Genomic DNA, 54,925 nt, shown 5'->3' on the forward strand with positions numbered 1-54,925 from the left:
GGCTTGGACGGGCGGCTGGGGCATCGCCTCGCTGGGCGGCGACTCCGGTCAGCAGACCCCCGCGGACAACGACCACCCCACCACCGCCCCGCCCGCCAGCCCCCCGTCCAAGCCCACCCCACCCACCGCGGGGGCCGCCTCACCACAGGGCTCCGTCGGCGACCCGGTCGAGCTGCCGCACTGGTCGGCGTTCACCGATGTGCCCGCCGCACGCGTGAAGCTGGTCGGCGGCCCGCGCGCCATCACCGTGGGAAAGACCACCTATGTGTTCGCCCGGGGCGAGGACAACGACGTGTGGTATCTCACCCGGAGTGCCGGCGCCTCGGGCGGCTACAGCGCCTGGACCCGCCTCACCGGCATAGGAGTCGCCGACGACCCGGCGGTCGTCTCGGCCTCGCCCGGCCGCCTCGACCTGTTCGGCCTCGGTACGGACGGCCTGCTCTACCGGCGGACCATGATCAACGGGATCTGGAACCAGTGGTACCAGGTCGACGAGCGCACCCGGTTCGACGCCGCCCCGGCCGCCGCGTCCTCGGCACCCGGCCGGATCGACCTCGTCGGCCGGTCCGGCGGCGAGCTGGTCACGGCGTCGCTCGTCGGCACCCGCTGGAACGCCTGGTCCGTCGTCCCCACCCCCGGCCGCATCACGGCCGCCCCCGGGCTCGTCTCCCGCGCAGCCGACACCCTCGACGCGTTCGTCGTCCGCAAGGCCGACGGCGCGGTGCTGCGACTCCCGTACGCGGCCGGCGCCTGGCGGCCCCCGGTCGTTCTGCGCGGTCTGGACGCCACCGGCCGCCCCGAGCCGCTGGCCTCGGGCGACCGTGTCTACGCCTTCGCGCCCGCCGCCTCAGGCGGCCTCACGCAGGCCGCGGGCCCGGCGGCCACGGGCGCGGACTGGGCCGTCGAGGCCCTCCCGGGCGCCGCTGCCGCCACCACCCCGGCCGCCGTCACGTCCTCCGGCCGCGTCCTCGAGTTGTACGTCCGCACCCCCGACGGCGCCCTCAGCCGCGCCACCGCCCAGGTCTGAGGGACGCCCCGGTCCGGTCACACGGAGGTCGCACCGGGGTCCCGCCGGGATCCCACCGGCACCGGGCGAGAACGTCCCGTTCGACCAGCCGGTAGTCTGGACCCGTGGCAGTCGTCGATGTATCCGAAGAGCTGAAGTCCCTCTCCTCGACCATGGGGTCGATCGAGGCCGTCCTGGACCTCGACGCGATGCGGGCCGATATCGTCGTTCTCGAGGAGCAGGCCGCGGCCCCCTCCCTCTGGGACGACCCGGACGCGGCGCAGAAGATCACGAGCAAGCTCTCGCACCTCCAGGCCGAGCTGCGCAAGGCCGAGCAGCTCCGCGGCCGGATCGACGACCTGTCGTTGATGTTCGAGCTCGCCGAGGACGAGGGCGACGCCGATGCCCTCGCCGAGGCCGAGGAAGAGCTGGTCTCGGTCCGCAAGGCGCTCGACGAACTGGAGATCCGCACCCTCCTCTCCGGTGAGTACGACTCCCGTGAGGCCCTCGTCAACATCCGTGCGGAAGCCGGTGGCGTGGACGCCGCCGACTTCGCCGAGCAGCTCCAGCGCATGTATCTGCGCTGGGCCGAGCGCCACGGCTACCAGACGGAGGTCTACGAGACCTCCTACGCCGAAGAGGCCGGCATCAAGTCGACCACCTTCGCCGTGAAGGCCCCGTACGCGTACGGCACCCTCTCCGTCGAGCAGGGCACCCACCGCCTGGTGCGCATCTCGCCCTTCGACAACCAGGGCCGCCGCCAGACCTCCTTCGCCGGCGTCGAGGTACTTCCCGTCGTCGAGAAGACCGACCACCTCGAGATCGACGAGTCCGAGCTGCGCGTCGACGTCTACCGCGCCTCCGGCCCCGGCGGCCAGGGCGTCAACACCACCGACTCCGCGGTGCGGCTGACCCACATCCCCACCGGCATCGTGGTCTCCTGCCAGAACGAGCGCTCGCAGATCCAGAACAAGGCCAGCGCCATGAACGTCCTCCAGGCCAAGCTCCTTGAGCGGCGCCGCCAGGAGGAGCAGGCCCTGATGGACTCCCTCGGCAAGAGCGACGGCGGCAACTCCTGGGGCAGCCAGATGCGCTCGTACGTCCTTCACCCGTACCAGATGGTCAAGGACCTGCGCACCGACTACGAGGTCGGCAACCCGCAGGGCGCCCTCGACGGTGACATCGACGGCTTCATCGAGGCGGGCATCCGCTGGCGCAAGGGCCAGCAGAAGGCCTCTCAGGGCTGACGCCCGACCCGCTCGTTCCTGTCGGCAACTGCCGTCCTTTGGGTGGCAGTTGCTTCTTTTATGTCACAGCCACATACACAACTGCCCGGCAAATAGCGCTAATTCCGGCATTCCGTGTGGAATGGCCTTGACGCTGCCGTGAATTATGGGAAAGGTGTTGCGCGGCATGCGTATGACCGGGGCGTGAGTCGCCGCCCTGTCCATAGCTGCTCCATTTACGCGATCCGCTACTGGGGGTAGTTACCAGATGAGCAAGAAGAACACTCGGCTGCGCATGGCTCGTATAGCCGCCGCCGCCGTCATCGCCACCGGCGCGTCCCTGACGGCCGTGGGCGCGGCCCAGGCCGTCTCAGGTACCGCGCATGTCGAGGTCACCACACAGGCCGCGGGTGACACCGACGGCGGCACCATCACCGGTTCCACCGGTGCCACTACTGCGGCTGTCACCCAGGGCACGACCGGTTCCACGAGCACGACCGGTTCCACGAGCACGACCGGTTCGACGGGCACCACCGGTTCGACCGGCACGACTGGTTCGACGGGCACCACCGGTTCGACCGGGACCACTGGTTCGACGGGCACGACCGGTTCGACCGGGACGACTGGTTCGACGGGCACGACCGGTTCGACCGGCACGACTGGTTCGACGGGCACGACCGGTTCGACCGGCACGACTGGTTCGACGGGGACGACTGGTTCGACGGGCACGACCGGTTCGACCGGCACGACTGGTTCGACGGGCACCACCGGTTCGACCGGCACGACCGGTTCGACGGGCACCACCGGTTCGACCGGCACGACCGGTTCGACCGGGACCACGGGTTCGACGGGCACCACCGGGACCACCGGAACCACCGGTTCGACCGGGACCACCGGCACCACCACCACGGGTGGAACCACCGGTGGTTCGACCGGCACCACCGGGGGATCCACCAACGGTTCGACCGGTGGCGGCAACACCTGCACCCTGACCGGTGACAGCGTCAACTGCAACAACACCGGCACCGACAACCAGAACACCAAGCCGGTGGCGCAGGGCAACACCAACCAGGAGCTGGCCAAGACCGGTTCCGGCGAGACCACCTTCCTGCTGGTCGGTGCCGCGACGATGATCGCCGGTGGCATCGGCTTCCGCATGATGCCGACCATGGTCAACCGCCGTACTGCGGCCTGACCTGCGGTAACAATTCACGCGAGGGGGCCCCGGCGCCCGCAGGCGGCGCGCTCCGGGCCCCTCTCGCGTGCGGTGGCTCAGGAGCCGTCGGGGGACGGGAGTGTCTTTTTCTTGGCTCTGTTCCGTAGTCGGTGGTGACGTTGAGTTCCTGCCTGCCACCATGAGGCATGCTTGACGTCAACGCCCTTGTAGGCATGGTGTTTTCTGGATTGACGGCGCGCGGTTCTGGAGGAACGAAGCCTCCCCGCGGCTGAGGTCGATGTCTTCCTGGCATTCGCGGAAGAGGCATCCGAGGGGTCGTCCAGGCGGAAGACCGATACCGTCTGGCGCAACGTGGCAGGGATGCGGGCCCATGGGATGCGAGCGAGGCCGACCGTGCCGCCGGTGACCACATTGACCTCGGCGGTCTCCGGATTCCCTCCAGCCAGGGGCTGAAGCTCCGACCGGTGTACGGCAGGCGTGGCGACGAGGTCGAGGCAGTCGGCATCGTTTCCGGCCGTACGGCGCTTCAGCTGCAGGCATTCCGCGCGGCCGAAGGACGCCCCTGGAACAGGATCCGCGGGGAGCTGCTCGCCAAGTTGATTGCTGGTCGCGGTGAGGCAAAGGAGTGGGCCGGACCAGCCGGAGTCGAGATCAGGTCGAATCAGCCCGTGACGAAGTCGGATGGTTCGCGCGGCGTCATGGCGGTCCGGTTTCTCGGTTGCGACGGCCCTGGTTGGTTGCTCCGCGGTGTAGTGACCGGTGAGGGAGCCGCTCCCGACAGCACGGACCAATGGGCCTTCGAGACCTTTATGAACACCATCGTTGACCCCACCTGCCCTGGCGGCTCATCCATCGAATTGAAACGGCCGCAGTCGGGATGGTCCTGAGAGTTTGGGTATGCCACCAAAGGCGCTGGTGGACTGAGTTCTGGTCACAGGCCAGGATAGTTATTGATCCGAAACGCTAATGTTTCGCGATTCGATCGTGTAGCGGACGTGCGGGCCGTGGAAGTATCCCCGGACCATGTTCGGCTGCCGTTGTCGTCGGCGGAAGAACGGCGGGTCCCGTCGGCGAGTTGGCCCGATCCAGTAGGTATTCGAGGGCATCTTGAGCCGCCTGCCCGGCGTGGGACCCGCGCCGGCCGCGCTCCGGGCCACGGGGCAGAGCGGCGGGCAGGCAAGGTGTGTGCCTGCCGCAAGGCGAGCGTCGGCCCTGATCACGACCGGCCCCGCATCGGACGACCCCGGCCCAAGATTTCCCCAACCCCCCAGGCGGGCGGTGGGTGATCCGAGTCGGGGTCCTGAGGTGACGTCTCTACAGGGCGAGGGCGGCGCGCAGACCGGCGGCGACCTTCACCATCGTCGCGGGGGACAGGGCGCCCCGGTCTTCTTCCAGGTCGCTGCGGTAGAGCAGGGCGACGTCGTCGCAGAGGGCGCGGCCGACGAGTGGGTCGGCGGGGCCGAGTTGGATGATGCTGGGCAGGTCGGGCTTGACGCTGTTGGTCAGGCGCACGGCCAGGCAGTCCGACAGGGCGCGGTTGCGGGCGTTGTTGGACACCACCAGCCAGGGCTTGCGGCCTGCGCCGATGTCGGCCATGTAGATCCGACCGCGTACCGGGATGAGCTCGGAACCCATGGAGGATCAGTCCCCCAGGCGGGCGGCACGGGCACGCATGGCACGGCGGCTGTCGCGGTCCTCGTCGTTCTCGGGGGCGGCCAAGGCGGCGTATCCGCCGATCATGACGCGCTCGATGACGGCGACCCGCCCGGCCGTGAGCAGAGCGTGCCGGGTCTCGGCCTCGGAGGCGTCGTCGGACAGCAGTATCGGCTTGCGTTTTTTTCGCCTCGGAAGATGATGGAGGTGATCGCGGCGCGTGTCTGGGAGGAGCAGGGCGATGAGTCTCATGCCGGTGATAGAGCCGGAGGGCGATTCCGAGCGGCTGCGTCTCCTTGCCGCGCGCTTGTCCTCACGCCACACGTTGCGGCTGGTGGTGGATGACGGTGATGCGGTGGAGCTGCCGGATTCCGTGTCGCGGCTTCTGGCCGAGGTCGTGCCCATGCTGGCGCGGGGGCGAGCCGTCTCCGTGGTACCGAGGGCGACCGAGCTGACCACGGGGGAAGCGGCTGAACTGATTGGTGTGTCCCGCCCGACCATGGTCAAGCTGCTCGAGGACGGGCTCATCCCGTTCAGTCGTCCGAACGCGGGCCGGCGGGTGGCGTTGCACGATGTGCTCGCGTACAAGGAACGCCGCAGTCGTGAACGACGCCAGGGGCTCGACGAGTTGACGGCGGACGCGGTCGTCATGGGGGTCTACGACGAGGACATTCGTCGTGGCCGTCGCGGTGAGTGAGGGTTTACGCCAGTGATCACAGTGGTTCTGGATGCGTGCGTGCTGATCCCGAGTGTGCTCGCCGACACCCTCTTACGCTGCGCCGAGCAGGAGCTGTTCCGACCTGTATGGAGCGCTGACCTCCTTGAGGAGGTCCGGCGCAATCTCCCGGACTCCGTGCACTCGGCGGCGGCGGATCGGCGCATCGCGGCGATGCGGCGTTATTTCCCGGAAGCCGAGACCGTCGGCTACGAACACTTGATCGCGGGACTGACCAACACCCCAAGGATCGGCACGTCCTCGCCGTCGCGATTGTCGCCGATGCGGAGATCATCGTCACCGCCAATCTCCGCGATTTTCCGGCTTCGGCTCTGGACGACTACGCCGTCGAAGCGCTGCATCCGGACGACTTCCTGTGTGGCCTGTACGACGGCGCCCCGGAGGTACTGGAACGGGTCATGACCGAGCAGGCAGAGGCGACGGGACGGGGTGGCCGTCCCAAACTCTCCGTTGACGACGTGCTGACCGGTCTGATCGGCGCCAAAGCCGTCCGCTTCGCCCATCGGGTCCGCTCCGGGATGCTTCCCTAGGCGCGTACCCCGCGATGTCCTTCACCCGACGTCGTGGTGGGCCAGCGCGTTCGCCTTGATGCTGCGGAGGAAGGCTCCCAGGGCGGCCGAGGTGGTCGTGAGGACGACGTCCGGGCTGTCGCTCTCGCGGAGGTGGAGTCCGGTGGGGGATATGCCGATTTCGACGCAGTCGTTTCCCTGGGCTCCTCCGGAGAATGAGGATTTCTGCCAGGTGATCGATGACGGCACTGCTCTGCCTTTCACATGTCCTGCGCGATGCGGTGGATGAAATCGCGTGACCCGTCGGCGGTGAGCGACGAGGCTTCGATCCGGTCGAAGAGGGCGCGGTACTTCCTCAGTTGGGCCTCCGCGTCGAGGAAGATGCTGCCGTGCGCCGTGTCCAGCTGGACCGTGTCGAGTTGGGAGACGGCACCGCCGGCGTAGAGCATGGAGAATCCTGCGCCCGCGAAGTCGTCCACGTCGAAGGGGATGACGCGTACGGTTACGTTGTCCCGTTCGGACAGGCTCAGGATGTGGTCGAGCTGGGCTCGGGACGATTTCACACCGCCCACCTTGATGCGCAACGCGGCCTCGTGGATGACGGCTTCAAATGCCGGAGCCCCCTCACGCTCGATCACCTCACGCCGCCGCATGCGATGAGTGACTTCGGCCTCGAGCTCGTTCGCGGGCAAGTCCGGGTTGACGTAGGCGAAGGCGGCGCGCACTCGGTCCTCGGTCTGGAGGATGCCGGGGATGTGCAGCACTTGGAGTGTGCGCAGGTAGGTGGAGTGGTGCTCCAGCGCCGCGAGGTCAAGCGCCTGCGGGACGAGGGTTCCCCGGTACTCCTCCCACCAGCCTTTGCCTCGTTCGTTCGCCATGGCGACGAGGGCATCGACGAGGTGGGCGTCATCGCATACGTAGAAGGCGGCCAGTGAGCGGAGCCGTTCCTCGCTGATTCCGAAGCGGCCCGACTCGATGTGGCTGACCTGAGTGTGGCTGGCGCCGAGACGCGCGGCGGTTTCGCGTGCGGTGATGCCGGCGGCATCGCGCAGCTTGCGCAGCTCCGTGCCGAGTCGCACCTGACGTGCTGTGGGGTTGATCCTCGGCGGCATGCGGTCCTTCCCTCGTGTCGCTACAGAGTGTGCCGCTTCGGCTCGTGATGGTCCACGGCGGTCCGTGCGGATTTGCGGAAACAGTTGATACGTATCACCTCTTTACTCTAGTGTCTGTGGCGTACCTCACAGGAGAGGGGTGGTGGTCACCCACCGCTCCAACTGCCTTGCCCTGCCCGCGCATCGGAAGCGCACCCCTCGCTCGCGAGGGGCAATGCCACCGCCGGGCAACGGTGTTCGTCCCTCACTCCCCCCACGGAAGACGAGTCGTCCATGAACCTGCAGACCCCCACGTGGCCGCCCGACGGCCGCGCGCTGCCGCACTCGTACACGCTGTTCTGCCCGCCGCTGATCACTTCCCCCTGCATCGCCCGCGACTTCGTCGCATCCGTCCTGCGTTCGCTCGGCCTGCACCGCATCATCGACGCCGCCGAGGTCTGCGCATCCGAGCTGGTCACCAATGCCTATCAGCACGCCAAGGGAGTCGGTTCGCTGCTGTGGCTCGCCGTCGAGGGGTCGTACATCCGGATCACGGTCTACGACGGCACGCCGGATCCGCCGGTCGTCGTCCCGGAGGGGTGTGAGGAGGAGGGCGGGCGCGGCCTGTTACTTGTCGCGGCGCTGGCGGACGACTGGGGGACGGTCAAGGGCGCGCCGCTGGGGCCGGTGGCCGGGGAGGGGAAAGGGGTGTGGTTCGCGCTCGCCACGGCGGTGTAGCCGCAGTCCGCCGAATGGCGCCGTGCCGATTGCGCATGCGCTCGTTCTGCCGCAAGGGGCGATGAGTCCCATGCCCGCGACGAGGGCAACCTGGCCGATCTGGCCAGTGCCGGCACCGCCACTTCCACCTCTCGGTGTGGTTGTACGGGCGCGAGGGGCAAGGCTTTGCCGCAGTGAGGTACCGGAGGTACCGTTATTGGGAAGCTGAAGGAGGAGGACTAACATGACCGCAGCCAGTACGACGCGTCGGCAGGCACCGCTCAAGGTCGACCCGGCTATAGACGAGCTGATCTCATCCGGTGCGAACTTCCTGGGCATCACAAAGAAGGACCTGGTGGCCGAAGCGGTGCAGTTCTACCTCGACGCCCGGCGCGAGGACATGCGCCGGCGCATGCAGGACCTGATGCACCAGCTCGACGGCTCCCGGGCGTCCCGGGTTGCGCTCCTGGCCGGACTGAGTCGCGAGCAGCTCGACGCTGTCGGCGGCGTCAACGAGAAGGACTGACCGACCGCCCACGGAACGTGTTCGACCGACCCTGCGCTGCCTGCGTGAAGACCTCCAACTCGCTGCGGGTCCGGTTGACCGGCCGCTGGACGAGATCGACCACCCGCTGCTGGCCAAATCCGGCGTGCAGTTCGCCGACCCCACCACACCGCACGAGCGCATCGCGGCCGTGGACGACCAGATCCTGTTCAAGGTCAAGGTGCAGCGGTGGCGCGGCGCGGTATGGCCCGACGGCCCCGCAGCAGAGGTGCCGCACTGGCTGGTCGCGGCCGGCCTACGCGAAGAAGGCAGTCGCACCGATTTCTACGCATCGGCACGTAACTCTCGATGGGGACCTTGCCCGCCACGCCCAGCGCCGGACCGCCCCAGCCCCACTGGAAGACGGCCACCACGACGCCGTACGAGGCCGCGATGGACAGGACGTTCAGGACCGCCGCCTTGACCGCCACCAGCAGCCCGCGGAAGACGATCAGGATGATGAGGAAGGCGAGCACGACCACCACGGCGATGATCAGGGTCAGACGGCTGGAGACGATGTCCAGGAAGTCGACCTGGGCTGCCGTCGTTCCCGTCACGTAGGCGTGCGCGGCACTGCCCTTGACGGCCTGCGGCAGGATGTCGTCCGTCAGCCGGTTGGCCAGATCCGTGGTGGCCTCGTTCTGTGGCGCCTGCTGTGAATAGGCGGTGCCGACCAGTACATCGCCGTCCTGGGTCGGTTTTCAGCGGGGTGATGGCGGCAGCCCCCGGCACATCCGTGAGCGCCTTCTGCGCCTGTGAGGCGAGAGCTGAGCGGTCGGCCGCGGGCACGGACGTCTGGTCGATGACGACGGTCATCGGCCCGTTCGAACCGGGCCCGAATGCCTCAGGAATCTCGCACCCTCGCGTGTCGTGTCCGCATGGCTACCGTTCGTGATGGTGAACGGTCAAAGGGAAGGGCCCCGGAGCGTGCGCTCCAGGGCCCTCAGTAATAAGTAAGCAGCTATCGCCGCGCCTACGTGGCGTGTTCAACCACCAGGACCACCGCGAGGAGGGCGACGAGGAGGGCGATGAGAGTCGCGGGCGTCAGGGCGGCCCAGGGGTTCTCCTGCTGGAGGCGGGCGCGGTTGGCGCGGCATACCGCGCAGCGGCCCTCGCTGACGGGGCCGGCGCAATTGGCGCACACCAGTCGGTCGCATGTCATGCGATCTCCTCCTCCGTCCAGTGAACGCACCGGTGTGTCGTTCCGTTCCTCCACTGTGCCAGCTTCGGGGCGAATCGGCGCGCCCCGCACGATTCCACGTCGGTGACGTGCATGGCTCGATGCCTGCTTTGTCCCCCTGTGCCCTGTGCGCAAACACACGAACCCACGACGGCGACTGCGCGGTCGTACCCCGTTCGCGTATGGTCGCCCACACCAGGAGAGCCGCCCCCGCGGTTGTCCGCCCCCAATATCCGGCTACCTCACTGGTGCGAACGTGATCCGATTCGACAGCGTCACCAAGACCTACCCCAAGCAGAACCGTCCTGCACTTCGGGATGTCTCGCTGGAGATCGAGAAGGGCGAGTTCGTCTTCCTCGTCGGCTCGTCGGGGTCGGGTAAGTCGACCTTCCTTCGGTTGATCCTCCGTGAGGAGCGCACCGACACCGGTTTGGTGCACGTCCTGGGCAAGGACCTGGCGAGACTCTCCAACTGGAAGGTGCCGCACATGCGGCGCCAGCTGGGCACGGTCTTCCAGGACTTCCGGCTGCTTCCGAACAAGACCGTCGCGGAGAACGTGGCGTTCGCGCTGGAAGTGATCGGCAAGCCGCGCGGGACGATCCGGAAGACGGTTCCCGAGGTCCTGGACCTGGTCGGCCTGGCCGGCAAGGAGGACCGCATGCCGGGTGAGCTGTCGGGTGGTGAGCAGCAGCGTGTGGCCATCGCGCGCGCATTCGTCAACCGCCCGATGCTGCTGATCGCGGACGAGCCGACCGGAAACCTCGACCCGCAGACCTCGGTCGGCATCATGCGTCTCCTGGACCGCATCAACCGCACCGGTACCACCGTGGTCATGGCCACCCACGACCAGAACATCGTCGACCAGATGCGCAAGCGCGTCATTGAGCTCGAGAAGGGGCGACTGGTGCGCGACCAGTCGCGCGGTGTCTACGGCTACCAGCACTGAGCTGCGCACTGAGGTGCGTACCGAGCTGAGTTCTGTTCCGCAGTCGTAGCCACCAGCCCCCTGAAAGGACATCATGCGCGCCCAGTTCGTCCTGTCGGAGATCGGCGTCGGTCTCCGGCGCAATCTCACCATGACCTTCGCCGTGATCATCTCCGTCGCCCTCTCGCTCGCCCTCGCCGGCGGCTCCTGGCTGGCCAATCAGCAGGTCAACCAGATGAAGGGCTACTGGTACGACAAGGTCCAGGTGTCGATCTTCCTCTGCAACAAAGCGGACGTGAAGACCAACCCGACGTGTTCCAAGGGCGCGGTCACGGACGAGCAGAAGAAGGCGATCAAGGCCGACCTGGAGAAGCTCCCCGTCGTCGACACGGTGATCTACGAGTCGGCCCAGGAGGCGTACAAGCACTATCAGGAGCAGTTCAAGGACTCTCCGATCGCCGGGTCCCTCACTCCTGACCAGCTCCAGGAGGCGTACCGGGTCAAGCTCAAGGACCCGACGAAGTTCCAGGTCGTCTCCAGCGCCTTCTCCGGCCGTCCCGGCGTGCAGGAGGTGCAGGACCAGCGCAAGTTGCTGAAGAACCTGTTCGATCTGCTCAACGGCATGACGAAGGTGGCCTACGCGATCCTCGCGTTCATGCTCACCGTCGCGATGCTGCTGATCGTCAACACCGTCCGGGTGTCGGCGTTCAGCCGCCGCCGGGAGACCGGGATCATGCGCCTGGTGGGCGCGTCCGGCTTCTATATCCAGATGCCGTTCATCATGGAGGCGGCCTTCGCCGGGCTGGTCGGCGGAACGCTGGCCTGCGGCATGCTGCTCACCGGCCGGTACTTCCTGATCGACGCCGGGCTGAAGCTGCAGGAGAAGATCCCCCTGGTGAACTTCCTGGGCTGGAACGACGTCATCAAGGTGCTGCCACTGGTCCTCGTGGTCGGCATGCTGATGCCGGCCTTCGCCGCCCTCGTCACGCTGCGTAAATACCTCAAGGTCTGAGCGAGGTCCGAGCGCCGCTTCGGGTGGTCTGCGGTCAACTCTCCGTATGGCGCCCGTTTCTGGCCTAGACTTCCCGCCATGTCCGGCCGGTCGATGTTCGGGACGCCGCGCGGCTCGCGCCGCGGGGTCTCCCTGTCGTTGCTTGTCGGGGGCCTCGGAGTTGTGCTGGCCACCGGAGCGGCCGCCGGCACCTGGGCGAATCCGGCCCGGTCCGCGCCGCGCGCGCAGACCCGGATCCCGGCGGACACCGTCGCCGACACCGACGAGATCGCCAAGGCGATCGACGATGGAAAGGTCGGCCCGGAAGCCGCGGAAGAGCTGGTCAGCCGCAGTGGCGACCGCTGGTCCTCGTTCTACACGGCACAGGAGTACGCGGGGCTGCAACAGGCCCTGGACGGCCGGTATGTAGGCGTCGGACTGTGGGTGCGGCGCACCGGCAAAGGCTGGATCGAAGTGGCGCGGGTGCAGTCGGGCAGCCCGGCCCAGCGCGCGCTGGTGCAGGTCGGCGACCGGTTGCGGTCGATCGACGGCAACCGCGCGGACGGCAAGCCCGTCACCGATGTCGTGGCCGAGCTGCGGGGCGACAACACCGCGCAGTCCCTCGTCCGGCTCGGCCTGGACCACGACGGGCGTAGCCGGGACGTCACGCTGCGTCGCGCGGTTCTCGCCACCGAGGCCGTCACCGTCGGGAAGCTCGCCGAAGGCGTCACCTCCATCAAGATCGAGGCGTTCACCAAGGGCGTCGGCGGCCAGGTGCGTACCGCGGTGCTGGACGCGGTGCACGGCGGCAGCCGCGGAGTGGTCCTCGATCTGCGCGGCAATTCCGGCGGCCTGGTCACCGAGGCCGTCGCTGTCGCCTCCGTCTTCCTCGACGGGGGCCTGGTCGCCACGTACGACGTGCACGGCTGGCAGCGGGCGCTCTACGCCGCCGAGGGCGGCGACACCGGGACCCCGCTGGTCGCGGTGGTCGACGGCGGCACGATGAGCGCCGCGGAACTGCTCGCGGGCGCGCTGCAGGACCGCGGCCGGGCGGTCGTGCTGGGATCCCGGACCTTCGGCAAGGGCTCGGTGCAGATGCCCAGCGAGCTGCCGAACGGCTCGGTCGCCGAGCTGACCGTGGGCCACTACAGCCTGCCGGACGGGCGGAGCGTGGACGGCCGGGGCCTCGAACCGGATCTCGCGGTGGGCGCCGGCCGGGCGCCGGCCGGGACCACCGTCGGGACCTCCGATGGCGCCGTGGCGAAGGCCAGGGAAGTATTGAGTGGCCTCAGACCCCCCTCGTAGTGCGAGAATGGCCGCGCTATGGCGAAAGAGACTGGTCACAAGCTGATCGCGCAGAACAAGAAGGCGCGGCACGATTACCTCATCCTGGACACCTTCGAGGCGGGCCTGGTGCTCACCGGCACCGAGGTCAAGTCGCTGCGGATGGGACGTGCCTCGCTGGTGGACGGCTTCGCGCAGCTGGACGGCGGCGAGGCGTGGCTGCACAACGTCCACATCCCCGAGTACACCCAGGGAACGTGGACGAACCACGCCGCCCGGCGGCGGCGCAAGCTGCTGCTGCACAAGGCCGAGATCGCGAAGCTGATCCACAAGACGCAGGAGTCGGGCCACACCATCATCCCGCTCCAGCTGTACTTCAAGGACGGCCGGGCGAAGGTCGAGATCGCGCTCGCGAAGGGCAAGAAGGAGTACGACAAGCGGCAGACCCTGCGCGAGAAGCAGGACCGCCGTGAGTCGGACAAGGTGATCTCCGCGGCCCGGCGGCGTCAGCGCGGCTGACGCGGTCGTACGGGCCCGGTCGCACCGGCCCGGTCGCACCGGAATGCAGTGGCCCCGTCAGGCCTTGGTCACGTACGATGGGTACAGCGCCGCCGGTTCTCGCGGGTCCGCCCGCAGGCTCCGGTGTGCACATTGATAAAATAACATGGGGATGATCGGTTTCGACTGGGGATGTCGAAGCAGGGGAAGCGAGCCGAGGAAGCGGCAATGATCTCGTTAACCATATGTCGCAAACTATAATCGCCAATTCAAAGCGCGATGTCTCCGCTTTCGCTCTCGCTGCCTAATAAGTAGCTAGACGAAAGCTCTACGGAGTGTCAGCCCAGGAGCTGTTCCCGACCTGGATCCTGGCATAATCTAGGGAACTAAACTTCATGACCCGGTCACGGGGGCTTGAAGGAAACCAAACAGTGACTGAGCCCGTCGGCAACTTGTCCGCGTGATTGCCGGGGCTGAGAAAAGCACAGCGGACTGCGCTCGGAGAAGCCCTGATTCCGCACCACAGGACGCGGGTTCGATTCCCGCCATCTCCACCACCCCATGTATGACGAAGGCCTTGCCGCTCACCGCGGTGGGGCCTTTTTCATGCCCGCGGCCAGCAGCAGCGCCAGCGCTCCCGCGGCGGCGGGGAGCCAGAAGCCGGTGCTTGGGGCGAAGCGTTCGGCGGCGGCGCCGGCGAGGGCGGCGCCCGCGGAGATGCCCGCCAGGATGCCGGTGACGGCGAGCGTCATGCCCTCGTTGAGGCGGGCGGCCGGGACGAGGCTCTGCACGAGGGTCATGCCGTTCACCATGGTCGGGGCGGTGGCGCAGCCGGCGAGGAAGAGGCAGCAGGCGAGCTCCGGCAGATTCCGGGCGAGCAGCGGCAAGGTCATGAGGGCGGCCATCGCGGCCACCGCGCCCGCGAACCGGGCCGTGGCGGGACCGGCCGGCCGGGACAGGCCGTAGAGCAGTCCCGCGACGCCGGATCCGGCGGCCTGCAGGGCGAGTACGGCGCCCGCCGCCGAGGTGTGCCCCTGGGAGTCGGCGTAGGCGATCGTGGTGATCTCCATTGCGCCGAAGACGACCCCGGTGCAGAAGAACACGGCCAGCAGGGCCGGCATGCCGGGTATGCGGACCGGTGACCGGGTACCGGCCCCGGCCCGTCCCGGGGCGGGCGGTTCCGTGCCGCGCTGGGCGGCGAACAGCAGGACGCCGGCGAGCAGCAGCACGTTCGCGACCAGCATGCCCGCCTCGGGGAAGAGCGCCGTGCACAGGAACGCGGCCAGGACCGGGCCGAGCAGGAAGCACAGCTCGTCGGCGACCTGCTCGAAGGAGTTGGCCACATGGCGGGCCGCGGGGTCGTCGCGGTAGAGACGGGCCCAGCGGGCGCGGGCCATGCCGCCGGTGTTCGGGGTGGTCGACTTCGCGATGTACGTGGCGAAGAGTGTCCAGGACGGGGCGTCGTAGCGCACGCACAGCAGCAGGGCCAGACAGGCCGCCACGGACCAGACGGTGGCGGGCACGGCGATCCTGGCCTGCCCGTACTGGTCGGTGAGGCGGGCGACGACCGGGGCGAGGACGGCGGTCGCGGCCATTCCGGCGGCAGCGACGGCGCCGGCCAGGGCGTAGGAGCCACGTGTGGTGGCGACCATGATGATGAGGCTGACGCCGAACATTCCCATGGGGGCGCGGGACAGCAGGCTGCCCACGGTGAACGCGGTGGTGCCAGGAGCGGCGAAGATCCGCCGGTACGCGCCCAGCCGGGAGGGCTCGGACGCTTTACGGGACGGCTCACCGGACGGCCCACGCGACGGCCCACGCGACGGCCGTGCGCCGACCGGGTGGTTGACGGTGCGGTCGGCGGCGATGAGGGTGCCGCCGTTGACCATGAGCAGCAGCAGCGGTGCGGGACGGTGCATGCGATCAGCCTCGTGGCCGGGTCCCGCCGCGGTCCAACACCTGATCGGCGGCCATTGACGCACTCCGGGTGTCAATCGGCGCCGGTGGCCGGCTGGGGTTCAATGGCGGCGTGCCGAACGACATGGATCCCCGCCTGCTGCGCGCCTTCGCCGCCGTCGCCGAGGAGCTGCACTTCTCCCGCGCCGCCGCCACGCTCTATGTGGCCCAGCAGGCCCTCAGCCGTGATGTCCGGCGGCTGGAGCGGGAGTTGGGCACCGAGCTGTTCGTCCGCACCACCCGGCGCGTCGAACTCACCGCCGACGGGGAACGGCTCCTCCCGTACGCGCGCCGGGTGCTCGCGGCGCAGGACGAGCTGGCCGCGGCCTTCGCGGCGGACGGCCGTCCGCTGCTCGTCGACGTCAGCGCGCCCGTCAGTACCGGGCGCCGGGTCCTGGAGGAAGCGCGCGCCACGGCCCCGGGCACCGAGCTGATCGCCCGCTTCCACAGCGGGCTCACCGGCGCCGCCGCGGACATCCTCGCCGGACGGCTGGACGTCTCCTTCGGCCGCGTCGCGGGACTCGCCCCCGCCGTCCTGTCCCGGCTCGACCACCGGCCGGTGCGCTTCGAGCCGATGGCCGTCGTCCTGCCGGAGGACCACGCGCTGGCCCCGCTCCCGGAGATTCCGCTGGACGCTCTCGCCGGGGAGAGGCTCTACGCCGGGGCCGGCAATCCCACCACCGCCGAGTGGACCGACCTCGCCGAGCGGCTCTTCGCGGGCCGGGGAATCGCGGTGGCCGCGCCCTTCCCGCAGATCGAGGGTGAGGCGGAGTTCATCCGGCTGATGCGCAAGCACCGCTGGCCGGTGCTGGCGACCATCGAGTTCCTGGAGCTGCCGGGCGCGGTACTGCGGCCGCTGGTGGACCCCGTCCCGCTCGCCCTCGTCTCGATGGTCTGGCGCCGCGGACTGCGCCACCCCGGGCTGACCGCGCTGCACGAGGCGGTGACCGGTCTGTCGGCGACGGGGGACTGGCTGCACCGGCCCGCCGGCAGCTGGCTGCCCGGCCCCGACGCCCGTCTCACAGCGGCCCCCGGCGCCGGGTGAGTGCATGGTTGCGCCCGCGTCACTTCGGGCCATCGTGCGGTAACCGGCCGTTCCTACTGTCGTGGACAACACCCGACACCGGCAGGGCCTGGAGGCGTAATGAGTGCCACCACGACGGCGACGCGCAAGGGGGGCCGCTGGATCGAGCAGTGGGACCCGGAGAACGCGGAGTTCTGGGAGAACGGCGGACGTAGAACCGCCAATCGCAATCTGCTCTTTTCCATTCTGTCCGAACACATCGGCTTCTCCATCTGGACCCTGTGGTCGGTGCTGGTGCTCTTCATGGGCCCCCAGTACGGCATCGACCCGGCCGGGAAATTCTTCCTGGTGGCGATGGCGACGGCGGTCGGATCCCTGGTCCGGGTCCCGTACACCTTCGCCGTGGCGCGTTTCGGCGGCCGCAACTGGACGGTCTTCAGCGCGCTGATGCTGCTGCTCCCCACCATCGCGGCCGTTGTGGTGATGAAGCCCGGCACCTCGTACAGCACCTTCATGCTGGTGGCGGCGCTCACCGGGGTGGGCGGCGGCAACTTCGCCTCCTCCATGACCAACATCAACTCCTTCTTCCCACTCCGGAAGAAAGGATGGGCGCTCGGTCTCAACGCGGGCGGCGGCAACATCGGGGTGCCCGTCGTGCAGCTCGTCGGGCTGCTCGTCATCGGTACGGCGGGCGCCGCGCACCCGAGGATCCTGCTCGGGGCGTACATCCCGCTCATCGTGATCGTGGCGGCGCTCGCCGCGCTGCGGATGGACAACCTGGCGCCCGTGCGGAACGACACCGGCGCCGCCAGGGAGGCGGTGCGGGACCCGCACACCTGGATCATGTCCTTCCTCTACATCGGCACCTTCGGGTCCTTCATCGGCTACAGCTTCGCCTTCGGCCTCGTGCTGCAGAACCAGTTCGCCCGCACCCCGCTGCAGGCCGCGTCGATCACCTTCATCGGGCCGCTGCTCGGCTCGCTGATCCGGCCGGTCGGCGGCCGGCTCGCGGACCGCTTCGGCGGAGCGCGCATCACGCTCTGGAACTTCCTGGGCATGGCCGCCGCGACGCTCGTCGTGATCCTCGCCTCGGTGCAGAAGTCGCTGCCGGTCTTCACCGTCGGCTTCATCGCGCTGTTCGTCCTCACCGGACTGGGCAACGGCTCGACGTACAAGATGATCCCCGGCATCTATCACGCCAAGGCGATCGCCAAGGGCCTCACCGGCGAGGCCGCCGCCGTATACGGACGCAGGCTCTCCGGGGCCTCCATGGGCCTGATCGGCGCAGTCGGCGCGCTCGGCGGCCTCGGCATCAACCTCGCCTTCCGCCAGTCCTTCCTCGCCGCGCACACGGGAACCCCGGCGTTCGTCTCCTTTCTGGCCTTCTACGCGGTGTGCTTCGCGCTGACCTGGGCCGTATACCTGCGCCGGCCCGTGGCTCCGCCCGCGCTCTCCCCGGCGGCGGAGCCGGCGCCGCAGCTCAGTTACGCGAAGGTCTGAGCGGGCCCGGCGGCGCCGGGGCCCAGCGGGTTCCGGCGCTTCCGGTCCGGCTGTCCGCGCCGCCAGGTCCGGTCGCCGGCCCGGAGCTGGGGCGTAACACCCGGAGCTGAGGCGTAACACCGGGGAAATCCGGAGGTACCCCTTCCGTCACCCCGCGTTGGCACGATGCGCCTACCCGGCGGGGCGGCATCGCCTTTGCCGGGGGGAACTGCCCGCCGATCGGCGGGCGCCCGGCCCGGCCGGCCCGTCCGGTGGGGCGCGGGGGGTTGGACGGCGGCAACCACCGCGGCGCTGCGGTGGGCGGCCACTGAGCACATGCACTACCAGCGGAGTGGGGCAAGCCATGCGAGTACGGGACGCAGAGCAGGGAACGGACGGCGCGCACCTGCCGTCGGCCGCGTCCGGTGACGGTGGCCGGGCCACGGGACCGCCCGGGGCCGGCGGAGAGGTCACCGCGGGCGGAGCGGGCGGTGGCGACCGAGCGGGCGGTGCGGACGGTGCGGGCAGTGCGCACCTGCTCGCCGCGCAGGGCCGGTCGGGGCGTGCCGGGCCCGCGGCGGGCGGCGGCCAGGTGCTGCCGCTGGCCGGGTTCACCGTCGGGGTGACCGCTGCCCGGCGGGCCGATGAGCTGGCCGCGCTGCTGGAGCGGCGCGGGGCGGCGGTGGTGCGGGCGCCCGCGCTGCGGATCGTGCCGCTGCTGGACGACGCGGAACTGCTCTCGGCGACGAAGGAGCTGCTCGACGACGGCCCGGACATCGTGGTGGCCACCACCGCGATCGGCTTCCGCGGCTGGGTCGGTGCCGCGGACGGATGGGGTCTCGGAGAGGCGCTGCTGGCCCGGCTGGCCGGCGTGGAACTGCTCGCCCGCGGCCCCAAGGTCAAGGGCGCGATCCGCGCCGCCGGGCTGACGGAGACCTGGTCGCCGGCCTCCGAATCGATGGCCGAGGTCCTCGACCGGCTGCTGGAGCACGGCGTCGAGGGTCAGCGGATCGCCGTCCAGCTGCACGGTGAGCCGCTACCGGGCTTCATCGAGGCGCTGCGGGCGGCGGGCGCCGAGGTCGTCGGCGTACCGGTGTACCGGTGGATGCCGCCGGAGGACATCGGCCCCGTCGACCGGCTCATCGACGCCGCGATCGCGCGTTCACTCGATGCGGTGAGTTTCACCAGCGCCCCGGCGGCGGCTTCGCTCCTGGAGCGGGCCGAACGGCTCGGCCGGCTCGACAAGCTGCTCGACGCGCTGCGGCACGACGTCCTGCCGGCCTGTGTGGGGCCGGTCACCGCCCTGCCGCTGGTGGCCCACGACATCCCGACGTTCCAGCCCGAACGTTTCCGGCTCGGTCCGCTCGTCCAGCTCATCGCCGCCGAACTGCCGGGACGCGTACGGTCGTTGCCGGTCGCGGGCCGCCGCGTCGAGATCCGCGGCCAGGCGGCCGTCGTCGACGGTGAGCTCCACCCCGTGCCGCCCGCCGGCATGGCGCTGCTGCGCGCGCTCGCCCGGCGGCCGGGATGGGTCGTCTCCCGCGCGGACCTGCTGCGGGTCCTGCCGGGAGCGGGCCGCGACGAGCACGCGGTCGAGACCGCGATGGCCCGGCTGCGGACGTCGCTGGGCGCGCCCAAACTGATCCAGACCGTCGTCAAACGGGGATACCGGCTGGCGCTCGACCCGCTCACGGATGACAAGTACGCGGGGGAGGAGTAGGGCCCGTCCGTTGCCCTAGCCCGCGTCGCCGTAGCGGGGCACTCTGGGGGCAGAGGGTCACGGGCGGCAGCTGGAAGGGTGACGGGCACATGACGGTTTCGGCCTCGTCCGAGCTTCGCTTCGACACCGGGCGGGTGTGTCTCAACCTTCTGGCGACGGTCACCGGGCGGCTGCCCGACGAGCCCGTCGACCGCCTCGACTCGCCGGCACGCCTCACCGAATGGCTGTACGGCAGCGGACTCGTCCCGAGCGGTACCCCGGTACCGGCCGACGCGGCGTGGCTCGGCCGGTTCCTCGCGCTGCGGGACGTACTGCGGCGGGTGGTGACGGCCCAGCTCGGAGCCACGCGGGACGGCGCCGCACCCGCCGACATCTCCCGGCTCAACGCCGCGGCCCTCGCCGCCCCGCCGGCCCCCAGCGCGCGGCCCGCGCCGGACGGCAGCCTCGTCCGCACCCTGGCCGCCGAACCCGACTGCGCCGCCCTGCTCGCGGCCGTCGCCCGCGACGCCGTCGACCTCCTCACGGATCCCGCTGCCCGGAGCCAGCTGAGGCAGTGCGAGGGGGAGAGCTGCTCCCTCATCTACCTCGACGCCTCCCGCGGCCGCCGCCGCCGCTGGTGCAGCAGCGAGATCTGCGGCAACCGGGAACGAGTGGCCCGCCACCGCCGCCGCGCGGTAGCCACGCAGCCCTGACCGCCTGCGGCAAGCGCGTCCAGGGAGCCCCGCGACGCACCACCCCGCGGGCGCGGTCCCGGTGTCGCGGCGAGGCGGATGTTCCGGGTGCGGCTCACCTCGGGGGCGGTGGTGTGGGCCGGCGTGGCAAATCGGAGCTCGGCGCAGGCGGAGTGGTGCGGAGGGGGGTGTGGGTCGCGTACGGTTGCAGGCTGCCCCGTGCGTGTAGCAGAACCCGCACGGAGCGCTCAACGCACAGGAGATAGGGGGTCTTGCGTGGCCGCGCAAACCACAGCGCCTGGGGGGGTCCGGGACGTGGAGATCGCCGTCGAACAGGCGCACCTGGACCGGGTGTACCGCCGGCTCGAGGAGAAGATCCACGAAGCCGAGTTCCTTATGGATGACGCCGCCAAGCGCGGCCAGGTCGGGACACCCGGCGCGCTCGCCGAGCGCGACGCCCAGGTGTTCCGTGCCGGGTTGCACCTCAACCGGCTGAACGCGGAGTTCGAGGACTTCCTTTTCGGGCGGATCGACCTGCTGCGGGGCAAGGACGGAAAGCGTGGCCCGGACGGCGCGTTCACGTCTCTCGAGCCGTCGGACGATGCCGTCGTCAACGATGCCGCGAAGATCGCGGAAGTGCTGCACATCGGCCGTATCGGCGTCCTGGACGCCGAGTACGCGCCGCTGGTGATCGACTGGCGGGCGCCCGCCGCCGCGCCCTTCTACCGGTCGACGCCGGTCTCCCCGGGGCGGGTGGTGCGGCGGCGCGTCATCCGGTCCAAGGGCCGCAAGGTGCTGGGAGTGGAGGACGACCTGCTCCGCCCCGAACTGGAGACCGGGCTCCCGGTCGTCGGTGACGGTGCGCTGATGGCCGCACTGGGGCAGGCCCGCAGCCACACGATGCGCGACATCGTGGCGAGCATCCAGGCCGAGCAGGACATGGTGATCAGGGCGCCCGCCGCGTCCGTCACGGAGGTGACCGGGGGCCCGGGCACCGGCAAGACGGCCGTCGCGCTGCACCGCGCCGCGTATCTCCTCTACCAGGACCGGCGCCGGTACGCGGGCGGCATCCTGGTCGTCAGCCCGACGCCGCTTCTGGTGGCGTACACCGAGGGCGTGCTGCCGTCGCTCGGCGAGGAGGGCCAAGTCGCGATCCGCGCCGTCGGCTCGCTCGTCGACGGCGCGGAGGCCGGTACGTACGACGATCCCGCGGTCGCCCGCATCAAGGGCTCGCTGCGGATGCTGAAGGTGCTGCGCAACGCGTCGCGCGGCGCGCTGGAGGCGCCGGTGGCCGGCAGGCCGCAGCAGCAGGCCGCCCTCTTCGACGACGACGCGGACGATGAGGCGGGCGATCGGCGCGCCCCCCGCACCACCCTGCGGGTCGTCGCCTTCGGGCGGCGGCTGGAGCTGGGCGAGCAGGAGCTGTCGTCGATCCGGCACAACGTGCTCGGCGGGACCGCGCCCGTCAACCTGCTGCGCCCCCGCGCCCGCCGGCTGCTGCTGGACGCGCTGTGGCGCAAGGCGGGACGCCGTTTCGACGATCAGGAGCTGGCCGCCGAGGAGCGCCAGGGCTTCGACGAGGACATCTCGACGGAGCCGGAGTTCCTGGACTTCCTGCAGGCGTACTGGCCCGTGCTCACCCCGCGCGGGGTGCTGGCGGCGCTGGCCGACGAGAAGCGGCTGGGCCGCTGGGCGCGCCGGGTGCTCACCCCGCCCGAGGTGCGCCGGGTGGCGCGTTCGCTGCGCCGCGACGGTCTGACCGTGCACGATGTGGCGCTGCTCGACGAGCTGGAGACGCTGCTGGGCCCGCCGCCGCGCCCGAAGAAGCGCGAGGCGGACCCGCTGGACATGCTGACCGGTCTGGACGAGGTCACCACCTCGGCCGACCGGATGGGCGGCGGCCGCCGCAACCGCGCCGACCGGCTCGACGAGGAGCGTGCCGAGTACGCCCACGTCATCGTCGACGAGGCGCAGGACCTGACGCCGATGCAGTGGCGGATGGTCGGCCGCCGCGGCAGGACCGCGACCTGGACGATCGTCGGTGACCCGGCGCAGAGCTCCTGGACGGATCCCGAAGAGGCCGCCCTGGCCCGCGAGGAGGCGCTCGGCAGCCGGCCGCGCCGCCGCTTCACGCTGACGGTCAACTACCGCAACCCGTCGGAGATCGCCGATCTGGCGGCGAAGGTCCTGCGGCTGGCGATGCCCGGCATGGAGTCGCCGCGCGCGGTGCGCTCCACCGGGCTGGTGCCCCGCTTCGCGGTGGCGGGCGCCGATCTGGGGGCGGCGGTGCGCGCGGAGGCCGAGCTGCTGCTCGCCGACGTGGACGGCACGGTCGGCGTGGTGGTGGCCATGGGCCGCCGCGCGCAGGCCCGCACGTGGCTGGCGGGGCTCGGCGACCGGGTGGTGGCACTGGGCAGCCTGGAGGCCAAAGGCCTGGAGTACGACGCGACGATCGTGGTCTCGCCGGCGGAGATCGCCGACGAGTCCCCGGCCGGACTGCGGGTGCTGTACGTGGCGCTGACCCGCGCCACCCAGCGGCTCACGGTGCTCTCCGGTGAACGGGACAGCCCCGACGCGGCCGGCGTCCCGGATCTGCTGCGGGACTGAGCGGGCCGGGGGCCCGCTGAGGTCAAGGGCCGGCAGGCGGAACGACGACGGGCGCCCCTCGATGGAGGGGCGCCCGTCGGACGCTGGTGACACCGACCCGCCATGCTCGCCTCGCGGCAAGTGGGCGCTCGAAGCGCCTAAGGTTGGGCCCGGGGGCTTGGATCGAGCCGGTGCCGTACCCAGGCTAACAAACCGTCCCGTGGGTTGCTTCCCGCATCTGCCGACAGCCCGGATTTTGTCCCCGGCCGCCGACCGGGCTTGAATATCAGGCCCATTTCTCGCATTGTGGAAGAAGCTTTCCGTTCCTGTTGCTGTTGTCGTGGGCGCGGTTACGCGTACCGGTCAGTAGGTGCAACGATCGAGCGGCACAGCACAGAAGAAGCAGGCAGCGGAAGAAGGTCGTCAGGATGGCAACGGCGCCAAGCGTCTCGTACTCGATCACGGTACGGCTGGAGGTTCCCGCGAGCGGGACAGCGGTCAGCCAGCTCACCACCGCAGTGGAGTCCGAGGGAGGCTCGGTCACCGGTCTGGACGTCACCGCCTCCGGCCACGAGAAGCTGCGGATCGACGTGACGATCGCCGCATCCTCGACCGAACACGCCAGTGAGATCGTCGAGAAGCTGCGCGGCATCGAGGGCGTCGTCCTCGGCAAGGTCTCCGACCGTACGTTCCTGATGCACCTCGGCGGCAAGATCGAGATGGCGTCCAAGCACCCCATCCGCAACCGTGACGACCTGTCGATGATCTACACCCCGGGCGTCGCCCGGGTGTGCATGGCCATCGCGGAGAACCCCGACGACGCCCGCCGGCTGACCATCAAGCGCAACAGCGTCGCCGTGGTCACCGACGGCTCCGCGGTGCTCGGCCTCGGCAACATCGGCCCGATGGCCGCTCTGCCGGTCATGGAGGGCAAGGCGGCGCTCTTCAAGCGCTTCGCGGGCATCGACGCGTGGCCGATCTGCCTCGACACCCAGGACGCCGACGAGATCGTCATGATCGTGAAGGCCATCGCCCCCGGCTTCGCGGGCATCAATCTCGAGGACATCTCCGCGCCGCGCTGCTTCGAGATCGAGGCCCGGCTGCGGGAGGCCCTGGACATCCCGGTCTTCCACGACGACCAGCACGGCACCGCGATCGTGGTGCTCGCCTCGCTCACCAACGCGCTGCGCGTGGTCGGCAAGAACATCGGCGACGTACGGGTCGTCATGTCGGGTGCGGGCGCGGCCGGTACGGCCATTCTCAAGCTGCTGCTCGCCGCCGGTGTGAAGCACGCCGTCTCCGCCGACATCCACGGCGTGGTGCGCTCGGGCCGTCCCGACCTGGTGAACGCAGACCCTGAGTCGCCGCTGCGCTGGATCGCGGACAACACCAACCCCGAGGGCATCACGGGCACGCTCAAAGAGGCCGTACGCGGTGCGGACGTCTTCATCGGCGTCTCCGCCCCCAACGTCCTGACCGGCGACGATGTCGCGGCGATGGCGAAGGACGCGATCGTCTTCGCGCTCGCCAACCCCGACCCCGAGGTGGACCCGGCCGTCGCCCGGCAGACCGCCGCGGTGGTCGCCACCGGCCGCAGCGACTTCCCCAACCAGATCAATAACGTATTGGTCTTTCCCGGTGTCTTCCGTGGCCTGCTGGACGCGCACAGCCATACGGTGAACACCGAGATGATGCTGGCCGCGGCCCACGCGCTCGCCGATGTCGTCGGCGAGGACGAGCTGAACGCGAACTACATCATTCCCAGCGTATTCAACGACAAGGTGGCCGGTGCCGTCGCCGGAGCCGTTCGTAACGCGGCGAAGGCGATGGGCGCGGCAACCGACTCGACGGCCACAGTGTGACGACACTGGGTCATCACCGCGCATCCGAGCCGCTTTTTATGCGACTCGCACGGGTGCCGGATTGGCTTTCCCCCCATATATGGGGGCAGGATGCACACTCGGGCAGTGAGGCAGCATCAGCTTCAAGCTCGCGCCCCCCTGGCAGAAAGAACACGGGAGTAAAGATATGAACCGCAGTGAGCTGGTGGCCGCTCTGTCCGAGCGCGCCGAGGTGACCCGTAAGGACGCCGACGCCGTTCTGGCCGCTCTCGCCGAGACCGTCGGCGAGATCGTCGCCAAGGGCGACGAGAAGGTCACCATCCCCGGCTTCCTGACCTTCGAGCGCACCCACCGTGCCGCTCGCACCGCGCGCAACCCGCAGACCGGCGACCCGATCCAGATCCCGGCCGGCTACAGCGTGAAGGTCTCCGCGGGCTCCAAGCTCAAGGAAGCCGCCAAGGGCAAGTAAGTCCAGACTGGCAAGGCAAAGGGCGGCCATCCCCCTCGGGGGATGGCCGCCCTTGCTGTGCCCGGTGTCCGGCGCTCCAGCGTCCGCTGTGAGGTACTAGACGCTCACGGGGTTCGGCAGCTCGACGTTGGCCCCCAGCTCCGCGAGCTTCGCCATGAAGTTCTCGTAGCCGCGGTTGATGAGGTCGATGCCGTGCACCCGGGAGGTGCCCTGGGCCGCCAGAGCGGCGATCAGGTACGAGAAGCCGCCCCGGAGGTCCGGGATGACGAGATCGGCGCCCTGGAGCTTGGTGGGGCCCGAGACGACCGCGGAGTGCAGGAAGTTGCGCTGCCCGAACCGGCAGGCGGAGCCGCCCAGGCACTCGCGGTAGAGCTGAATGTGCGCACCCATCTGGTTGAGCGCGGAGGTGAAGCCCAGCCGGGACTCGTAGACCGTCTCGTGCACGATCGACAGCCCTGACGCCTGCGTCAGCGCCACGACGAGCGGCTGCTGCCAGTCGGTCTGGAAACCGGGGTGGACGTCGGTCTCCAGGGCGATGGCGTTGAGCGGGCCGCCCGGGTGCCAGAAGCGGATGCCCTCGTCGTCGATCTCGAAGGCGCCGCCGACCCGGCGGAACGTGTTCAGGAAGGTCATCATCGACCGCTGGTGGGCGCCGCGGACGTAGATGTTGCCCTCGGTGGCCAGCGCCGCGCTCGCCCAGGAAGCCGCCTCCAGGCGGTCCGGGAGCGCGCGGTGGTTGTAGCCGCCGAGCTTGTCGACCCCGGTGATCCGGATCGTCCGGTCGGTGTCCATCGAGATGATCGCGCCCATTTTCTGCAGGACGCAGATCAGGTCCTCGATCTCCGGCTCGACCGCCGCGTTCGACAGCTCGGTGACGCCCTCGGCCAGTACGGCCGTCAGCAGCACCTGCTCGGTCGAGCCGACCGACGGGTACGGCAGCCGGATCTTGCAGCCGCGCAGCCGCTGCGGGGCCTCCAGGTACTGGCCGCCGGGCCGCTTCTCGATGGTCGCGCCGAACTGCCGGAGCACGTCGAAGTGGAAGTCGATCGGCCGGCCGCCGATGTCGCAGCCGCCCAGGCCCGGGATGAACGCGTGCCCGAGACGGTGCAGCAGTGGTCCGCAGAAGAGGATCGGGATCCGGGAGGATCCGGCGTGCGCGTCGATGTCGGCGACGTTGGCGCTCTCGACGTGCGAGGGGTCGAGCACCAGCTCGCCCGGTTCCTCGCCGGCCTGGACCGTCACGCCGTGCAGCTGGAGCAGCCCGCGCACCACGCGGACGTCGCGGATGTCGGGCACGTTGCGTAGTCGGCTCGGCTCGCTGCCGAGGAGGGCGGCCACCATGGCCTTGGGCACGAGGTTCTTCGCGCCACGGACACGGATCTCGCCGTGGAGCGGGGTTCCGCCATGGACAAGCAGTACGTCGGAAGCGTCGGTCATGAATCTCGCGTTCCTGGAGACAGTCATAAAAATGGGCGGGGTTCCCGCAGGCACCAAGAAGAAATGGTAATGCGCCTACAGGCACCTCCTGTAAGCGCAGGAGGTGCCAGACGTGTCATGACTTCGCTACAGCCGCGCCCGCACGACGCGCCACAGCCCGCCGCGGGCCGCCGGTGCCCGCCCTGCGACTACCCCGCACGCTGCGCAATCACGCCGGAGCGAGCCGTTGGCACCCCGCGGCGGCCCGGGATGCGGGATCATGTTGACCATGACGGAGGTCACTTCGCTCACCGGCAGGCTTCTCGTGGCGACGCCCGCTCTGGCGGACCCGAACTTCGACCGGGCAGTGGTACTCCTCCTCGACCACGACGAGGAGGGGTCGCTCGGCGTTGTGCTGAACCGCCCGACCCCGGTCGGCGTCGGGGATGTGCTCCAGCCGTGGGCGACGCTCGCCGGCTCGCCACCGGTGGTGTTCCAGGGCGGCCCCGTATCGCTGGACTCGGCGCTGGGACTGGCCGTCGTTCCGGGGGAGTCGTGGGACGACGGCGGTGACGAGCCGCTCGGCTGGCGGCGGGTGCACGGCGCGATCGGCCTCGTCGACCTGGAGGCGCCGCCGGAACTGCTCGCCGCGGAACTGGGATCACTGCGGATCTTCGCGGGTTACTCCGGATGGGGGCCGGGCCAACTGGAGGCCGAACTGGTCGACGGTGCCTGGTACGTCGTGGAGTCGGAACCGGGTGATGTCTCCTCGCCGGACCCGGAGCGGCTGTGGCGCTCCGTGCTGAGACGGCAACGCAATGAATTGGCGATGGTGGCCACGTACCCGGACGACCCGTCGCTCAATTAGGCTTGACGGCTATGAGCACTCTTGAGCCCGAACGCGGGGCCGGCACTGGCACCCTCGTCGAGCCGACCCCGCAGGTGTCGCACGGCGATGGCGACCACGAGCGCTTCGCACACTATGTACAGAAGGACAAGATCATGGAGAGCGCGCTCTCCGGATCTCCGGTGGTCGCGCTGTGCGGCAAGGTGTGGGTGCCGGGCCGTGACCCGAAGAAGTACCCGGTCTGCCCGATGTGCAAAGAGATCTTCGAGACGATGCCGCTCGGCGGCGGCGACAAGGACAAGAGCGGCAAGGGCGGCGAGAAGAGCTGACCGCTCCGGAGAGCTGACCGCTGCGGAGAGCTGACGCCCGCCGCCGGTGTGCCCGCGATCGCGGGTTGCCCGGCGGCGGGCGTTTGCTTGATTCCCCGATTGGTCTATGCCAATCCGCCTCCGGCGGGGCAGGATGTCGGGCATGGATCTGATCCCCGCCCCGCGCCAGGTGACCGACTACTCGGAAGACAGCTTCTTCGTCCTCGGGCCGGAGACGGTGCTGGCCGCCGGCCCCGGAACGGAGTGGGCGGAGAGATGGCTGCGCTCCGAGCTCGGAGCGGCCACCGGCCACCGGCTGGCGCCGGGTGACGGGTCGGAGACCGACGCCATCAGGATCACGGTCCACGAGACGGTCACCGGGGAACTCGGGGCCGAGGGCTACCGGATCGTGGTCTCGCCGACCGGCGTCCACCTCTACGGCGGCGGCCCGGCCGGGGTCTTCTGGGGCGCGCAGACCCTGCGACAGCTGCTGGGCCCGGACGCCTTCCGGCGCGCGCCGATCGGTGGGCGCGAATGGCGGATCCCGTTCTGCCACGTGCGGGACTCCCCGCGGTTCGCCTGGCGCGGCTTCATGCTCGATGTGGCCCGGCACTTCATGCCCAGGGACGGCGTGCTGCGCTATCTCGACCTGATGGCCGCGCACAAGCTCAACGTGCTGCATCTGCACCTCACCGACGACCAGGGCTGGCGGGTGGAGATCAAGCGCTATCCGCGGCTCACCGAAGTCGGGGCCTGGCGCGAGCGGACCAAGGTGGGGCTGCGGGAGTCCCCGCTGTGGGACGAGCGGCCGCACGGCGGCTACTACACGCAGGACGACATCCGCGAGATCGTCGCCTACGCGGCGCAGCGGCACATCACCGTCGTGCCCGAGATCGACATCCCCGGGCACTCGCAGGCGGCCATCGCCGCCTATCCCGAGCTGGGCAACACCGACGTCGTCGACACCACCGCCCTTCCCGTGCTCACCGGTTGGGGCGTCAACCCCAACGTACTGGCCCCCTCCGACACCACCCTGCGCTTCTACGAGGGCGTCTTCACCGAATTGCTCGACCTCTTCCCCTCGGAGTTCTTCCACATCGGCGGCGACGAGTGCCCCAAGGAGCAGTGGCGCGCCTCCGCCGCCGCCCAGGCCCGGATCAAGGAGCTGGGGCTGGCCGACGAGGACGAGCTGCAGAGCTGGATCATCCGCCACTTCGACGGCTGGCTCGCCGAGCGCGGCCGGCGGCTGATCGGCTGGGACGAGATCCTGGAGGGCGGCCTGGCGCCGGGGGCGGCCGTTTCGTCGTGGCGGGGCTACGAGGGGGGGATCTCGGCCGCGCGGGCCGGACACGATGTCGTGATGTGCCCGGAGTCCCACGTCTACCTGGACTGGCGGCAGTCGGACCGGGCCGACGAGCCGGTGCCGATCGCGCGGGTGCGCACGCTGGAGGACGTCTACCGGTTCGAGCCGGTGCCGCGGGAGCTCACCGAGGAGCAGGCCGCGCATGTCATCGGGACCCAGGCCAACGCGTGGACCGAGGTGATGGACTCGGTGCGGGTCGTGGACTACATGGTGTTCCCGCGGCTGGCGGCGTTCGCCGAGGTGGCCTGGTCACGGCTGCCCGCGCCCGACGAGCGCGACTGGGCGGACTTCGAGAGCCGAATGGAAGCCCACTACGCGCGACTTGACGCGCTCGGTGTGGAGTACCGTCCGCCCGGCGGCCCGCTGCCGTGGCAGCGGCGCCCGGGTGTACTCGGACGCCCGATCGACGGGCCGACCCCGATCGTGTGAGCAATCACGCAACGTCCACACCTCGCAAGGGCGGGACTGGCACGGTGGATTGACGTATCTTCGCAACACTCCCGAAGGGCGCCAATCCCGGCACAGGGGTGATACCCGGCAGAACGGGGCAACCACCTCAGTGAAGGGCAGGCCCGCACTTCGCGGACCCTCGCGTTGACCGTCGCGGAACATGTGCCAGAGTTGCCACGTCCGGGCTGTCAGCACGTACGGTACGGCTACCGCACGGCGGAGAGCCGGGAAGGGGCAGCTGCGTGAGCACGTATGCACAGCAGACGGCACGCAACGTCACGTTGCCGTCCTCGCTCGACGAGGCCGTGGCGGCACTGGCCGCCGCGCCCAGCGCCGTGCCCGTGGCCGGCGGCACCGACCTGATGGCGGCCGTCAACTCCGGGCTGCTGCGCCCGGCCGGACTCGTCGGCCTCGGCCGGATCAGCGAGATCCGCGGCTGGCAGTACGCCGACGGCCACGCGCTGCTCGGCGCCGGCCTCACCCACGCCCGGATGGGCCGCCCGGACTTCGCCGCGCTGATCCCGGCGCTCGCCGCCGCCGCCCGCGCGGCGGGGCCACCGCAGATCCGCAACGCGGGCACCCTCGGTGGCAACATCGCCACCGCCGCGCCGACCGGCGACGCACTCCCGGTGCTGGCCGCGCTGGAGGCGAGCGTCATCCTGGCCGGCCCCGACGGCACCCGGGAACTGCCGGTCAGTCATCTGCTGACCGGGATGGACCCGCTGCGCCCCGGCGAGCTGCTCGCCTTCGTCCGGGTGCCGCTGCTGCACGCGCCGCAGACCTTCCTCAAGGCCACCGGCCGCACCGGCCCCGGCCGGGCGCTGGCCTCGGTCGTCGTCGTCCTCGACCCCGCCCGGCGCGGGGTGCGCTGCGCGGTGGGGGCGGTGGCGCCCGTACCTCTGCGGCCGCTGGAGGCCGAGCGGTGGGTCGCGGGACTGATCGACTGGGACGGCGGACGGTCGCTGGCCCCCGAGGCGTGCACGGCCTTCGGCGAGTACGTCGCCGGCGCGTGCATCCCCGATCCCGGGCCGGGACCGGACGGGGCCGAGGCCGTCGAGTTGCCGCCCGCCGCCGTTCAACTGCGCCGCACCGTGGCGGCGCTGGCCCGCCGAGCGCTCGGGAGGGCTTTGGCATGACCGACCAGCCACAGCCGCAGCCGGGCACGCCGGGGACCTGGCAGCCCGTGCCGGGCGGCGGGGACTACGACCCCGACCAGACCATGCACGTCTCCTTCGCCGCGCAGCTGCCGCCGCTGGCCGGCGCGGCCGACGCGGCGACCCAGTGGTCGATCCCGCTCGTCGCGGCGGATCCGGTGGACGAGTCCGGCGAGTACCCCGTGGGCTCGGTCGCCGACGGCTTCACCGCTCCGTGGACCGGTCCGCACCCCGACGAGACCCACTCCCGTCCCGATGTGCCGTCCCCGCGGCCGTTCAGCGCCGGGCAGTTCGGCCAGGGCGCCGCGGCGTTCGCGGCGATGCCGCCCGCCGCCGTCGGTGAGCACCCCGCCGGTGACCGGCCCAGCCCGTACGAGGCGGTCCCGCCCGGCACCCCGGGCGTCCACGCGGCCGACGAGCACGCCTCCCGGCCGCCGGGCGCGCAGGACCCGGCGGCCCGGCATCCCTACTTCGCCGAGCACCCGCCGTCCACCGGCGCGGGCGCACCCCGCCCGGAACCGTCCTCCGGTGAGACCGGCCAGTGGAGCCTGCCGTTCGTCGCCGAGGACGCCGCGGACGAGTCCGGCGAGTACTCCGTGGGCACGATCGCCGGTGCCGAATCCGCCGTGGTGACCGAGGACGAGCCCGAGACGGACGCGGAGACGTCCGGCGCCGGGCACACGGACCCGGCGGAGGACACGGAGGATGCAGAGGAGCCGGAACTCGAAGAGGCGCACAGCGAGCATCCGCTGGCCTCCTACGTGCTGCGCGTCAACGGCGCCGACCGGCCCGTGACCGACGCCTGGCTCGGCGAGTCGCTGCTCTACGTCCTGCGGGAGCGCCTCGGTCTCGCCGGCGCCAAGGACGGCTGCGAGCAGGGCGAGTGCGGGGCCTGCTCCGTACAGGTCGACGGCCGGCTCGTCGCCTCGTGCCTGGTGCCGGCCGCGACCGCCGCCGGCAGCGAGGTCCGCACCGTGGAGGGGCTGTCCGACGACGGGCAGCCGTCCGACGTGCAGCGCGCGCTCGCCGAGTGCGGCGCCGTGCAGTGCGGTTTCTGCGTGCCCGGCCTCGCGATGACCGTCCACGACCTGCTGGAGGGCAACCACAAGCCCACCGAGCTGGAGACCCGCCAGGCCATCTGCGGCAACCTCTGCCGGTGCACCGGCTACCGGGGCGTCCTCGACGCCGTCCAGGACGTCGTGGCCGCCCGCGAGGCAGCGGCGGCGGAGCCGGCCGAGCCCGGCGCCGACGGGCCGCGCGTTCCGCACCAGGGCATCCCGCGCCAGAGCGGCCCCCACGGCGGCCAGCCGGGAGGCACCGCGTGAACCGCCGTACGATCCCGGGCCGCCGGCCGGGACCGCGGCACGCGCGCCCGGCCGGCACGGGCGCACCCACCGGCAGTGAGAGGGCAGCGGCATGACTGGATCCGACGCGGTCACGGCGGCGCCCGCCCCGGCCGCCCAGGCGCCCGCGGCCGAAGAACCGGCGCTCCACGGACTGGGCGTGTCCGTACGGCCCGTGGACACCCTCGCGAAGGCGCAGGGCACCTTCCCGTACGCGGCCGACCTGTGGGCCGAGGGCTTGCTGTGGGCCTCGGTGCTGCGCTCGCCGTACCCCCACGCCCGCATCGTCAGGATCGACACGTCGGAGGCCACCGCGATGCCCGGCGTACGGGCCGTGGTCACCCACGAGGACGTGCCGGGCGACGCGATGCACGGCCGCCGCGTCGCGGACCGGCCGGTCTTCGCCAAGGACATCGTCCGGCACCACGGCGAGCCGATCGCCGCCGTCGCCGCCGACCACCCCGACACCGCGCGGCTGGCCGCCGCGGCGATCCTCGTCGAGTACGAGGTGCTGGAGCCGGTCACCGACCCGGAGAAGGCGTTCGCCGCCGAGCCGCTGCACCCCGACGGCAACCTCATCCGCCACATCCCGCTGCGCTTCGGTGACGCCGACGTCACCGGCGAGGTCATCGTGGAGGGCCTGTACCGGATCGGCCGTCAGGACCCGGCGCCCATCGGCGCAGAGGCCGGGCTCGCCGTGCCGCGCCCGGACGGCGGCGTCGAGTTGTACGTGGCCTCCACCGACCCGCACACCGACCGCGATCTGGCCGCCGCCTGCTTCGGCCTGGAGACCGACCGGGTCAAGGTCGTCGTCACCGGAGTGCCCGGCGCGATGGGCGACCGCGAGGACTCCGGCATCCAGCTGCCGCTCGGGCTGCTGGCGCTGAAGACCGGCTGCCCGGTGAAGTTCGTGGCCACCCGCGAGGAGTCCTTCCTCGGCCACTCCCACCGCCACCCCACGCTGCTGCGCTACCGCCACCACGCCGACGCCGAGGGCCGGCTGGTCAAGGTCGAGGCGCAGGTGCTGCTCGACGCGGGCGCGTACGCCGATCACTCCTCGGAGGCGCTGGCCGCCGCCGTGGCGTTCGCCGCGGGCCCGTACGTGGTGCCCCACGTCTTCGTCGAGGGCTGGGCGGTGCGCACCAACAACCCGCCGTCGGGGCATGTGCGCGGCGAGGGCGCGCTCCAGGTCTGCGCCGGGTACGAGGGCCAGATGGACAAGCTCGCGGCGAAGCTGGGCCTGGACCCGGCCGAGCTGCGGATGCGCAATGTCATGGCCACCGGCGATCTGCTGCCCACCGGCCAGACCGTCACCTGCCCCGCACCCGTCGGCGAGCTGCTCAAGGCGGTACGCGACGCGGACCTGCCGCCGCTGCCCGTCGACGAGGAGGAGTCGCAGTGGCTGCTGCCCGGCGGCCCCGAGGGCGCGGGCGAACCGGGCGCGGTGCGGCGCGGGGTCGGCTACGCGCTGGGCATGGTGCACATGCTCGGCGCGGAGGGCACCGACGAGGTCTCCACCGCCACCGTGCGGATCCACGACGGCCGGGCCACCGTCATCTGCGCCGCCGTCGAGACCGGCCAGGGCTTCACGACACTCGCCCGGCAGATCGTCCAGGAGGTGCTCGGCGTCGAGGACGTCGGCGTCCTGGCCGCCGACACCGACCAGCCGCCGTCCGGGGCCGCCGCGCGCGGCCGGCACACCTGGGTGTCGGGCGGCGCGGTCGAGCGGGCCGCCAAGATGGTGCGCACCCAGCTGCTGCAGCCGCTCGCCGCAAAGTTCGGAATGTCCGTCGAGCTGCTGACCATCGCCGACGGCAAGATCACCTCGTACGACGGGGTGCTCAGCACGACCGTCGGAGAGGCGCTGGAGGGCAAGGAGCTGTGGGCCACCGCGCAGTGCCGCCCGCACCCCACCGACCGGCTGGACGACACCGGCCAGGGTGACGCGTTCGTCGGCCTCGCCTTCTGCGCGGTCCGCGCCGTCGTCGACGTCGACATCGAACTCGGCTCGGTGCGCGTCGTGGAGATGGCCGTCGCCCAGGACGTCGGCCGGGTGCTGAACCCGCGCCAGGTCGCCGCCCGTATCGAGGCGGGCGTCATCCAGGGCGTCGGTCTGGCCCTCATGGAGGACCTTCGCGCGCCGCGCGGCGTCATCAAGCGGCCCAACCTCACGGGCTACTCCCTGCCGACCGCGCTCGACGCCCCGGACGTGCGGATCGTCAAGCTCGTCGAGGAGCGCGACGTGCTGGCCCCCTTCGGCGCCAAGGCGGTCAGCGCCGTCCCCGTGGTCGTCTCGCCGGCCGCCGTCGCCGCCGCCGTGCGCGCGGCCACCGGCCGGCCGGTCAGCCGTCTCCCGATCCGCCCGCAGGCGGCGGTCGTCAAACCGCAGGCCTGAGCGCGAGGGCGCGGACATGACGAAGGGCCCGGCAGCGATGCGCTGCCGGGCCCCTCGTCCTCCATACGGAGGCCGTAGCGGGAATCGAACCCACGTGCCTCGCTTTGCAGGCGAGTCCCTAAACCACTCGGGCATACGGCCGTGTTGATGACGTGGTTCGACCATAGGGCGCGGACCCCGGGGGCGGTCAATGGGCCGGGCGCCGCCGCAACGCGACTGCCATACGCCGTTCATGAACGGCCCGGCGGGCGGCCGGGAGCCTCATCGCGGGCGGCTGCGACCGCGAACGGCGTGAGCGGACGCCGCTCCGACTGTGACCTGGGTCGCACACTCGGCCCAGCCGACCGCGTTCTGCCGGGGAGGCCGCGGGGTCGCCGGTAAGCTGTGACGGTTTTCCTACGTAAGCCGCTCACGGGACGGCGCCGACCCGCCGTTCCGTCCCGCCGACCCTCATCCGGAGACCGTGACTACTACCGCCGCCAGTGCCTCCCACCACCTTTCTCCGGCCTTCCCCGGCCGTGCCCCGTGGGGCACGGCCGGAAAGCTGCGCGCCTGGCAGCAGGGGGCGCTGGACGAGTACATGCGGTTGCAGCCGCGCGACTTCCTGGCCGTGGCGACGCCCGGCGCCGGGAAGACCACCTTCGCGCTGACGCTGGCCTCGTATCTGCTGCACAACCATCTGGTGCAGCAGATCACGGTGGTCGCGCCGACCGAGCATCTGAAGAAGCAGTGGGCGGAGGCGGCGGCGAAGATAGGGATCAGGCTCGATCCGGACTACAGCGCGGGGCCGGTCAGCAAGGAGTACCACGGGGTCGCGGTGACGTACGCGGGCGTCGGGGTGCGGCCGATGCTGCACCGCAACCGGTGCGAGCAGCGCAAGACCCTGGTGATCCTGGACGAGATCCACCACGCCGGTGACTCCAAGTCCTGGGGCGAGGCGTGCGCGGAGGCGTTCGACCCGGCGACCCGGCGGCTCGCGCTGACCGGTACGCCGTTCCGCTCGGACACCAACCCGATCCCGTTCGTGGCCTACGAGGAGGGCAACGACGGGATCCGCCGCAGCTCGGCCGACTACACCTACGGCTACGGGAACGCGCTCGCCGACGGCGTCGTGCGCCCGGTGATATTCCTCTCCTACAGCGGCAACATGCGCTGGCGCACCAAAGCGGGCGACGAGATCGCCGCGCGGCTCGGCGAGCCGATGACGAGGGACGCGATCGGACAGGCGTGGCGCACGGCGCTGGCGCCGACCGGTGAGTGGATCCCCGCCGTACTGAAGGCCGCCGACCAGCGGCTGACCGAGGTGCGCAAGGGCATCCCGGACGCGGGCGGGCTGGTGATCGCGACCGACCAGGAGTCAGCGCGCGAGTACGCGAAGATCCTGAAAAGCATCAGCGGCCACAAGGTGACCGTCGTGCTGTCCGACGAGAAGGCGGCCTCCAAGCGCATCGACGCCTTCACCCACTCCGACGACCGCTGGATGGTCGCGGTCCGCATGGTGTCCGAGGGCGTGGACGTACCGCGGCTGGCGGTGGGCGTGTACGCGACGACGATCTCCACGCCGCTGTTCTTCGCGCAGGCGGTGGGCCGTTTCGTCCGCTCCCGCAGGCGCGGCGAGACCGCGTCCGTCTTCGTGCCGACGATCCCGATGCTGCTCGACTTCGCCAACGAGATGGAGGTCGAGCGGGACCACGTCCTGGACAAGCCCAAGAAGGCGGGCGAGGACGAGAACCCCTTCGACGAGGAGGACAAGCTCCTGGCCGACGCCGAGAAGGCGGAGGACGAGGAGACCGAGGAGCAGCTGCCCTTCGAGGCCCTGGAGTCCGACGCGGTCTTCGACCGGGTGCTGTACGACGGCGCCGAGTTCGGTATGCAGGCGCACCCGGGCAGCGAGGAGGAGCAGGACTACCTCGGCATCCCGGGACTGCTGGAGCCGGACCAGGTGCAGATGCTGCTGCAGAAGCGGCAGACCCGGCAGATCGCGCACAGCCGGCAGAAGCCGGCCGACCAGGCCGACCTCATCGAGCTGCCGGCCGAGCGGCGCCCCATCGTCACCCACAAGCAGCTGCTGGAGCTGCGCAAGTCGCTGAACACGCTGGTGTCGGCGTACACCCACCAGAGCGGGAAGCCGCACGGCGTCATCCACAACGAGCTGCGCAGGACCTGCGGAGGCCCGCCGAGCGCCGAGGCGACGGCGGGCCAGCTGAACGAGCGGATCAAGAAGGTCCGGGAGTGGGCCACGAAGATGCGCTGACCGCAGCCGATGGGAGCGCCCGGCGCCACTCGGAACCGGGGCGGCGGTGCCCTTCGTCATGAGCCGGGGAGCGTAAAGAGCGGGTCAGGAGTTTTCCTCGGTGTGACCGGATTGTGGACGACCCCTTCCGCTGAGCGGTACTCGCTCGCTACCGTGCCCGTCACGCACGCGCCGTGGCAGAGCAGCCGCGGAGCGCAGCCGGTTCCACCGCGACCGGCGGCCTCTCCGCGCACTGCCGCGGGACCGGCAGTGCGCCCTGCCGTGAGATGAGCCGCCACTCATACGAGGAGGGGGCGTCGTGACCGCGGAGACATCTCAGACGCTCGACAGAGGACTGCGAGTCCTCAAACTGCTGGCCGATACCGACCACGGGCTCACCGTTACCGAGCTCGCCACCAAACTGGGGGTCAACCGCACCGTCGTCTACCGTCTGCTGGCCACACTGGAGCAGCACGCTCTGGTACGGCGTGACCTCGGCGGGCGGGCCCGCGTCGGGCTCGGCGTGCTCGGGCTCGCCCACCAGGTGCACCCGCTGCTGCGGGAGGCGGCCCTGCCGGCCCTGCGGTCGCTCGCCGAGGACATCGGTGCCACCGCGCACCTGACCCTCGTCGACGGCACCGAGGCGCTGGCCGTGGCCGTGGTCGAACCGACCTGGACCGATTACCACGTCGCCTACCGCACCGGCTTCCGGCACCCGCTGGACCGGGGCGCGGCGGGCCGGGCCATCCTGGCCGGGCGCGGCGTCCTGCCCCGCACACCCGGGCAGGAGCACGCCGAGGGCGCGGAGGAGCGGCACACCGAGCCGGTCCGCTACGTCCTCACCCACGGAGAACTGGAGGCGGGCGCCAGCGGCGCCGCCGCCCCGCTGATCGGGGTGACCGGGATCGAGGGCAGCGTGGGCGTGGTGATGCTCGCCGAGGCGGTGCCCGAACGGGTCGGGCCCCGGGTGGTGGAGGCGGCCACGGAGGTCGCCGACGCCCTGCGCTAGCCGTTGACCGGCAGGGCTGCCGGGCGGACCATCCCGCCTGGTGCCCTGCCCGCCACGGCAGTGGACTACATTCTCTGCATGCCCGCAGTCTCCCGCCGTGCCCGAGCCCTTGCCCTTTGCGCGACGCTGGTGGCAGCGCTGCTGGCCGTCGCGGCGCTCGCCCCGCTGCCGGTGTCGATCGTGGTGCCCGGGTTGACCGCCGACGTTCTCGGCGCGGACAAGGGCCGGCAGGTGATCTCCATCACCGGCACCCCGACGCGCACCACCGGCGGACAGCTGCGGATGACCACGATCGCCGCTACCCAGCCGGACGCGGCGGTCCACCTGCCCGATGTGCTCAGGGCCTGGTTCGCGAAGGACAAGGCGGCGATGCCGCGCCGTGCGGTCTATCCCACGGGCGACTCGGTGCAGGAGATCGAGAAGCACAACGCGCAGGAGATGACCGACTCGCAGAACGCGGCGACCGGGGCGGCCCTGAAGCACCTGGGACTGTCACCCACGAACGTGAAGGTCGATCTGCACCTGGCGGACGTGGGCGGCCCGAGCGCCGGGCTGATGTTCTCCCTCGGCATCATCGACAAGATCGACGGAAACGGCCGCGGTGGTGACCTGACCGGCGGCCGCACCGTCGCCGGTACGGGCACGATCACCGCCGACGGCACGGTCGGCGCGGTCGGCGGCGTACCGCTGAAGGAACAGGCCGCCAAGCGGGACGGGGCGACCGTCTTCCTGGTGCCCAAGGGCGAGTGCTCTGACGCCAGGGCCGAGCTGCCCGCCGGACTCCGGCTGGTGCCGGTGACGGACCTGGACGGCGCCCTGGCCGCGCTGGCCGCGATCAATACCGGTGGGAAGGTCCCCAGCTGCTGACGGCCGTCAGGACCGGCGTCAGCCGCGTGCTCCGCGGGTCAGCTCACGGGCGGTCCTCCGCTGCCTGTTCCACCAGCGGGATGATCCGCAGCGGCACCGGATTTTCCATGACAATCGCTGTGGAAGCCCGCATGATGCCATCAAAGCCCACAACCCGGTCGATCACCCGCTGAAGGTCCGCGTTCGAACGGGCCACCAGCCGGCAGAGCATGTCCCCGTGCCCGGTCGTGGTGTGCAGCTCCAGCACTTCGGGAACGCCCGCCAAGTGGGCGCGGACATCGGCGCCTTGCCCCTGCTTGATCTCCAGCGTCGCGAACGCCGTCACCGGATAGCCGAGCGCGGCCGGATCCACCTGCGGCCCGAAGCCCCGGATCACCCCATTGGCCCGCAGCCGGTCCAGCCGGGCCTGCACCGTCCCGCGCGCCACACCCAGCCGTCTGGACGCCTCCAGCATCCCGATCCTCGGCTCATCCGCGAGCAGCTTGATCAGCTGTCCGTCCAGCACATCGATCCCCATGCCTACCTCCTCCAGTGGTCATCCTGCACAGATTGACCCGAGAGCGCGGAGCATCACTGTGCAGATTGCCCAGTGGAATCGCAAACTGTTGCGCACTATGGTCCATGGGGCGACGCTTTCCGCATGACTGAGATGACTGAGACGCAGACGAGCCGGAAGACCCAGGACGTGTTCCCGGTAAAGGGCATGGACGCCGTCGTCTTCGCCGTCGGGAACGCCAAGCAGGCCGCGCACTACTACTCGACCGCCTTCGGGATGAAGCGGGTCGCCTACTCCGGTCCGGAGAACGGCAGCCGCGAGACCGCGTCGTACGTGCTGGAGTCCGGTGGCGCCCGCTTCGTCTTCACCTCCGTCATCAAGGCCGCCACCGAGCGCGGCAAATTCCTCGAGGCGCATGTCGCCGAGCACGGTGACGGCGTGACCGACCTCGCCATCGAGGTCCCCGACGCGCGTGCCGCGTACGCCTACGCCGTCGCGCACGGCGCGACCGGCCTGGAAGAGCCCCACGAGCTCAAGGATGAGCACGGCACCGTCGTCCTCGCCGCGATCGCCACCTACGGCCAGACCCGCCACACCCTGGTCGACCGCTCCGGCTACGACGGCCCGTACCTGCCCGGCTATGTCGCCGCCGACCCGGTCGTCGAGCCGGGAGCCCGCCGCTTCCAGGCCATCGACCACTGCGTCGGCAACGTCGAACTCGGCAAGATGAACGAGTGGGTCGCCTTCTACAACCGCGTCATGGGCTTCACCAACATGAAGGAGTTCGTCGGCGATGACATCGCCACCGAGTACTCCGCCCTCATGTCCAAGGTCGTCGCCGACGGCACCCGCAAGGTGAAGTTCCCGCTCAACGAGCCGGCCATCGCCAAGAAGAAGTCCCAGATCGACGAGTACCTGGAGTTCTACGGCGGCCCCGGCGTCCAGCACATCGCCCTCGCCACCAATGACATCGTCGCGACCGTCCGGGCGATGCGCGCCGCCGGCGTCGAGTTCCTGAACACCCCCGACTCGTACTACGACACCCTCGGCGAGTGGGCCGGCGAGACCCGCGTCCCCGTCGAGACCCTCCGCGAGCTGAAGATCCTCGTCGACCGCGACGAGGACGGCTACCTCCTGCAGATCTTCACCAAGCCGGTCCAGGACCGCCCGACCGTCTTCTTCGAGATGATCGAGCGGCACGGCTCCATGGGCTTCGGCAAGGGCAACTTCAAGGCCCTCTTCGAGGCGATCGAGCGCGAGCAGGAGCTGCGCGGCAACCTCTGACCTCCGGTCGGGTTCCCCGGTTCGCCCTCAGGCGCCGGGAGGGCTGGGGTTACCCGCAAGCGCCGGGCGGGCTGGTCTTGCCCTCGAGCGCCGGGCGGGCTGAACTGGGGTCATGGACGATCTGATCGCAGCGCTCAACTCCGGCCTCCCGGCCGGTGCGGTTCTCACCGACGCCGATGTCACCGCCGCGTACGCCCACGACATGGCGAGCTTCTCCGCCGCGGGCACCCCGGCGGTGGTCGTGCTGCCCCGCACCACCGAGCAGGTGCAGCACGTGATGCGCACGGCGACCGCGCTGCGGGTGCCGGTCGTCCCGCAGGGCGCGCGGACCGGGCTGTCGGGCGCGGCGAACGCGTCGGACGGCTGCATCGTGCTGTCGCTGATCACGATGGACCGGATCATCGAGATCGATCCGGTCGACCGGATCGCGGTCGTCGAACCCGGCGTCGTCAACGCCGTCCTGTCGCGTGCCGTCGCCGAACAGGGCCTGTACTACCCGCCCGATCCGTCCAGCTGGGAGCAGTGCACCATCGGCGGCAACATCGGCACCGGAGCCGGCGGACTGTGCTGTGTGAAGTACGGCGTCACCGCCGAATACGTGCTCGGCCTGGAGGTCGTGCTCGCCGACGGCCGCCTGCTGAAAACCGGCCGCCGTACCGCCAAGGGCGTTGCGGGCTATGACCTGACCCGGCTCTTCGTCGGCGCCGAGGGCACCCTGGGCATCGTCGTACGGGCGGTGCTCGCGCTCCGCCCCGCCCCGCCGCGGCAGCTCGTCCTCGCGGCGGAATTCCCGTCAGCGGCGGCCGCGTGCGCCGCCGTCTGCGAGATCATGGCCCGCGGCCACGCACCCTCGCTGCTGGAACTGATGGACGCCACCACGATCCGCGCGGTCAACGACCTCGCCCACATGGGGCTGCCGGAAACCACCGAGGCGCTGCTGCTGGCCGCCTTCGACTCCCCCGAGCCCGCAGCGGACCTCGCGGCGGTCGGCGAGCTCTGTACGGCCGCGGGCGCCACCGAGGTCGTCCCGGCGGAGGATGCCGCCGAGTCCGACCTGCTGCTCCAGGCCCGCCGGCTGGCCCTCGTCGCCCTGGAGCGGGTCGGCACGGCGACGATGATCGACGACGTGTGTGTTCCCCGCACCAAGCTCGCCCCGATGATCGAGGGCGTCGCGGCCATAGCGCTGAAGTACGGCCTCACCATCGGCCTGTGCGCCCATGCGGGCGACGGGAACACCCACCCCATCGTCTGCTTCGACGGAGCGGACGCGGACGAATCGGCACGTGCCCGGGAGTCCTTCGACGAGATCATGGCGCTCGGGCTCTCCCTCGGCGGCACGATCACCGGTGAACACGGCGTCGGCCTACTGAAGAAGGAGTGGCTGGCCCGGGAACTCGGCCCGGTGGGGGTGGAGTTGCAGCGCGGCGTACGACAGGTCTTCGACCCGCTCGGCCTGCTCAACCCGGGCAAGCTCTTCTGAGCCCCCGACGCTCCGGCCGATATCACCCCTCCGGCGAATCGTCGGTCACCGTCCAGGGATCGCGCAGCCACAGCTCGTCCCTGGTGGTCGGGGCGAGCAGCTCGTTCAGCCCGTCGTCCATGCCGAGCTGCTCGTGCTCGGTCCCCGGCGGTACGGCGCGCAAGGTGCACTCCAGCCACGACGCCACCGGGGAGGACGCCGCCTCCAGCAGCGCGTTGCCGTCCGGGGAGCTCAGTGCCATACAGAGCACGCTGCGCCCGTTGACCTTCGTCGGCCAGATCCGTACGTCCCCGTGCCCGCAGGGCCGGAACACCCCCTCCACCAGCAGCTCACGGGCGAACGTCCAGTTCACCGGCGCGTCCGAGCCCACATGGAAGGTGATGTGCACAGCAAAAGGATCATCTGTGCGATAGGCCAGCCGGGCCGGCACCGGGATGCTGCGCTCCGGCGACAGCACCAGGTTCAGTTCCAGTTCGCGTTCCACCACGGTCTGCATCGAGTCGTCGTCCTTTCCTTGGCGGGCGGCCCCTTGCGGTGTTGCGCAGCGGGTGCTGCACGGGGCCCGCACCAGGAGAGAGCGCATACAACCCCAACCATTACGCGACTTCTCGTAATCGCGGTGAAAATTCCTGAAGGCCCGGCGCGGGCTGCTCCCAGCCGGTAAGGGTGTGTGGTGTGCGGTACCGCGGCCCCGGCGGGTCCGCGTGTCTGGTAGATGTGGACACTGCACTCCCCGGCCAAGCAGATACGGACCATACGAACCATGGGCTCACCCTCTTCTGGCTCCTCCGGTTCCCCTGTTCCGGGGTACTACCCGGATCCCTCGATCCCGGGCTACATCCGGTACTGGAACGGCGCTGCCTGGGTACCGGGCACGAGCCGCCCCGCCCCGCGGCCCGGCGAGGAACTCACCGCGCCGTCCGGCCCGGCGGCTCCCGGTCCGGGGGCCGCGGGCCCCGGAGTTCCGGGTCCGGGTTCGGGTCCGGCCTCCGGCGGCGGCGCGCACGCGCCCGGCGTCGACGAGTCGGGTGTCATGTTCTTCGACGAGGACCCCGCAGAACCCGCGGGTCCGGCGACGCCCGCCGCGCCCGAGCGCGGCTCCGCCGCCCCCGTCTGGTCGGCCACCCCCGCCGTCGAGCCGCCCCGCACCACCTGGGGCGCCACCGGGCCGCAGGCGGCGGAGGCGCCGGCCACGCCGGCCTCCGGCGCGTACCCGGGCGGCCCCACCGCCTCCGGCACCGGCTCGCAGGCGGTCAACCTGCCCGCCGCCCGGGGCGGATCCGCCCCGGCGGGCACTCCGACCGGTACCCCGTCCGGCACTCCGACGGGCGCGGCTCCGTGGGGCACGCAGCCCCAGCCGCAGCCCGGTCCGGGCGAGAGCGAGGGCGTGCGGCGCGGTGGCCCGGCACCGCTCGCGCAGGCCGCCCCCACGCCCTGGGCGCAGCAGGTCCACGAACTCGCCCGGCAGGGCACCGGCGGTACGGGCGCGGGTACGGGTGCCGGCGCGGGCACCGGGACGAGTGGCGGGACAGGTGGCAGCGGCGTCGTCGCCGTACCGGCGCAGGCGGGCGATCCGGCCGGCGCCGCGGCAGCCGGCGTGGTGCCGTGGCGGCCGCCGGTGAGCGATCCGTTCGCGGCGATGGTGCAGGAGCAGGGCCGTCCGGCAGGGCTCGGTCGGCGCCTCGCCGCGCGGCTGCTCGACACGCTCGTCGTGCTGGCGGCCACCGCCGCGGCGGCGGTACCGCTCGGCACGGCCGCGTACCACCACCTCAAGGACAAGGTGAACGCGGCCCGGCTGACCGGTGAGAACGTCACGGTCTGGCTGATCGACGGCACCACCGGCCTTCAGCTGGGCATCGTGCTGGCCGTGGGGCTCGTCGCCGGGCTGCTCTACGAGGTGCTGCCCACCGCCACATGGGGCCGGACGCTCGGCAAGAAGCTGTTCGGGCTGCGGGTGATCGACATCGAGTCGCAGCTCGCCCCCGGCTTCGGCGCCGCGCTGCGCCGCTGGCTGACGCACACCCTTCTCGACGCCCTCGTCATCGGATTCGTGGGACTCGCCTGGTGTCTGTTCGACCGTCCGTGGCGGCAGTGCTGGCACGACAAGGCGGCCCGGACGTTCGTCGCCCGGCAGTAGCGAGGCATGAGCCGGGCATGAGCCGGGCGGTAGTAGGCCCGTAGCAGGGCGGCAGGAGAGCGGTAGCAAGGCGGCAGGAGAGCGGTAGCAAGGCGGTAGCCGGGTACCCCGAACGGATCTTGTCGGCGGGCGGGTGCGCTTCCCGGGGGTTTCACTCGGTTCATGAGTACCGACCAGCCGACGCCAGGATCAGGTGATGATCCGTTCGCCAAGCCCCCCGACAGCAGCGGCCCCGGTACGCCCGGAGGCTCTCCCTACGGCCGGCAGCCTCCGTCGTACCCGCCCCCGCAGGATGGTGGCGGCAACGACCCGTACAGCGGCAATCCGTACGGCGGTACTCCGCCCGGCGGCGGCGCCCCGCCACCCTACGGCGGCGGCCCCTACGGCGGCGCGGGCGGTGAACCCGATCCGCTCGCCGGCATGCCGCCGCTCGGGGACGCGGGCAAGCGGCTGCTCGCGCGGATCATCGACTTCATCCTCGTCACCATCCCGGTGGCCCTGCTGGACTGGGCCGTGGGCGGGATCCAGACCAACACGGACAACTTCAACTACAGCAAGTCGCTGCTGGGGTCGCTCGTGGGGGCGGTCCTCTACATCGGCTACGAGTGGTGGATGACCAAGTCGACCGGCCAGACCCTCGCCAAGAAATGGCTGGGTCTGCGCGTCGCCAACCTGGAGAACGGCAGCGTCCCCGACTCGAAGGCCGCGCTGATCCGCGCGTCCGTCTTCTGGCTGCCGACGCTCTTCTGCTGCCCGTGCCTGTGGATCCTGCTCATCGGGATCCTGCTCCTGCTGGACAAGCCGTACCGGCAGGGTCTGCACGACAAGGCGGCGAAGACCGTGGTGGTCTCCGCCTGAGGTCTCCGCCTGACAGCGGACCCGGAACGGCGGACCGGCTGCCCGCACGTGACGGCGGCCCCGGAGCGGAAACGCCTCCGGGGCCGCCGTTCGCCGTTCAACGCCGTAGCGAGTGCTCGCTGACGCGTGACGGGCCCGAACTGTGCACCCGCGGACGGGGTATCGGGGCGGATGACGCGTGAACACGGCTGTGGCTGCGGGCCTTGGCGCGGGCCGTCAACGGGATCGTGGTCGTCACGGCGACCAGTACCCCGAGCAGCAGCCCGGCCGCCGCGATGACGACGACACTGATGCCGGAATCAGCCTCGGACAGCAGGAGCATCGCGAGTGTGGACAGGACGACGGTTGCGGAACCGTAGGCAAGTTGCGCGGGGGTAGGACGCGGCATGGCGGGATCCGTCCTCGAATACGTCGGTTAAGTCGCAGTGTCGGAAGGGGCGGTGGGGTGCTTCATGCTGGGCGCCATCAACTGACTCTACGGATCGGCATGCCCGAAGGGAACCGTTGGTAAGCGTGACCTAACCCACCGTGGGGGAGCATAGGGGGGCGCATGGAATCGCGCCCGGCCCGCCCGTCTCAACTGACGGATGATCCGGCGGAGAGGCGTCCGCTATCCGGAGTCCGAAAGCCGGTCCATCGACTCCCACGCCAAGCCCGACGCCTGTTCGCTGGTACGACACCAACCCGTACGGAAGCGTCCAGGTTGCGAACACGAATACCCGCATTTCGAACCTGTTCGACTCCCCGAACGGGCAGAACACCATCGTCCAGGTCAGCCCTGCGCGCCGCTGACCTGCGTTAACCCAGTGTTCGGCCCCTGCCCTCTGGTGGGCGGGGGCCGATCACCGGATTATGTGTGCATGGCAGTCGGTGGATTCACCAAGCTTCCCAATGGCAATGTCGTCGTCGCTCTCAGGCTGCCCCACCCGGGCGGCGCGGAGGACAGCGTCCGCGTCATCGTGCACGCGCAGAACCGCCAGCGCGCGCTGACCCGGCTCCGGAACCTGGGGTTCCGGGCGCCCCGCCTCAGCGGCAACACCGAACCCCCGACGCCGGACGAGGTCACGGCGGTGCTGCACCATCCGGACGGCCTGCTCTGGCGACCGGCCGCCTCCGGCGAGGGCGAACTGTGGCACCCGTTCCGCCGCGCGAGCTGAGCCCCCCCTGGCCTCAAGCGCCGGCCGGGCTGTTCTGGCCTCAGGCGCCGGCGGGCTGAACAGTTGCCCTCAAGCGCCGGCCGGGCTGATCTTGATGCGCCGGGATGGCTGGGGTCAGGGGCCCACTGCCGGTTTGCCTGTCAGCTGGACGCCGGAAGCGCGGAGCTCGGTCAGGGCGCGTTCCGTGGTTGCGGCGGCGACGCCTGCTGTCAGGTCGAGCAGGACGTGGGTGACGAAGCCCTCGCGGACCGCGTCCAGCGCGGTGGCGCGGACACAGTGGTCGGTGGCGATACCGACCACGTCGACCTCGGTGACGCCCCGTGCGCGCAGCCAGTCGGCGAGCCCGGTGCCGTTCTCGTCCAGGCCCTCGAAGCCGCTGTAGGCGGCCGCGTATGCGCCCTTGTCGAAGACCGCGTCCACGGCGCCCGAGGCGACGACCGGCGCGAAGTTCGGGTGGAAGCCGACCCCCTCGGTGCCCGCCACGCAGTGCACCGGCCAGGACGTCACGAAGTCGGGCCGCTCGGAGAAGTGGTCGCCGGGATCGACGTGGTGATCACGGGTGGCCACCACATGGCGGTAGCAGGCGGTGGCCTGCCCGACGAGGTCGGTGATCGCGGCGGCCACGTCCGAGCCGCCGGCGACCGCGAGGCTGCCGCCCTCGCAGAAATCGTTCTGGACGTCCACGACGATCAGTGCGCGGTGCATTCGCTGTCCTCTTCGGTCGGCTGACCGCCGTGCGGGGACAGGCGGCACGCGTTGAGCGTAGGGAATCGGGCCCCGTTCCGCGATAGGAGCGGTCCGGGGCGCGGTCCGGGGCGCGGCGCCGCCCCCGTCACACCTGCTCCGTCACACCTGCTCCGTCACACCTGCTCCGTCGGGATCACCGGTTCGCCGCGCGAGAGCTGCGTGGCGGACAGCGGCAGCCCCGCCCGGGCCTCGATGTGCCGGGTGCGCGCGGCCTCCAGCGGCTCGCGGCCGGTGATCTCCCCGCCGCGTACCAGCGGAACGAGCAGCTGCTGGTCCGCCAGCGCATCCGGGACGGTCCCGGTGCCGATGACCTCGGCCTCCGCGACGCCGTCCTCGTCCAGCCGCCGGGCCGCCCACTTGCGGCCGCCGACGCTGGTCTTGGCGCCCATCGACTTCTTGGCGACGGCCACCATGGGCGCGTCCAGGTCGTTCGAGGTGGCCCGGGACACCATTTTGTAGACCATGGAGCAGGTCGGGTGCCCGCTGCCGGTCACCAGCGAGGTGCCGACGCCGTACGCGTCCACGGGCGCGGCGGCCAGCGAGGCGATGGCGTACTCGTCGAGATCGGAGGTCACCACGATCCGGGTGTCCTTGGCGCCGAGGTCGTCCAGCTGCTGCCGCACCCGGTGCGCGAGCAGCAGCAGGTCGCCGGAGTCGATGCGGACCGCGCCCAGCTCGGGCCCGGCGACCTCGACGGCGGTGCGGACCGCCGACATCAGGTCGTAGGTGTCCACGAGCAGCGTGGTGCCGCGGCCCAGGGAGTCGACCTGCGCGATGAAGGCGTCCCGTTCGGTGTCGTGCAGCAGGGTGAACGCGTGCGCGGCCGTGCCGATGGTCGGCAGCCCGTAACGGAAGCCGGCCGCGAGGTTCGAGGAGGACAGGAATCCGCCGACGTACGCGGCGCGCGAGGCGGCCACCGCCGCCAGTTCGTGCGCCCGCCGGGCGCCCATCTCCATCAGCGGACGGCCGCCCGCCGCGACCGCCATCCGGGACGCGGCCGCCGCGATCGCGGAGTCGTGGTTGAGGATCGAAAGGATCACCGTCTCCAGGATCACCGCCTCGGCGAAGGTGCCCTCCACCCGGAGGACCGGCGAACCGGGGAAGTACACCTCGCCCTCGGGGTAACCCCAGATGTCGCCGGTGAAGCGGTAGTTGGCCAGCCACTCCAGGGTCGGCGCGTCCACCACGCTCTCGCGGGCGAGGAACTCCAGCACATCGGCGTCGAAACGGAAGTTCTCCACCGCGTCCAGCACCCGCCCGGTGCCGCAGACGACGCCGTACCGGCGCCCTTCCGGCAGCCGGCGGGTGAAGACCTCGAACACCGAGTGCCGGTGTGCCGCCCCGCTGCGCAGCGCAGCCTGCAACATCGTCAACTCGTACCGGTCGGTGAACAGTGCGGTGGACGGTACGGCCACCGGCAGCCCCAGATCTGCAGCGCTCATGGGCGGGATGATACCCCGACTACTCGTCAGAGTGACGATTTCTCTCCGCTTCCGCGTCCATTTGTGCGAACCGCCGCCGGAGCGGCAGCATTGGGGAGGTGATGAGTGTCGCGCCCGTAGAGATCGAACGGCCCGAGTCGAGTGAGGCCCCCTTTGAGGTACCCGACCCGGATGTTCCCTGGGTGACGCTGGTGCACAACGATCCCGTCAATCTGATGAGCTACGTGACGTACGTCTTCCAGGCCTACTTCGGGTACTCCAAGGACAAGGCCGTCAAACTCATGAACGACGTCCACCACAAGGGCCGCGCCGTGGTCTCCAGCGGCACCCGCGAGGAGATGGAACGCGACGTGCAGGCAATGCACGGCTACGGCCTGTGGGCGACCTTGCAGCAGGACCGCTGATGGCCGGCTACTTCGAGGCCGCCCCGGGCGGCGGCGCCGTGATCGTGCTCGACACCGTCGAGGTCTCCATCCTGCGCAGCCTCGCCGTGCAGCTCCTGGAGATGATCGGCCCGGGGAAGGAGCCGGTCTCCGACGACCCGCTCGCGGCGCTGTTCACCGACGGGCCTACGAAGCCCCCTTCCGACCCCGCTCTGGCCAGGCTCTTCCCGGACGCCTACGAGGACACCGCCCAGTCCTCGGAATTCCGCCGCTTCACCGAGAACGACCTGCGCACCCGCAAGCGCGAGGACGTACTGGCCCTGGTCCGGTCCCTCGACGCCGGCGGCCCGGCGCTGCGGCTGACCCCCGAGGAGTCCCGCCGCTGGCTCGGCGCCCTCAATGACCTGCGGCTGACCATCGGCACCCGGCTCGAGGTCACCGACGAGGACACCGAGCTCTACCGGCTGCCGGACGACGATCCGCTCAAGCCGATGGTGATGGCCTATCTGTGGCTCGGCGGTCTGCAGGAGACGCTGATCGAGACGCTGTGACGCCGCCGGGCGGCACAGCGTGCCGCCCGGACGCGTCCGCGACCCCCGCCGCCCGCCCGGTGGACGCTCAGTGGACGCTCAGCGGACGCTCAAATCCGGATAACGATCACGTCACCGTGATAGTCCGTTATGCGGCATCACTTCACCTTCAGGGTGTTTTGCCTGTGGCCTGCGTCACCATTGCCGTCTGTGGCGCCGTCTCACCCCGTGGTACTAATTCCGACCACTGGCCGGGACGCCACCCCTGTTCCGCCAGGCGCCGAGCCGGCCGATCGCCGGTGGCAACTCCACTGTCCGGGGGGATATGGAGAAAGGCGCACCACCATGCCGACGGACAAGACCGTCGAACAGGCCGTCACCGAGCAGGACGTCACAGAAGAGGGCTACCAGCGCGGGCTCGGCAGCCGGCAGATCCAGATGATCGCCATCGGCGGAGCCATCGGCACCGGCCTCTTCCTGGGTGCCGGCAAGGCCATCCACCAGGCGGGACCGAGCCTGATCATGATGTACGCCATCGCCGGCGTCATCATCTTCTTCATCATGCGGGCCCTCGGCGAGCTCCTCACCTACCGCCCCGTGTCCGGCTCCTTCGCCGACTACGCACGCGAGTTCCTGGGCCCGTTCTGGGGGTTCGTCACCGGCTGGACGTACTGGCTGATGTGGGTGGTCACCGGCATGGCCGAGGTCACCGCCGCATCGGTGTACATCACCTACTGGTGGAAGGGCCTCCCGCAGTGGATCTCCGCCCTGGTCTTCCTCCTGGTGCTCTTCGGAGTGAACCTGATCTCGGTGAAGGTCTTCGGCGAGGTCGAGTTCTGGTTCTCGATGATCAAGGTCACCGCGATCATCGGCATGATCCTCATCGGCATCGGCGTCCTCACCATCGGCTTCTCGGCCGCCGGTGACACCGCCTCCCTCAGCCATCTGTGGGGCGACGGCGGAGTCTTCCCCAACGGTGTCGGCAAGTCCCTCATGACGCTGCAGATCGTGATGTTCGCCTACCTCGCCGTCGAGCTCGTCGGGGTCACCGCGGGCGAGGCCGAGAACCCCCGCGAGACCCTCCCCAAGGCCATCAACACCCTGCCCTGGCGGATCGGGGTGTTCTACGTCGGCGCGCTCATCGTGATCCTCGGCGTCGTCTCCTGGACCGAGTTCCAGCCCGGCGTGAGCCCGTTCGTGGCCGCCTTCGCCAAGATCGGTATCCCGTTCGGCGCGGCCATCGTGAACTTCGTCGTCCTCACCGCCGCCCTGTCGTCCTGCAACTCCGGGATGTACTCCACCGGTCGCATGCTCCGTGACCTCGCCGTCAACGGCCAGGGCCCGAGGGCCTTCGCGAAGCTCAACTCCCGCCAGACCCCGGCCACCGGCATCCTGGTCTCCGTCGCCCTCATGGGCATCGGCGTGTGGATCAACTACGTCGATCCGAACGGCGCCTTCACCTACATCACGGCCTTCGCCACCGTGGCCGGCGTGTGGACCTGGGCGATGATCCTCGTCTCCCACCTCCGCTACCGCGCCGCCGTGAAGGCCGGCCGCGCCGCCGAGGCCTGGTTCAAGGCCCCGGGCGCCCCGTACACCAGCTGGATCGCCCTGATCTTCCTCGCCGGCGTGATGGTGATGATCGGCATCGACGAGGACGCCCGGATTTCGCTGTACAGCGCTCCGGCGTGGTTCGCGATCCTCGGCATCGGGTACGCCTGGCTCAAGCGGAAGAACCCGGAGGCGTTCGCCCCCAAGCCGCACGTCGCCCCGGAGCCCGCAATGGCCGACGCCGTGCGCTGACCCCGCGCGCCGAAGCCACCATCCACCGCGAAGGCCCGCCCCCGCACCCCTGGGGCGGGCCTTCGTATGCCCGCGCGCCCGTGCCGCGGCCGCCCTTTTATGCTTCGGGCATGCTGACCATCACCCAGGAGCTCCACGACGCGATCGTCGCCCACGCCCGCGCCGACCACCCCGACGAGGCATGCGGAATCGTCGCGGGACCGGAGGGCACCGGCCGCCCCGAGCGCTTCATCCCGATGCTGAACGCGGCCCGGTCACCCACGTTCTACGAGTTCGACTCCACCGACCTGCTCAAGCTCTACCGCGACATGGACGACCGCGACGAGGAGCCGGTGATCGTCTACCACTCGCACACCGCCACCGAGGCGTACCCGTCCCGCACCGACATCACCTACGCGAACGAGCCCGGCGCGCACTACGTCCTCGTCTCGACCGCGGAGGAGTTCCAGTTCCGCTCATTCCGCATTGTGGACGGGGTCGTGACCGAAGAAGACGTGCGGGTAGTGGCCTCCGAGGCCTGATGTCCGGATCGTGGGACGACCGTCTCGGACGGCTCCGGGGAATCGATACGATGAGCTCATGGTTCCCCACGACGTGAACAACAAGCCGCCGGGCATGCTGCTCGCTCCGCTCGCTTCGCGTCGCTCCGCCTCCGCTCTTCTCGGGGCCTTTGGCTGCGGAGCGGCGCGGCTGCACGTCGACCTCTGCCGCGTCGCCAGTGCCGCCTGTCCGCGCGCCTGAGCACTGCTGTCCCAGCACCTGGCACGCCCGCACGTCCCCCCGCCCGACGCCCGCATGTAACGGAGCCCGCCCCATGGCCATCGAGGTCCGCATCCCGACCATCCTCCGCACCTACACCGACGGCGCCAAGGCCGTCGACGGTGCCGGCAGCACGCTCGACGAGCTCTTCTCGGACCTCGAGAGCCGGCACACCGGAATCCGCGAGCGCATCGTCGTCGACGGCGGCCTGCGCCGCTTCGTCAACGTCTACCTCAACGACGAGGACGTCCGCTTCCTCGACGGCATCAGCACCAAGCTCACCGACGGTGACAGCGTCACGATCCTCCCGGCCGTCGCCGGCGGCTCCACTCCCGAAACGCACACGGCCTGATGCGGTACGACAGCCCGCTGGCGGCGGTCGGCAACACCCCGCTCGTCCGCCTCCCGCGCCTGTCCCCGTCCGACGACGTCAGCGTCTGGGCCAAACTTGAGGACCGCAACCCCACCGGCTCGGTCAAGGACCGCCCCGCGCTCCACATGATCGAGCAGGCCGAGGCGGACGGCCGGCTGACACCCGGCTGCACCATCCTCGAGCCCACCTCCGGCAACACCGGCATCTCACTGGCCATGGCCGCGCGCCTCAAGGGCTACCGCATCGTCTGCGTCATGCCCGAGAACACCTCGCAGGAGCGCCGAGAGCTGCTCGCCATGTGGGGCGCCGAGATCATCTCCTCCCCGGCCGCGGGCGGCTCCAACACCGCCGTCCGCATGGCCAAGGAGATCTCCGCGGAACACCCCGACTGGGTGATGCTCTACCAGTACGGCAACCCGGCCAACGCGGGCGCCCACTACGCCACCACCGGCCCCGAGATCCTCGCGGACCTCCCCACCATCACCCACTTCGTCGCGGGCCTGGGCACCACCGGCACCCTGATGGGCGTCGGCCGCTACCTGCGCGAAAAGGTCCCCGGCGTCTCCATCGTCGCCGCCGAGCCGCGCTACGACGACATCGTCTACGGCCTGCGCAACCTCGACGAGGGCTTCGTCCCCGAGCTCTACGACGCGACGGTCCTCACCACCCGCTTCTCCGTCGGCTCCGAGGACGCCGTCCGCCGCACCCGGGAGCTCCTCCAGCAGGAGGGCATCTTCGCGGGCGTCTCCACCGGCGCCGCCCTGCACGCCGCGCTCGGCGTCGCCGCCAAGGCCCACCGGGCGGGGGAGCGCGCCGACATCGTCTTCATCGTCGCCGACGGCGGCTGGAAGTACCTCTCCACCGGCATCTACACCGCCCCCACCACCGAAGCCGCGGTCGACCGGCTCCACGGCCAGCTCTGGGCGTGACCGCCGCCGCGCGGCCGCCGTGCGGCGGTCAGCGCGTCATGCGCTGAACCCGCTGCCACAGCGCGGCGTCCAGCGCCCCCGCCCGGCGGCGGAACGCCGCGGAACGGACGTCCCGCAGCTCATCGGTCTCCAGGTAGCTCGTACGGCCCTGCGTGTCGCCCACCGCTCCCGGCGGCAGGGCGATCACGCCCGGCAGCTCCTCGTGGTGCCTGCTGGTGATCTTCGCGACGCGCACCGTCCCCTTGTGCACGGACAGCACCAGACACGGCCGGTCCTTTGATCCGGGCCCGTCCTCGAACGGCACATCCGCCCACCAGATCTCCCCCGGAGCCGGCGCCCGCTTCCCGCCGCGCAGGGGCCCCGGACGGCCCGGTGCCCGCGGCGGACGCGTCGGGCCGCCCGGACGGCGCCGCGCCCCGGCCCGCGACCCGCCCCTCGCCCCGGCCCGCGCCCGGATCCGTGACCCGGCCCGTGTCCCGGTCCGCGCCCATGCCGCGAGAACGGCCACGACGACCACCGCCGCGGCCGCCACCCACCACCAGGTCATGTCCATATGGGCTCCCGCCGTCGAAAATCTGTCGAAGGAGATCCTCGATCGGAACCGACCGTACCGGCCGCCCCTCGTACTGGTGATTCCGCCCACAACGGAGCGCTGAGGAGGCGCGGCGGCCCGCCCCGCGCCTTACGCTCGTCAACATATGGCGGACCGCACCCGCCTAACCCCCCACTCCAACCGGTATGGGGGCGATCTGTGGCGTGCCCACGGAGGTTTCACGGCATGAAGCTCACCGTCGTCGGCTGCTCGGGGTCGTTCCCGTCCGCGGAATCGGCCTGCTCGAGCTACCTCGTCGAGGCCGACGGCTTCCGGCTGCTGCTGGACATGGGCAACGGCGCCCTGGGTGAACTGCAGCGCCACTGCGGCCTGTACGACCTGGACGCCGTCCTGCTCAGCCATCTGCACGCCGATCACTGCATCGACATGTGCGGCTACTTCGTGGCCCGCTACTACCGCCACGACGGCGGCCCGGCCGACGCGATCCCCGTCTACGGACCCGAGGGCACCGAGCGCCGGCTCTCCAGCGCCTACGGCGACATGCCCGACGAGAAGTGCATGAGCGAGGTCTTCGACTTCCGCACCCTGGAGCCCGGCAGCTTCACCCTCGGCCCCTTCACCATCACCACCGACCGGGTCAGCCACCCCGTCGAGGCCTTCGGCTTCCGCATCGAGCACGCCGGCAGGTCCCTCACGTACTCGGGTGACACCGGCCCCTGCGACGCTCTCCTCGGTCTCGCCGACGGCACCGACCTCTTCCTCTGCGAAGCGTCCTTCACCCACGGCAAGGAAGACATCCCCGAGCTGCACCTCAACGGCCGCCAGGCCGGCGAACACGCCGACCGCGCCGGCGCCGGCCGCCTCGTCCTCACCCACATCCCCCCGTGGACCGACCCCGCCCGCAACCTCACCGACGCCCGTGCGGTCTTCGACGGCCCGGTGGAACTCGCCACCTCGGGCGCGGTGTACGACCTCTGAGCCACGTCGACCTCTGAACCGCGTCAGTCGATGACGTCCACGGCGCATCGCAGCCCAGAGGCGCGCGACAGCCGGCCGTCCGTGGTGAGGAGGGTGCATCCGTACGCTTCGGCGGCCGCGACATACGCCGCGTCATAGGTGGTGACATTCCCACGGAGCTCCCACATGCGGGGCAACAGCACCCGGGTGCGCGGCACGACCGGGTCGATCCGGGCCAGCCCGTCGACGGCGTCGGCCGCGTGCGTCGCGCTGATCTTCCCGCCCAGCAGGTTGCCCCTGATCACCGAGAGCACCTCGACCATCCAGTGCTCCGGGGCGATCCACCGGTCATCAGCGGCGAGCGCTCCG

The 54,925-nt window shown here is 70.7% G+C and carries 56 protein-coding genes, 1 tRNA gene, 1 other RNA gene and 1 pseudogene (1 of these 59 cut by a window edge); 42 read left to right on the plus strand and 17 right to left on the minus strand.

The window, feature by feature from the left end; all coding sequences use genetic code 11:
* From QMK24_RS23190 to QMK24_RS23205, 4 genes are all read left to right on the plus strand, one after another.
* Positions 1 to 1,027, plus strand: a 1,027-nt coding sequence (locus QMK24_RS23190; protein WP_502989160.1) for a DUF8189 domain-containing protein, incomplete at its 5' end; no start/stop codon positions are given.
* A gap of 104 nt (positions 1,028 to 1,131) precedes the next feature.
* Positions 1,132 to 2,253: a peptide chain release factor 2 gene (gene prfB, locus QMK24_RS23195; RefSeq protein ID WP_283468549.1), complete on the plus strand. Its 1,122-nt coding sequence runs from the start codon at positions 1,132 to 1,134 to the stop codon at positions 2,251 to 2,253.
* A 247-nt stretch (positions 2,254 to 2,500) separates the two neighbouring features.
* A complete protein-coding gene (locus QMK24_RS23200) occupies positions 2,501 to 3,427 on the plus strand; it encodes a hypothetical protein (protein WP_283468552.1) in 927 nt (308 codons plus the stop codon).
* A 323-nt stretch (positions 3,428 to 3,750) separates the two neighbouring features.
* Positions 3,751 to 4,296: a DUF3710 domain-containing protein gene (locus tag QMK24_RS23205; RefSeq protein WP_283468641.1), complete on the plus strand. Its 546-nt coding sequence runs from the start codon at positions 3,751 to 3,753 to the stop codon at positions 4,294 to 4,296.
* A gap of 427 nt (positions 4,297 to 4,723) precedes the next feature.
* On the opposite strand, the gene QMK24_RS23210 is transcribed toward QMK24_RS23205, so the two are convergent.
* Positions 4,724 to 5,044, minus strand: a complete 321-nt coding sequence (locus tag QMK24_RS23210) for a type II toxin-antitoxin system PemK/MazF family toxin (protein ID WP_283468555.1) — start codon at positions 5,042 to 5,044, stop codon at positions 4,724 to 4,726.
* Between the two features lie 6 nt (positions 5,045 to 5,050).
* Positions 5,051 to 5,314, minus strand: coding sequence for a hypothetical protein (locus QMK24_RS23215; RefSeq protein WP_283468557.1), 264 nt, complete (start codon positions 5,312 to 5,314; stop codon positions 5,051 to 5,053).
* On the opposite strand from QMK24_RS23215, the gene QMK24_RS23220 reads away from it, so the two are divergent.
* Positions 5,304 to 5,759, plus strand: a complete 456-nt coding sequence (locus tag QMK24_RS23220; RefSeq protein ID WP_283468558.1) for a helix-turn-helix domain-containing protein — start codon at positions 5,304 to 5,306, stop codon at positions 5,757 to 5,759. The two genes, QMK24_RS23215 and QMK24_RS23220, sit on opposite strands and share 11 nt — an antisense overlap.
* Before the next feature lie 227 nt (positions 5,760 to 5,986).
* Here the strand turns inward: QMK24_RS23220 and QMK24_RS41890 are convergent, their stop codons facing one another.
* Entirely contained in the window at positions 5,987 to 6,139 is a 153-nt protein-coding gene (locus QMK24_RS41890; RefSeq protein ID WP_502962639.1) for a hypothetical protein, read from the minus strand.
* A 57-nt stretch (positions 6,140 to 6,196) separates the two neighbouring features.
* Between QMK24_RS41890 and QMK24_RS41895 the strand changes: the two genes are divergently transcribed.
* On the plus strand, positions 6,197 to 6,328 hold the full coding sequence (locus tag QMK24_RS41895) for a hypothetical protein (RefSeq protein ID WP_502962640.1): 132 nt from the start codon (positions 6,197 to 6,199) through the stop codon (positions 6,326 to 6,328).
* Positions 6,329 to 6,349: 21 nt separating this feature from the next.
* Here QMK24_RS41895 and QMK24_RS23230 read toward each other — a convergent pair whose 3' ends face one another.
* Together QMK24_RS23230 and QMK24_RS23235 are read right to left on the minus strand one after the other, a co-directional pair.
* The gene (locus tag QMK24_RS23230; protein WP_283468563.1) at positions 6,350 to 6,556 is read right to left on the minus strand and encodes a DUF397 domain-containing protein; all 207 of its coding nucleotides are present in this window, start codon (positions 6,554 to 6,556) and stop codon (positions 6,350 to 6,352) included.
* Positions 6,557 to 6,567: 11 nt separating this feature from the next.
* The gene (locus QMK24_RS23235; RefSeq protein ID WP_283468565.1) at positions 6,568 to 7,419 is read right to left on the minus strand and encodes a helix-turn-helix domain-containing protein; all 852 of its coding nucleotides are present in this window, start codon (positions 7,417 to 7,419) and stop codon (positions 6,568 to 6,570) included.
* A 273-nt stretch (positions 7,420 to 7,692) separates the two neighbouring features.
* Here QMK24_RS23235 and QMK24_RS23240 point away from each other — a divergent pair, with 273 nt between their 5' ends.
* Together QMK24_RS23240 and QMK24_RS23245 are read left to right on the plus strand one after the other, a co-directional pair.
* The gene (locus tag QMK24_RS23240; protein ID WP_283468567.1) at positions 7,693 to 8,136 is read left to right on the plus strand and encodes an ATP-binding protein; all 444 of its coding nucleotides are present in this window, start codon (positions 7,693 to 7,695) and stop codon (positions 8,134 to 8,136) included.
* 223 nt (positions 8,137 to 8,359) lie between these two features.
* Complete coding sequence (locus tag QMK24_RS23245) at positions 8,360 to 8,641, plus strand: hypothetical protein (RefSeq protein ID WP_283468570.1); 282 nt, start codon at positions 8,360 to 8,362, stop codon at positions 8,639 to 8,641.
* Between the two features lie 308 nt (positions 8,642 to 8,949).
* On the opposite strand, the pseudogene QMK24_RS23250 reads toward QMK24_RS23245, so the two are convergent.
* Together QMK24_RS23250 and QMK24_RS23255 are read right to left on the minus strand one after the other, a co-directional pair.
* A pseudogene (locus tag QMK24_RS23250) lies at positions 8,950 to 9,505 on the minus strand (MMPL family transporter); the annotation flags it as partial.
* Positions 9,506 to 9,632: 127 nt separating this feature from the next.
* Positions 9,633 to 9,821, minus strand: coding sequence for a hypothetical protein (locus tag QMK24_RS23255; protein ID WP_283468573.1), 189 nt, complete (start codon positions 9,819 to 9,821; stop codon positions 9,633 to 9,635).
* Between the two features lie 274 nt (positions 9,822 to 10,095).
* On the opposite strand from QMK24_RS23255, the gene ftsE reads away from it, so the two are divergent.
* The 5 genes from ftsE to ssrA all read left to right on the plus strand — a co-directional run bounded on the left by ftsE (position 10,096) and on the right by ssrA (position 14,094).
* Positions 10,096 to 10,785, plus strand: a complete 690-nt coding sequence (ftsE, locus tag QMK24_RS23260) for a cell division ATP-binding protein FtsE (RefSeq protein ID WP_283468574.1) — start codon at positions 10,096 to 10,098, stop codon at positions 10,783 to 10,785.
* Positions 10,786 to 10,858: 73 nt separating this feature from the next.
* Complete coding sequence (ftsX, locus tag QMK24_RS23265) at positions 10,859 to 11,776, plus strand: permease-like cell division protein FtsX (protein WP_283468575.1); 918 nt, start codon at positions 10,859 to 10,861, stop codon at positions 11,774 to 11,776.
* 78 nt (positions 11,777 to 11,854) lie between these two features.
* Positions 11,855 to 13,060 carry a S41 family peptidase gene (locus QMK24_RS23270; protein ID WP_283468577.1) on the plus strand — a complete coding sequence of 402 codons (1,206 nt, stop codon included), beginning with the start codon at positions 11,855 to 11,857 and terminating at the stop codon, positions 13,058 to 13,060.
* Positions 13,061 to 13,078: 18 nt separating this feature from the next.
* The gene (smpB, locus tag QMK24_RS23275; RefSeq protein ID WP_283468578.1) at positions 13,079 to 13,558 is read left to right on the plus strand and encodes an SsrA-binding protein SmpB; all 480 of its coding nucleotides are present in this window, start codon (positions 13,079 to 13,081) and stop codon (positions 13,556 to 13,558) included.
* 147 nt (positions 13,559 to 13,705) lie between these two features.
* Positions 13,706 to 14,094: a transfer-messenger RNA gene (gene ssrA / locus QMK24_RS23280) on the plus strand.
* 27 nt (positions 14,095 to 14,121) lie between these two features.
* Here ssrA and QMK24_RS23285 read toward each other — a convergent pair.
* Complete coding sequence (locus QMK24_RS23285; protein WP_283468579.1) at positions 14,122 to 15,456, minus strand: MFS transporter; 1,335 nt, start codon at positions 15,454 to 15,456, stop codon at positions 14,122 to 14,124.
* 110 nt (positions 15,457 to 15,566) lie between these two features.
* Here QMK24_RS23285 and QMK24_RS23290 point away from each other — a divergent pair, with 110 nt between their 5' ends.
* The 7 genes from QMK24_RS23290 to QMK24_RS23320 all read left to right on the plus strand — a co-directional run bounded on the left by QMK24_RS23290 (position 15,567) and on the right by QMK24_RS23320 (position 25,283).
* The gene (locus tag QMK24_RS23290; protein WP_283468582.1) at positions 15,567 to 16,538 is read left to right on the plus strand and encodes a LysR family transcriptional regulator; all 972 of its coding nucleotides are present in this window, start codon (positions 15,567 to 15,569) and stop codon (positions 16,536 to 16,538) included.
* A gap of 99 nt (positions 16,539 to 16,637) precedes the next feature.
* Positions 16,638 to 18,017 carry an MFS transporter gene (locus tag QMK24_RS23295; protein ID WP_283468583.1) on the plus strand — a complete coding sequence of 460 codons (1,380 nt, stop codon included), beginning with the start codon at positions 16,638 to 16,640 and terminating at the stop codon, positions 18,015 to 18,017.
* A gap of 343 nt (positions 18,018 to 18,360) precedes the next feature.
* On the plus strand, positions 18,361 to 19,716 hold the full coding sequence (locus QMK24_RS23300; RefSeq protein ID WP_283468584.1) for a uroporphyrinogen-III synthase: 1,356 nt from the start codon (positions 18,361 to 18,363) through the stop codon (positions 19,714 to 19,716).
* Between the two features lie 89 nt (positions 19,717 to 19,805).
* The gene (locus tag QMK24_RS23305; protein ID WP_283468585.1) at positions 19,806 to 20,408 is read left to right on the plus strand and encodes a CGNR zinc finger domain-containing protein; all 603 of its coding nucleotides are present in this window, start codon (positions 19,806 to 19,808) and stop codon (positions 20,406 to 20,408) included.
* 255 nt (positions 20,409 to 20,663) lie between these two features.
* Entirely contained in the window at positions 20,664 to 22,994 is a 2,331-nt protein-coding gene (locus QMK24_RS23310; RefSeq protein WP_283468587.1) for a HelD family protein, read from the plus strand.
* A gap of 407 nt (positions 22,995 to 23,401) precedes the next feature.
* A complete protein-coding gene (locus QMK24_RS23315) occupies positions 23,402 to 24,835 on the plus strand; it encodes an NAD-dependent malic enzyme (protein ID WP_283468589.1) in 1,434 nt (477 codons plus the stop codon).
* Positions 24,836 to 25,001: 166 nt separating this feature from the next.
* Complete coding sequence (locus tag QMK24_RS23320; protein WP_007264399.1) at positions 25,002 to 25,283, plus strand: HU family DNA-binding protein; 282 nt, start codon at positions 25,002 to 25,004, stop codon at positions 25,281 to 25,283.
* A 96-nt stretch (positions 25,284 to 25,379) separates the two neighbouring features.
* On the opposite strand, the gene murA is transcribed toward QMK24_RS23320, so the two are convergent.
* A complete protein-coding gene (murA, locus tag QMK24_RS23325) occupies positions 25,380 to 26,720 on the minus strand; it encodes a UDP-N-acetylglucosamine 1-carboxyvinyltransferase (RefSeq protein ID WP_283468590.1) in 1,341 nt (446 codons plus the stop codon).
* Positions 26,721 to 26,988: 268 nt separating this feature from the next.
* Between murA and QMK24_RS23330 the strand changes: the two genes are divergently transcribed.
* From QMK24_RS23330 to QMK24_RS23355, 6 genes are all read left to right on the plus strand, one after another.
* Complete coding sequence (locus tag QMK24_RS23330) at positions 26,989 to 27,567, plus strand: YqgE/AlgH family protein (RefSeq protein WP_283468591.1); 579 nt, start codon at positions 26,989 to 26,991, stop codon at positions 27,565 to 27,567.
* Between the two features lie 11 nt (positions 27,568 to 27,578).
* Positions 27,579 to 27,875 carry a DUF3039 domain-containing protein gene (locus tag QMK24_RS23335; RefSeq protein ID WP_283468592.1) on the plus strand — a complete coding sequence of 99 codons (297 nt, stop codon included), beginning with the start codon at positions 27,579 to 27,581 and terminating at the stop codon, positions 27,873 to 27,875.
* Between the two features lie 142 nt (positions 27,876 to 28,017).
* The gene (locus QMK24_RS23340; RefSeq protein ID WP_283468594.1) at positions 28,018 to 29,646 is read left to right on the plus strand and encodes a beta-N-acetylhexosaminidase; all 1,629 of its coding nucleotides are present in this window, start codon (positions 28,018 to 28,020) and stop codon (positions 29,644 to 29,646) included.
* Between the two features lie 263 nt (positions 29,647 to 29,909).
* A complete protein-coding gene (locus QMK24_RS23345) occupies positions 29,910 to 30,803 on the plus strand; it encodes an FAD binding domain-containing protein (protein ID WP_283468595.1) in 894 nt (297 codons plus the stop codon).
* Entirely contained in the window at positions 30,800 to 32,146 is a 1,347-nt protein-coding gene (locus QMK24_RS23350) for a (2Fe-2S)-binding protein (RefSeq protein ID WP_283468596.1), read from the plus strand. Before QMK24_RS23345 ends, QMK24_RS23350 begins: the two co-directional genes overlap by 4 nt.
* A gap of 91 nt (positions 32,147 to 32,237) precedes the next feature.
* Complete coding sequence (locus tag QMK24_RS23355) at positions 32,238 to 34,559, plus strand: xanthine dehydrogenase family protein molybdopterin-binding subunit (RefSeq protein ID WP_283468597.1); 2,322 nt, start codon at positions 32,238 to 32,240, stop codon at positions 34,557 to 34,559.
* A gap of 69 nt (positions 34,560 to 34,628) precedes the next feature.
* Here the strand turns inward: QMK24_RS23355 and QMK24_RS23360 are convergent.
* Positions 34,629 to 34,700, minus strand: a tRNA-Cys gene (locus tag QMK24_RS23360).
* Between the two features lie 322 nt (positions 34,701 to 35,022).
* On the opposite strand from QMK24_RS23360, the gene QMK24_RS23365 reads away from it, so the two are divergent.
* The 3 genes from QMK24_RS23365 to QMK24_RS23375 all read left to right on the plus strand — a co-directional run bounded on the left by QMK24_RS23365 (position 35,023) and on the right by QMK24_RS23375 (position 38,668).
* Positions 35,023 to 36,813 (plus strand): DEAD/DEAH box helicase, encoded by a 1,791-nt coding sequence (locus QMK24_RS23365; protein ID WP_283468598.1) that lies wholly within the window; start codon positions 35,023 to 35,025, stop codon positions 36,811 to 36,813.
* 298 nt (positions 36,814 to 37,111) lie between these two features.
* The gene (locus QMK24_RS23370) at positions 37,112 to 37,801 is read left to right on the plus strand and encodes an IclR family transcriptional regulator (protein WP_283468599.1); all 690 of its coding nucleotides are present in this window, start codon (positions 37,112 to 37,114) and stop codon (positions 37,799 to 37,801) included.
* 78 nt (positions 37,802 to 37,879) lie between these two features.
* Complete coding sequence (locus tag QMK24_RS23375; protein ID WP_283468600.1) at positions 37,880 to 38,668, plus strand: S16 family serine protease; 789 nt, start codon at positions 37,880 to 37,882, stop codon at positions 38,666 to 38,668.
* A gap of 43 nt (positions 38,669 to 38,711) precedes the next feature.
* On the opposite strand, the gene QMK24_RS23380 is transcribed toward QMK24_RS23375, so the two are convergent.
* Positions 38,712 to 39,185, minus strand: coding sequence for an Lrp/AsnC family transcriptional regulator (locus QMK24_RS23380; RefSeq protein ID WP_283468601.1), 474 nt, complete (start codon positions 39,183 to 39,185; stop codon positions 38,712 to 38,714).
* A gap of 123 nt (positions 39,186 to 39,308) precedes the next feature.
* Here QMK24_RS23380 and hppD point away from each other — a divergent pair, with 123 nt between their 5' ends.
* Entirely contained in the window at positions 39,309 to 40,448 is a 1,140-nt protein-coding gene (hppD, locus tag QMK24_RS23385; protein ID WP_283468602.1) for a 4-hydroxyphenylpyruvate dioxygenase, read from the plus strand.
* Between the two features lie 112 nt (positions 40,449 to 40,560).
* Positions 40,561 to 41,928 carry an FAD-binding oxidoreductase gene (locus QMK24_RS23390; RefSeq protein WP_283468603.1) on the plus strand — a complete coding sequence of 456 codons (1,368 nt, stop codon included), beginning with the start codon at positions 40,561 to 40,563 and terminating at the stop codon, positions 41,926 to 41,928.
* A 22-nt stretch (positions 41,929 to 41,950) separates the two neighbouring features.
* On the opposite strand, the gene QMK24_RS23395 is transcribed toward QMK24_RS23390, so the two are convergent.
* Positions 41,951 to 42,424, minus strand: coding sequence for an SsgA family sporulation/cell division regulator (locus tag QMK24_RS23395; protein WP_283468604.1), 474 nt, complete (start codon positions 42,422 to 42,424; stop codon positions 41,951 to 41,953).
* Between the two features lie 267 nt (positions 42,425 to 42,691).
* Here QMK24_RS23395 and QMK24_RS23400 point away from each other — a divergent pair, with 267 nt between their 5' ends.
* Together QMK24_RS23400 and QMK24_RS23405 are read left to right on the plus strand one after the other, a co-directional pair.
* Complete coding sequence (locus tag QMK24_RS23400; RefSeq protein ID WP_283468605.1) at positions 42,692 to 44,065, plus strand: RDD family protein; 1,374 nt, start codon at positions 42,692 to 42,694, stop codon at positions 44,063 to 44,065.
* 162 nt (positions 44,066 to 44,227) lie between these two features.
* On the plus strand, positions 44,228 to 44,923 hold the full coding sequence (locus QMK24_RS23405) for an RDD family protein (protein ID WP_283468606.1): 696 nt from the start codon (positions 44,228 to 44,230) through the stop codon (positions 44,921 to 44,923).
* Between the two features lie 97 nt (positions 44,924 to 45,020).
* Here the strand turns inward: QMK24_RS23405 and QMK24_RS23410 are convergent, their stop codons facing one another.
* A complete protein-coding gene (locus tag QMK24_RS23410; protein ID WP_283468608.1) occupies positions 45,021 to 45,311 on the minus strand; it encodes a hypothetical protein in 291 nt (96 codons plus the stop codon).
* Between the two features lie 472 nt (positions 45,312 to 45,783).
* On the opposite strand from QMK24_RS23410, the gene QMK24_RS23415 reads away from it, so the two are divergent.
* Positions 45,784 to 46,080: a hypothetical protein gene (locus QMK24_RS23415; protein WP_283468609.1), complete on the plus strand. Its 297-nt coding sequence runs from the start codon at positions 45,784 to 45,786 to the stop codon at positions 46,078 to 46,080.
* Positions 46,081 to 46,194: 114 nt separating this feature from the next.
* On the opposite strand, the gene QMK24_RS23420 is transcribed toward QMK24_RS23415, so the two are convergent.
* Together QMK24_RS23420 and QMK24_RS23425 are read right to left on the minus strand one after the other, a co-directional pair.
* A complete protein-coding gene (locus QMK24_RS23420; RefSeq protein WP_283468611.1) occupies positions 46,195 to 46,785 on the minus strand; it encodes an isochorismatase family protein in 591 nt (196 codons plus the stop codon).
* 155 nt (positions 46,786 to 46,940) lie between these two features.
* Entirely contained in the window at positions 46,941 to 48,269 is a 1,329-nt protein-coding gene (locus QMK24_RS23425; protein WP_283468613.1) for a nicotinate phosphoribosyltransferase, read from the minus strand.
* Positions 48,270 to 48,358: 89 nt separating this feature from the next.
* Between QMK24_RS23425 and clpS the strand changes: the two genes are divergently transcribed.
* From clpS to QMK24_RS23460, 7 genes are all read left to right on the plus strand, one after another.
* Positions 48,359 to 48,673, plus strand: a complete 315-nt coding sequence (clpS, locus tag QMK24_RS23430) for an ATP-dependent Clp protease adapter ClpS (RefSeq protein WP_283468642.1) — start codon at positions 48,359 to 48,361, stop codon at positions 48,671 to 48,673.
* A complete protein-coding gene (locus tag QMK24_RS23435) occupies positions 48,673 to 49,203 on the plus strand; it encodes a DUF2017 domain-containing protein (RefSeq protein WP_283468614.1) in 531 nt (176 codons plus the stop codon). Before clpS ends, QMK24_RS23435 begins: the two co-directional genes overlap by 1 nt.
* Before the next feature lie 324 nt (positions 49,204 to 49,527).
* On the plus strand, positions 49,528 to 50,985 hold the full coding sequence (locus QMK24_RS23440; protein WP_283468615.1) for an amino acid permease: 1,458 nt from the start codon (positions 49,528 to 49,530) through the stop codon (positions 50,983 to 50,985).
* Between the two features lie 110 nt (positions 50,986 to 51,095).
* Entirely contained in the window at positions 51,096 to 51,506 is a 411-nt protein-coding gene (locus tag QMK24_RS23445) for a M67 family metallopeptidase (protein WP_283468616.1), read from the plus strand.
* 58 nt (positions 51,507 to 51,564) lie between these two features.
* Positions 51,565 to 51,726 (plus strand): putative leader peptide, encoded by a 162-nt coding sequence (locus tag QMK24_RS23450; RefSeq protein WP_283468618.1) that lies wholly within the window; start codon positions 51,565 to 51,567, stop codon positions 51,724 to 51,726.
* 73 nt (positions 51,727 to 51,799) lie between these two features.
* On the plus strand, positions 51,800 to 52,096 hold the full coding sequence (locus QMK24_RS23455; RefSeq protein WP_283468619.1) for a MoaD/ThiS family protein: 297 nt from the start codon (positions 51,800 to 51,802) through the stop codon (positions 52,094 to 52,096).
* Positions 52,096 to 53,046, plus strand: coding sequence for a PLP-dependent cysteine synthase family protein (locus QMK24_RS23460; protein WP_283468621.1), 951 nt, complete (start codon positions 52,096 to 52,098; stop codon positions 53,044 to 53,046). Before QMK24_RS23455 ends, QMK24_RS23460 begins: the two co-directional genes overlap by 1 nt.
* Positions 53,047 to 53,074: 28 nt before the next feature.
* Here QMK24_RS23460 and QMK24_RS23465 read toward each other — a convergent pair whose 3' ends face one another.
* A complete protein-coding gene (locus QMK24_RS23465) occupies positions 53,075 to 53,599 on the minus strand; it encodes a type II toxin-antitoxin system PemK/MazF family toxin (RefSeq protein ID WP_283468622.1) in 525 nt (174 codons plus the stop codon).
* Positions 53,600 to 53,824: 225 nt separating this feature from the next.
* Between QMK24_RS23465 and QMK24_RS23470 the strand changes: the two genes are divergently transcribed.
* Entirely contained in the window at positions 53,825 to 54,577 is a 753-nt protein-coding gene (locus tag QMK24_RS23470; RefSeq protein ID WP_283468623.1) for an MBL fold metallo-hydrolase, read from the plus strand.
* 23 nt (positions 54,578 to 54,600) lie between these two features.
* Here the strand turns inward: QMK24_RS23470 and QMK24_RS23475 are convergent, their stop codons facing one another.
* Positions 54,601 to 54,925, minus strand: partial view of a type II toxin-antitoxin system VapC family toxin gene (locus tag QMK24_RS23475; RefSeq protein ID WP_283468624.1) — the 3' portion only. 71 nt of this gene lie beyond the right edge of the window; only the last 325 of its 396 coding nucleotides appear in the window; its start codon lies off the right edge, out of view; its stop codon occupies positions 54,601 to 54,603.

It is taken from the genome of Streptomyces sp. PH10-H1, from assembly GCF_030063355.1.
Classification (GTDB): domain Bacteria; phylum Actinomycetota; class Actinomycetes; order Streptomycetales; family Streptomycetaceae; genus Actinacidiphila.

Bases quoted from the DNA above. Each gene is read 5' to 3' on its own strand.
- QMK24_RS23200 (WP_283468552.1), top strand. From the start codon at position 2,501: ATGAGCAAGAAGAACACTCGGCTGCGCATGGCTCGTATAGCCGCCGCC.
- QMK24_RS23210 (WP_283468555.1), bottom strand. From the start codon at position 5,044: ATGGGTTCCGAGCTCATCCCGGTACGCGGTCGGATCTACATGGCCGAC.
- QMK24_RS23220 (WP_283468558.1), top strand. From the start codon at position 5,304: ATGAGTCTCATGCCGGTGATAGAGCCGGAGGGCGATTCCGAGCGGCTG.
- QMK24_RS23215 (WP_283468557.1), bottom strand. From the start codon at position 5,314: ATGAGACTCATCGCCCTGCTCCTCCCAGACACGCGCCGCGATCACCTC.
- QMK24_RS41890 (WP_502962639.1), bottom strand. From the start codon at position 6,139: ATGCAGCGCTTCGACGGCGTAGTCGTCCAGAGCCGAAGCCGGAAAATC.
- QMK24_RS41895 (WP_502962640.1), top strand. From the start codon at position 6,197: ATGACCGAGCAGGCAGAGGCGACGGGACGGGGTGGCCGTCCCAAACTC.
- QMK24_RS23235 (WP_283468565.1), bottom strand. From the start codon at position 7,419: ATGCCGCCGAGGATCAACCCCACAGCACGTCAGGTGCGACTCGGCACG.
- QMK24_RS23240 (WP_283468567.1), top strand. From the start codon at position 7,693: ATGAACCTGCAGACCCCCACGTGGCCGCCCGACGGCCGCGCGCTGCCG.
- QMK24_RS23245 (WP_283468570.1), top strand. From the start codon at position 8,360: ATGACCGCAGCCAGTACGACGCGTCGGCAGGCACCGCTCAAGGTCGAC.
- QMK24_RS23255 (WP_283468573.1), bottom strand. From the start codon at position 9,821: ATGACATGCGACCGACTGGTGTGCGCCAATTGCGCCGGCCCCGTCAGC.
- ftsX (WP_283468575.1), top strand. From the start codon at position 10,859: ATGCGCGCCCAGTTCGTCCTGTCGGAGATCGGCGTCGGTCTCCGGCGC.
- QMK24_RS23270 (WP_283468577.1), top strand. From the start codon at position 11,855: ATGTCCGGCCGGTCGATGTTCGGGACGCCGCGCGGCTCGCGCCGCGGG.
- smpB (WP_283468578.1), top strand. From the start codon at position 13,079: ATGGCGAAAGAGACTGGTCACAAGCTGATCGCGCAGAACAAGAAGGCG.
- QMK24_RS23285 (WP_283468579.1), bottom strand. From the start codon at position 15,456: ATGCACCGTCCCGCACCGCTGCTGCTGCTCATGGTCAACGGCGGCACC.
- QMK24_RS23295 (WP_283468583.1), top strand. From the start codon at position 16,638: ATGAGTGCCACCACGACGGCGACGCGCAAGGGGGGCCGCTGGATCGAG.
- QMK24_RS23300 (WP_283468584.1), top strand. From the start codon at position 18,361: ATGCGAGTACGGGACGCAGAGCAGGGAACGGACGGCGCGCACCTGCCG.
- QMK24_RS23305 (WP_283468585.1), top strand. From the start codon at position 19,806: ATGACGGTTTCGGCCTCGTCCGAGCTTCGCTTCGACACCGGGCGGGTG.
- QMK24_RS23315 (WP_283468589.1), top strand. From the start codon at position 23,402: ATGGCAACGGCGCCAAGCGTCTCGTACTCGATCACGGTACGGCTGGAG.
- QMK24_RS23320 (WP_007264399.1), top strand. From the start codon at position 25,002: ATGAACCGCAGTGAGCTGGTGGCCGCTCTGTCCGAGCGCGCCGAGGTG.
- murA (WP_283468590.1), bottom strand. From the start codon at position 26,720: ATGACCGACGCTTCCGACGTACTGCTTGTCCATGGCGGAACCCCGCTC.
- QMK24_RS23330 (WP_283468591.1), top strand. From the start codon at position 26,989: ATGACGGAGGTCACTTCGCTCACCGGCAGGCTTCTCGTGGCGACGCCC.
- QMK24_RS23335 (WP_283468592.1), top strand. From the start codon at position 27,579: ATGAGCACTCTTGAGCCCGAACGCGGGGCCGGCACTGGCACCCTCGTC.
- QMK24_RS23340 (WP_283468594.1), top strand. From the start codon at position 28,018: ATGGATCTGATCCCCGCCCCGCGCCAGGTGACCGACTACTCGGAAGAC.
- QMK24_RS23350 (WP_283468596.1), top strand. From the start codon at position 30,800: ATGACCGACCAGCCACAGCCGCAGCCGGGCACGCCGGGGACCTGGCAG.
- QMK24_RS23355 (WP_283468597.1), top strand. From the start codon at position 32,238: ATGACTGGATCCGACGCGGTCACGGCGGCGCCCGCCCCGGCCGCCCAG.
- QMK24_RS23375 (WP_283468600.1), top strand. From the start codon at position 37,880: ATGCCCGCAGTCTCCCGCCGTGCCCGAGCCCTTGCCCTTTGCGCGACG.
- QMK24_RS23380 (WP_283468601.1), bottom strand. From the start codon at position 39,185: ATGGGGATCGATGTGCTGGACGGACAGCTGATCAAGCTGCTCGCGGAT.
- hppD (WP_283468602.1), top strand. From the start codon at position 39,309: ATGACTGAGATGACTGAGACGCAGACGAGCCGGAAGACCCAGGACGTG.
- QMK24_RS23390 (WP_283468603.1), top strand. From the start codon at position 40,561: ATGGACGATCTGATCGCAGCGCTCAACTCCGGCCTCCCGGCCGGTGCG.
- QMK24_RS23395 (WP_283468604.1), bottom strand. From the start codon at position 42,424: ATGCAGACCGTGGTGGAACGCGAACTGGAACTGAACCTGGTGCTGTCG.
- QMK24_RS23400 (WP_283468605.1), top strand. From the start codon at position 42,692: ATGGGCTCACCCTCTTCTGGCTCCTCCGGTTCCCCTGTTCCGGGGTAC.
- QMK24_RS23405 (WP_283468606.1), top strand. From the start codon at position 44,228: ATGAGTACCGACCAGCCGACGCCAGGATCAGGTGATGATCCGTTCGCC.
- QMK24_RS23410 (WP_283468608.1), bottom strand. From the start codon at position 45,311: ATGCCGCGTCCTACCCCCGCGCAACTTGCCTACGGTTCCGCAACCGTC.
- QMK24_RS23415 (WP_283468609.1), top strand. From the start codon at position 45,784: ATGGCAGTCGGTGGATTCACCAAGCTTCCCAATGGCAATGTCGTCGTC.
- QMK24_RS23420 (WP_283468611.1), bottom strand. From the start codon at position 46,785: ATGCACCGCGCACTGATCGTCGTGGACGTCCAGAACGATTTCTGCGAG.
- QMK24_RS23425 (WP_283468613.1), bottom strand. From the start codon at position 48,269: ATGAGCGCTGCAGATCTGGGGCTGCCGGTGGCCGTACCGTCCACCGCA.
- QMK24_RS23435 (WP_283468614.1), top strand. From the start codon at position 48,673: ATGGCCGGCTACTTCGAGGCCGCCCCGGGCGGCGGCGCCGTGATCGTG.
- QMK24_RS23440 (WP_283468615.1), top strand. From the start codon at position 49,528: ATGCCGACGGACAAGACCGTCGAACAGGCCGTCACCGAGCAGGACGTC.
- QMK24_RS23445 (WP_283468616.1), top strand. From the start codon at position 51,096: ATGCTGACCATCACCCAGGAGCTCCACGACGCGATCGTCGCCCACGCC.
- QMK24_RS23450 (WP_283468618.1), top strand. From the start codon at position 51,565: ATGGTTCCCCACGACGTGAACAACAAGCCGCCGGGCATGCTGCTCGCT.
- QMK24_RS23455 (WP_283468619.1), top strand. From the start codon at position 51,800: ATGGCCATCGAGGTCCGCATCCCGACCATCCTCCGCACCTACACCGAC.
- QMK24_RS23460 (WP_283468621.1), top strand. From the start codon at position 52,096: ATGCGGTACGACAGCCCGCTGGCGGCGGTCGGCAACACCCCGCTCGTC.
- QMK24_RS23465 (WP_283468622.1), bottom strand. From the start codon at position 53,599: ATGGACATGACCTGGTGGTGGGTGGCGGCCGCGGCGGTGGTCGTCGTG.
- QMK24_RS23470 (WP_283468623.1), top strand. From the start codon at position 53,825: ATGAAGCTCACCGTCGTCGGCTGCTCGGGGTCGTTCCCGTCCGCGGAA.